We start from the raw sequence: 55,304 nt of genomic DNA on the forward strand, positions 1-55,304 counted from the left end.
CGTGGTGGCCCGGTAGTTGTTCGAACTGCACACCTCGACGTACGTATCGGGCAGGCCTGCGATGATCGCCTTGATGTCCGAGTCCGGCGGTGGGATCGGCCCACCCGAGATATGCCCCACCACATCGGGTCTCACTGCCATGACCACGTCGGCACCGGCCACGCGGCTCGAACCCGATCGCGACACTCCGCCGGAGTGCATCTTGACGGTCATGCGGCGTTCGTGCGCCCACCGAACGTAGCGCTGGGCCTCACCGTCGCCGAGTCGGTTCCAGTCGTAGAAGATGAACTTGAGCTGGTCGATCCCCTCGCGGTGCGCACGGTCGAAGTGCTCCTCGGTCATGCCCGGAACCAGCAGGACGGTGCCTGCATCGACCTTGACTCCCGACGGCCGCATGCGTCCGGTGGTGTGCTTGCTGGTGATCGCAATGCTCAACACGAGTTCGGGGGTGAGGGCGTCGAACGCCAGACCGGGGATGTGCAGTTCGCCGGCCGAGACCATCGAGGTGGTGCCGCCATGCAGGTAGTTGTGGATCCACCCGACGGCGTTCTGAGCCGGTGTCCACTCACCGAAGGTGGGGTGGACGTGGCCGTCGACCAAGCCCGGCATCACGGTGAGCCCGTTCGCCGACAGGACGCCGTCGGCGTCGTCGCCACCGGTGCCGATCGCTGCGATCAGACCGTCCTCGATGAGCAGCGTGGTGTCGCGGATCGGCGCCATCGACCGGTCGCCGTGCACCAGGAGGCCGATGTCCTCCACGAGCAGCGAACTCACCTGACTCCTCCTTGTTTGGATTTTGTATACACTATCCGAATTCGCGTTCTCGCGGAAGCCGGTCTCGAGAGGTGCACCGTCCCAGCAGCAATGGCCCGAACACCACCGCGACCACGATCGCGGCGCCCGCCAAATTCATGAGCAGGCGCACGCCGCCCTCGTACCAGGGGAACAGCGCCGGATACTCGCTGATGACCAGTAGGACGGGCGGTCCCGTCACCGCCCACCACGTGTAGTTCACCGGCCGCAGTGCCATCGCCAGCGTGAACAGCACCACCGTCGCGGCGGCGATCACGACGAAACCGGGACGCGCGCCCAGCAGGACCGCGGCGATCAGCGCACCCACGGCGTTGCCCGAAAGCCGCTGCGCCAGCCGCATTCCGGTGTCCGCCGCGGTGGGTTGCACGGTCAGCAGCACGCTGGTCACCAGCCAGTGACCCCCCACCAGATCGTCGGGTAGCAGACCCGCGAGCAGGGCGGCGACTGCGACCGCGACGCCAACCCGGACGGCGTGCCCGCCCGTGTCCCTCGGAACCGCCTGGCCCGGCGTTGCCGCGCCTGCCTGCTCCGAGCCAGCAGCGGACCGCACTACCCGGGAGCCCACGAACCACACCGTCCAGGCCACCACGACCAGCGCGGCCCCGGCTGCGTAGGACAGCAGCGCGGCGACCGGGACCCGTTGCGCCCCGGCGCCGTGCGACACGTCCACGGCGACCAGCACGACCGCCAGCCCTGCCGTCGGTCCGACCCTGCTCGCGAACGCGCCGACGACCGCGGCCGTCACGGTCGCCACGCCGAGGGCGACCGGGTGGTCGACGGCGAGCACGGCGGCTCCGGCGCCGAGGAGCACCGCCACGGACCTGATGGCCATGACGGCGACCGCCTGCCGCCACGCCTGCGGGAGCGACGGCACGGCGGTCAGCACGAAGCCCAGTGCCACCGCCGATCCGGTCTCCCCGCGCTCCAGTGCGGCGGCCACCGCGAGGATCGCCCCGAGGGCCAGCGCGAGGCATGCTGCCATCCCCCACCTGCTGCGACCGACGGGGCGCAGCAGTTCCCGAACCCGCCGGCGTGGTGACGACACGGCGGACCCACCGTCGTCAATCGGCACTGTCCCCGCTGTCCGGGGGCGCCGCGGCATCGAGGACCGCCGCCACGATGCCCTGATACCCGGTGCACCGGCAGATGTTGCCCGACAACGCCTCTCGCACCGAGTCGGCGGTGAGCGGCTTCTCGGCGTCGGGGTCGCGAAGCAACTCCACTGCGCTGACCAGGAAGCCAGGGGTGCAAAACCCGCACTGCAGGCCGCCGCGCTCGGAGAACGCCTTGCGCAGCCGGGCCGACTCCTCGAACTGGTCGAGTCCCTCGACGGTGTCGACGCGCATCCCGTCGACCTGGACGGCCAGCGTCAGGCAGGCCCGTGCGGACCGTCCGTCGACGAACACCGTGCACGCTCCGCACACACCGTGCTCACAACCGAGATGCGTTCCGGTGAGGCCGAGATCGTCGCGCAGGAAGTCGGCGAGGACGCGTCGCGGCGGCACCGACCGGGATACCGACCTGCCGTTGACCGTCACCGTGATCGTCACGTGCGCCTGGGTTCCGGTTTCAGCGGACAAGGTGGGACTCCCCTCCAACGGCGGTGGCACGCCGAGTCGCCTCGGCCATCGACTCGGCCAGTGCGGTCGCGCACAGCCGGCGGGCGTAGTCGGCGTCGTCGGCGGCCGGTTCGACGTCCCGGGTCCAGGCCCGGGCGAGGTCCTCGAAGAGCCGATCGTCGGGGATCATGCCCACCGCGTCGTCGCCGACGAACCGCAGCGGTCGGTCCGCGACGCTCAGAGCGGCCGCCCGCAGCGCCGCGATGCGTCCGTCGGGCCGCAGCGTGATCACGCACCCCGCGCCCGCCAACCCGTAGTCGCCGTGCTGATGGGCGTACTCGACGAAGCCCCAGCCCTGGTCCGGCCGGATCGCGGGCACGGAGATCCAGGTGACCATCTCGTCGGGTTCCAGCGCGTTGGTGTAGAACGACACGAACATCTCGTCGGCAGGCACCTCGCGCCTGCCCCTGGCCAGGGAATCGACGTAGAACGTCGCGCCGAGTACCAGTGTCGCCAAAGGCATCTCGGCGGCGGGGTCGGCATGGGCGATGGAGCCGCCGATGGTGCCGCGGTTGCGGATGCCGACGTGACCGATGTAGCGCGCCGCGTCGGACAGCAGCGGTGCGCGCGCGGCAATCAACGGGTCGACCTCCACCGTGCGGTGGGTCACCAGCGCGCCGAGGATCAGATCGTCGGTGTCGTCGAAGATGCGGCTCAACTCGGTGAGCCTGCCGACGTCGATGATCGCCGAGGGCCGCGCGAGCCGCAGATTCATCAGCGTCAACAGGGACTGCCCGCCCGCGAGCAGTTTCGCGTCGGGGTCCTCGGCCAGCAGGCGCAGTGCATCGGCGACGGATTTGGGCCTGTGATAGACGAATTCGGCGGGCTTCACGCAGGAGCCCCCGTCATCGCCCGGCACAGGTCGCCGCTGTGGATCGGCGTCGTCGCCACGTGGAGGCCACGTCCCACCGCGTCGTCCACGGCGCTTGCGATCGCCGAGTACACCGCGATGGTGCCGCTCTCCCCCGCGCCGCGGACGCCGATCGGATTGGCCGGGGTGTCGACGTGGAGGTGGTTGACGACGACGTTCGGCACGTCGGTGGTCAGCGGCAGGTGGTAGGCGGCGAAGGTCGTGGACGTCGGTTCACCGGTCGGCGAGTAGCGCCACGCCTCGAACAGCGCGCCGCCGATGCCCTGGGCGACGCCGCCGACGATCTGGCCCTCGACGATGCGCGGGTTGATCTCGCGGCCGCCCTCGTGAGACACCGCGTAGCGCAACACCTTCACGATGCCGGTGCGGCGGTGCACGCCGAGGATGACCGCGTGGACCCCCATCGTCCACGTCACAGTCGGGACGCGGAACACGGTGCTGACGTCGAGCGCGGGTCCGCCTTCATCGGCGCCGCCCACGCACAGCGCGGCGGCCAGGTCGGCCCAGTCCACCGTCCGGGCGCCCGCGTGGAAACGTCCGGCGGCGTAGTCGACGACGTCCGCCTCGGTGTCGAGGCCCAGGAGTGCGGCGGCGCGGCGCGAGGCCATGTCGATCAGTTCGCCTGCGGCCTGGTGCACCGCGGAGCCTGCCAGGATGGCCGACCTGCTGGCGAACGTGCCGACGCCGTCGGGCAGCCGTTCGGTGTCGGCGGGCCGGTAACGCACCTGCCCCAGCGGCACGCCGAGGGCATCGGCGGCCACCTGCGCGAAGACGGTCTCGTGCCCCTGGCCCGCGGACGCCGCGCCCGCCGTAACCTCGAACCGGCCGTCGGAGCGCAGCCGCATCCGGGCGGTCTCGTGCGGGCCCCGGCCCGTCGCCTCCAGGTACGACGAGAGCCCGTACCCGATGCGGTGGTCGGGATGTTCGGCAGCGCAGCGCTCGACCTCGGTGGCCGGTAGCGCCCGAACCGCCGACTCGAGGCACGCGAGGTAGTCGCCGCCGTCGAACGCGATCGGCACGCCGTCGCGATATGGGATCGGCCGCGCGTAGGGCATGTCGTCCGCGGTGAGGAGGTTGCGTCGCCGGATCTCCGCGACCGACAGCCCCAGCGCCGCGGCGGCCGCATCGAGGCTGCGCTCGAGTGCGAAGGTGGCCTCGGGCCGGCCGGCGCCCCGGTACTGCGCGACGAGGGTCTTGTTGGTCATGGCAGCGCGGCCGCTGACGTGCACGGCGGGGATCCGGTACGGACCCATGAGGTGGATGGCGGTGTTGGCGACGATGCCGGACACCCACAGGCTGCCTGCGCCGATGTCGACGACGAAGTCGTCCTCCCAGGCCAGGATCCGGCCGTCGGCGTCGACGGCGAGCCGGGCCCGGTGCAGCTGGTCGCGCGCCTGGGCGCTCGCGACGAGGTGTTCCTGGCGGTCCTCGGTCCAGATGAGCCTGCGGGCGGTGTGGCGTGCAAGCACGGCGAGCACCACTTCCTCGCCGTAGACGTTGGCCTTCGTGCCGAACCCGCCACCGACGTCGGGTACGGAGACCTTGACGTCCTCGCGCGTCCAGCCCGTGACCGCGCAGATCGCGTTGCGCACCATGTGCGGTACCTGGGTCGACGTCGTGACGTCGACCCGCTGCCGCGCCGGGTCGTAATCGGCAAGCACACCGCGGCATTCGAGTGGGACGGCGCCGTGCCGCTCCATCCGGTAGGTCCCCTCCACCACCTGGTGCGCGGCCGCGAAGGCGGCCTCGGGGTCGCCGAATGCGTACTCCAGACTGGCGGCCTCGTTGTCGTCGAGGTGATCGAAGAGCACGGGACTGGTCGGCTGCAGGGCCTCTTCGGCGTCCACGACCGGGGGCAGCGGCCGGTACGACACCTCGACGTGCTCGGCGGCGTCCTCGGCCAGGTACCGGTCGTCCGCGATGACGACGGCGATCGGCTGACCCACGTAATACACGGTGTCGCAGGCCAGGATTGGCAGGCGCTGCTCGGCGAGCGTCAGCGACGTGGCGGCGGTGAAGTCGGGGTCCGGGATGGTCAGCGCCGGGATCGGGGTGTCGGTGAGCCCGAGGTCGGCGGCGAGGAACACGCCGTGCACGCCCGGCGATGCCTGCGCTGCCGTCGTGTCGACGCGATCGATCGTGGCGTGGGCCTGGGTGGAGCGGACGAACACGACGTGTGCGGCGCCTGCCGAGTGGTCGGCGAGGAACCGTCCGTTCCCGCCGAGCATCCGGTCGTCCTCCCGGCGCCGCACCGAGGTGCCGACCCATCCGCGGGCGGCACCCGGCTCGGGCGATGGGGACATCAATGGAGCCGTTTCTCCCACTGCCACAGCGCAATCGAGATCCCGAAGGAGATGGTGATCAGCAGCATGATGGTGGCCACCATCGACGGGTAGTCGCCGTGACTGTAGGCCTGCAGGACGACGCGGCCCAGACCGCGTCGGGTGGCGAAGAACTCCGAGAGCACCACGCCGACGACCGCGAGGCTGACGGCCAGCCGCACACCGGTCAGCATCGGCCTGCGGATGGCGGGGAAGATGATGTGCACCAACGTCTGCCACGCGTTGGCCTGCACCGAGCGGGCGAGTTTCCAGTACACCTTGGGGATCTCCTGCACCCCGGTGGAGACGTTGACGAGCACGGGGAACAGTGCGAAGAGCACACCCATGACGACCTTGGAGCCGGACAGGCTGAAGATCGGCAGGAGTACCGGGTAGAGCACGATCTTCGGGATGCCGTTGAGCATGATGATCAGCGGCTCGAAGATGGTCCGCAACCGGCGGGACAGGCCGAGCGCCAAACCGGTTGCGCCACCGACGGCCGTGCCGATGACGAAGGCCATCAGCACCGATTGCGCCGTCACCCTCAGATCGAACAGGTACGCCGGATCGGACAGGTTCTCGACGAGCACGGTGAGGGTTTGCAGCGGCGACGGGATCACGAACGTCAGGCCGGACATCACCTCCCAGGCGACGAGGACCAGAACCGCCAATGCGGACGCGCCGAAGAGCTGGCTGCCGAGCACCCGGCGCAGGGTGAGGCGCCGAGGGGCCGGTGCCGCGGTGGTCTCCGGGGTATGTGGCGTCTGCGGAAGTGTCGCGGTCACGAGTTCCTCCCTCGCAGCAGGAGCCGTTCGACGGCTGCCAGGACGAGCGTCAGCAGGCACGACAGCAGCAGGACCACCACGATGTAGGCGAACATCTGGGTGTTGTCGAAGATCTCGTACAGGTACCGGATCCGGTAGCCCAGACCGGCCTGGGCCGTGGTGAACTCCATCGCGATCGTGCCGATCAGCGCGTAGACCACGGCCAGGCGCAACCCGGCGACGATGTACGGTCCCGCGGCCGGGATCGCGATGGCGAACAGGGTCTGCCGGGGTGACGCACGCAGCGAGCGCGCGAGTTTCAGGTACACCGGCGGCATCTGGTTCAGCCCGACCGCGGTGTTCAGTGCCATCGGGATCGCGGCCATGATCGTCGCCAGGATGATGACGGACATCGCGTTGATGCCGACCAGCACGATCATCACCGGGTAGAACAGCACGAGCGGCACGGCGTAGAACGACACCAGGTAGGGCTCGAACACCCGGCCCAGCAGTGGCACCTTCCAGAACAGCAGGCCCGCAACGAAACCGAGGAAGCACCCGAACAGGATCGACAGCGACACCTCGACGCCGGTGCGCTGTGCGTCGAGCCAGAACTGCGGCTCGGTGAGCAGGCGGCCGAGGGCTTCGAAGATCACCGACGGTGCGGGCAGCACGGCGTCAGTCCACCAGCCTGCGCGGGAGCCGATCTCGGCCAGGGCGGTGAACAGCAGCACCAGCCCGATGGTGGAGCCCATGCCGACCGCCAGGTCGCCGAACCTGCGCTTGCGCGGCGTCGGCTCGGGCGTCGCGGCCTGCGGGGGCGTGGTCTGCATGGGTGGATCGTCGGTGGCGGTGATGGACGCGGTCACGTCGCCGCCACCTCGTCCTCGCGCTCCGCGGGTGTCTCGCCCGTCTCCTGCTGCTTGAAGCCGCGCATCGACTCGGCCTGCAACGAACCCCAGATGCGGTTGTGCAGTTCGTTGAACCGCGGCGTCGAGACCACGCCCGCGTCGCGCTCGGCGGGCAGGTCGATGTCGACCACGTCGATGATCGTGCCCGGACGGTAGGACATCACCCACACCTGCTGCGAGAGCAGGATCGCCTCGGAGATGTCGTGGGTGACGAACATGATCGTCTGCTTGGTGCGGGCCCAGATCTGGCGGACCTCGGCGCCGAGGAACAGCCGGGTCTGCTGATCGAGCGCCGCGAACGGCTCGTCCATCAGGACCACCTCGGGTTGCACGGCGAGCGTGCGGGCGAGCGCGACGCGTTGCCGCATGCCACCCGAGAGCATCGAGGGGTAGGACTTCTCGAAGCCGCCGAGCCCCACCAGTTCGATGGTGTCCTGGGCGCGTTGCTTGCGCGTCGCCTTCGGGGTCCCGATCATCTCCATCGCGAACGCGACGTTCTCCTCGACGGTGCGCCACGGCAGCGTCGAGTCCTCCTGGAACACCACGCCGATCTTGGGGTCGGGCCCGGTGACCGGCTTGCCTGCCACGCTGACCGAGCCGGTGGTCGCCTTCTGCAGGCCCGACACGACGGCCAGCAGCGTGGACTTGCCGCACCCACTCGGTCCGACGATCGACACGAAACTCGAGTGGGGAACGGTCTGGTCGATGCCGGTTACCGCAGTGACCTTGCGCTCGGGCGTGTCGAATACCACTGACACTCCGGCCATCTCGATGCCTTGGGAGTTCACGGGTTCACCTCTCGGGATCGGTGTGTCTAGCGGTGTCGATCAGAACGACGTCTTGGCGTCTTCGGGCAGGTACTGCTGATCCAGGACGGTGGCCCAGTCGACGGGGGCTTCGATCTGGCCCGCGGCGACCATCAGGTCCGACAGGTTCTTCAGCCCGTCGGCATCCACCTTCAGCGAGTAGCCCTTGGCGAGGTCGGGGCTGTTCGCGAACGCCGCCTTCATGACCTCGGGTGAGACGCCCACCAGCGGTGCGATCTCTGTGGCCGCCTCGTCGGGGCTCGACACCACCCACTCGTTGAGCCGGTCCGCGACCTTGAAGAACGTCTTGACGTTCTCGCCGTTGGCCTCGGCGTACTCGGTGTTGATGGCGACCAGGTCGGCGGGCAGGTCGCCGAGCACGTCGCGTGAGTTGACCAGGATCTGCGCATCGTCGGACGCCTGCTTGTCGGCGATGAACGGCTGCATGGCCCAGCCGGCCGTGATCTGGTTCGCCTTGGCGGCCGTCCAGTTGTCGCCCATCTGACCGACGGCTTGGGCGCGCACGCCCTGGCCGAGCTTGCGCTCGAGACCCTTGACGAGGAGTTCGGTCGAGGAGCCTGCCGAGCTGAAGCCGAGCGTCGCTCCGGCGATGTTGCGTCCCGGCGGGGAGATCCAGGAGAAGTCGTTCACCTGGAACCACGGAGCGATGACCTTGAGGTTCGAATTCGGTTGCTGCGCAGCGAGAAGCACCGAGCTGTTGCCCGCGATGGCCATGTCGGCGTCACCGCTGGTGACCACGCGCAGGGTGTTGCCTCCGCCGCCACCGGAGAAGAGGTCGACCTTCAATCCCTCTTCCTCGAACCACTTCTTGTTGATGCCGGCCTGCAGAATCGCCATGAACGGCAGGCTGTCGACGCCGGTGGCGGAGATGCTGAGCGTGTCGGTGCCCGACCCACCGCCCCCCTCCCCCGGGCCCGCACCCTCGTCGGCGCACGCCGCGGTGCCGACGAGCAGGGCGGTGGCGGCAAAGACGGCGCCGATCAGCTTGGGGAAACGAGACATCAGAGAGACCTCCGAGGGTCGATGAATATTGGATACACTATACGAAGCACTGTGATGTGCGTCAACATTTAGCGGCGTCGTCGCCGCGTCAGGATCCCTGCGATCTCGAGGCCCGCCGCGATCCCCACCATCGCGGCCGCGGCAGTGAGCGACGAGCTACCGCCGCGACTCGAGTGCTCTGCAAGTGATTGCAGTGAAGGGCTTTTCGGCGTCGGCCGCAACTCGGGGCGCACGGGATCGGGCACCCCGTCGGCTGCGGTCAGCGGCCGCCGCAGCGGCGGCGGCGCCCCGGGCACGGCGCTGCCGGGCGCGGGATGCGCTCCCGGATCGGCCGCCCCGGAACGGGTCACGAGTCGCGTCCGTCGCGAACGGTCAGATCGCCGACGATCTCGGAGAAGGCGCGGATGGTGCCCTCGCGGCTCTGCCCTGGCCGGACGAACGGAACGATCGACACCTGGTCGACGCCGAGCGCCTCGATCTCGGAGAGCCGCTGTGCGCACTCGTCGCGAGTTCCGGCCAGCGCGAACAGGTCGACGAGTTCGTCGGGCACCAGATCGGCGTGCGCGGCTTCGGTGTTCATGTGCTCGTAGTAGTCGTACTTCTCGCGGATGCGGTCGATCGCCTTCTCCAGCGCGGGGTCGACCTTCGCGGGCAGCGGGCGGATCGCGACGCGGGAGACGTGGGCGCGGACCAGGTCGCGCGCCTCGGTGCTGTCGTCGCCGATCGCCGTCGGCGTCCAGAGCACGATGTGCAGGTCGTCGAGCGTGCGGCCGCTCGCAGCGGCGCCCTTCTCGATCGTCGCGAGCGCGGCTTCGATGAAGTGCGGTGCGGTGCCAACCAGGACGATGACGCCGTCGGCGATGCGACCAGACATCTCCAGGATCTTCGGCGCCGATGCGGCGATGTAGATCGGGATGTCGACCGGCTCGGCGAGGTAGTTCAGGTGGTACTCCGCCCCGCTGGTGGCCTCGGCGACCTTCTCGCCGCGAAACAGCGCGCGCAGGTCGTCGATCGAGCGCTCCAGCTCGGCGAGCTTCTGCGGCTTGAGGCCCATGGTGCGCAGCGAGGAGTCACCCGTGCCGATGCCCAATGCCACACGGCCACCGGTGAATTCGGCCAGCGTCGCCCACGTCGAGGCCAGCAGCGACGGGTGCCGGGTGACCGCGTTGGTCACGCCCGTGCCGAACACGATGCGATCGGTGCCGACGGCGGCGGCGCCCATCACCGTCGACGATTCCCGCCAGATGTTCTGCGAGTCGCCGAACCAGACGTTGTCGTATCCCAGGCCCTCGCACAGCTGGACGTAGTCGCACATCACCCCCGTCGGCTCGGTGGGGAACAGTCCGACACCCTTGCTCAACATCCTGTTCAAGACCTCCTGGACCCGCCGTACGTTAGCGTTGTATATCGTATCCAATCGTAAGTCGGTGCGAATCGATCCACAACCGCTGGAGGCAAATCGTGCAACTCGTCAACGAGTTCCGCGTCGACGCGCCGCTCGACGTCGCCTGGTCGGTACTGACCGACATACCGAAGGTGATCGACTGCGTGCCGGGTGCCGGACTCGACCGCCGCGACGGCGACGACTACCACGCCCACGTCGCGATCAAGGTCGGACCCGTGGGAATGACGATGTCCGGCAAGGCATCCGTGGTCACACGCGACGACGCGGGCAGGGAGATGGTCGTGCGCGGCAGCGCCCGCGACCGCCGGGGCAACGGGACGACCGAGGCCACCGTGCGCCTGCTCGCGCGCGACGACGGAGGCCGGGCGGTGGTCACGGTGACCACCGACCTCGAGTTGAGCGGTCGCATCGCCCAGTTCGGCACGGGCGTGATCACCCAGGTGAGCAACCGCATCATCGGGCAGTTCGCCGACCGGCTCGACGCCGCCATCGCCGGCGACCGCCCCACCGGCCAGGCGTCTGACGGAGCCGGTCCGGTGCTGCGCCCGCCGCAACCGCTCGACGCCGCGTCCGACCGGGCCGCCCTGGTACTCACCGCTCTCGCCGGAGCGGTGCTTGGCCTGGCGATCGGGCGGTTGGCGGATCGGGTCAGCCGCCCGCCTCGGCGAGGCTGACCACCAGCTCGAGTTCCACGCAGGCACCGCCCGGTAGCGACGCCACGCCGATCGCGGTGCGCGCGTGGGCGCCGATCCGTTGGCCGAACACGTCGATCAGGAGCGCCGACGCCCCGTCGACGACGGCGGGATGTGCGTCGAAATCCGTTGTCGCCCTCACGTATCCGCGCAGATGGACGATTGCCGTCACCGCGTCGAGACCAGCCGCTGCCTCGACCGCGCCCAGGAGGTTCAGTGCAGCCGTCGCGGCCTGGGCCCGGGCCTCGTCGACGGTGACGTCCGCTCCGACCACACCGCGCACCGCTGGAGTCCCGCCGCGGCGCGCCGTCGCGCCGGAGACCCACAGCTGGTCGCCGCACCGGCGGCTCGGCGAATACGTGCCCTTCGGCGGCGCGGGAGGCGGGAGGACGAGCCCCAGTTCGGCAAGGCGGTCGGCGGCGCTCACGCCTTCTGCGACTCCGTCGAGAAGATCTGGTGGATGGGTTGCAGTGCGTGCGAACGGTGTTCGTGGTTGAGGACCACCATTGCATCGACGTCACGCTCGGCCATCGCGTCGATCATCAACGTGTGTTCGTCGCAGACCTTCACCATGTCGAGCAACGGTGAGTACAGCGGCCGGTACGCGTCGGCGGTGTTCCACAGCTGGGTGACGATGCGCTTGGTCCTGGCCATTCCACTCTGCTGGAACGTCAGGAAGTGGAACCGCCGGTTGGCCACGCCGACGGCAATCAGATCGCCAGCCGCGAGTGCTGCGTCCATCTCCGCGTTCGCCGAACGCATCTCGTCGACGACCTCGGCCGTGACGGCGGGCATCGCATCCCTGATCAGCGCCTCCTCGAGGATGGCCCGCAATTCGAAGACCTCGAGGAGGTCGTCGAGGCTCAGCTTCGTGACGCGGTAACCGCTGTGCGGCACGTAGGTGATGTACTCCTCGGCTTCGAGGGTCTTGAGCGCCTCGCGAACCGGGATGCGTGACATGCCGAACTGTTCGGCGACGGCCTCCTGGACGATCCAGCTGCCGGGGGCGAGCTTTCCCGTCGTGATGTCGTGACGCAGCGCCTCGGCCACCGCCTGCTGGGCGGTCTTGGGCCGGACGAAGTCCGACCGTGGGCCACCCGAACGCGTGGCCGGTGTGCCCTTGTCTGCGCCCGCGGAGTCCGAGCGCTTGGTAGCGGTGCGCGGTGGCATCGACCCTCGCTTTCAACAGATATTGGATACTCTATTCGATCGACCCCGCAAGAAGGCAACCCCGTCGACGACGTTTTCGGCGAGTATGCCGGGCGCCCAGCCCATGCCGCTCACCTCGTGCGAGTTCAAGGGTTTCCCCCGATTCATCGCCGACCGCGCGCTCGTAGCGTGAGGCCAGGCCATTGGCACTGACGGGGGTCACCACAATCGCCAGCTGGAATCGCATCGGGGCACTTGCCGTCGCGCTCGGGGTCGGGCTGACGGTCGCCGACCCGACCGGCATCGCGTGGGCATCGCCCGAAGACACCGAGACCAGCGACGTCGTCGTCGGCACCGATGTCGGAGCCGAGGGCGAGCCGACACCGGACGACCCGGCCATTCCCGCGCAGCCGCCCGACGGTTCCTCCACCGGGGCGACGGCCGAGGTGGGCCCGGAGTCCTCGCCACCGGTGGTGGTCAGCAGCACCGGCGGCGCCAACACCACCATCAACGGCGAGAGCGCTCCCGACGAGACGACCATGGCGCTCGATGACGACGCGGCGGCGGATCCGGGTCCACCTGCACAGTCCGAAGTTCCCCCTGCCGAAGCTCCCGCCGACTCAGTCGTCGTCGTGGTGCCGACGGTCACCTCCCCGATCGACGCGGACCAGCCGGTGGTCGACGGTTCGGAGTTCGCTGCCTCGGATTCCTCACGGCGATCGGCCGGGCGGACGGACGTCGGGTGGCTACCGGCACCGGCCGCGGCGGACACCGTCATGGTCGAGGTGGACGCGACGCCGGCCCGCCGGGCGCCGGCGAATTCGTCCCCCACCGGGCGCTCGGCCGGGGAGCCACCGACCGTGGTCGCCGCCCGGCCGTCGGCCGAAGAACCCGTGACACCCGCGAGCGCCGTCCTCGCCTTCGCCGCGAGGGCGGGCATCGCGCTACTGGCACCGTTGGCGGGCTTCGGCAATGGCACGCCGACAGCGCCACCGATGGCCTGGACCGTGTTGGCGTGGGTGCGACGCGAGTTCGACGATGCCATCGACGCGCTGCTGGCCGAGCGCGATCGCGCCACGGCGTCGGGCGATGCGCTGATCGTTCTGACGGCCGAGACGCAGGAACCCCATGCGGCCGGACGCACCACCGTCATCACGTCGGTGGCCGACGCCACGGAGTCCAACGCTCACGTCGCCGTCCTCGACGGCGGGACCGGCGCAGTGGTCGGTGAGCCACTCGTCCTGGTCGGGCAGCGGGTAGTCGCGGTGGCCTTCGCCTCCGACGACACGCGAATCGTCGTCGCGGCGTACGGCGACGAGTCCAGGATCACGCGGCTGGTCGTCGCGGATGCGGCCACGGGCGACCCCGTCGGCGAGGGTGCGACCGTCGATGGTTGGCCCGGCGGTTTCGGCGTCGTCTCGGGCGGCGCCCTGGCCGCGGTCGTCGCGATCGCCGACGACGCCACCACCGGCAGCCAGGCGGCGACCGTACTCACCGTCGACACCGACACCGGGGAAGGAGTCGGCGACGTCGTGACGGTCGCCGATCAGTCGGTGGTCGACGTCCTGGTGGTCGCAGACGTGGATAGGGCCGTGGTGACCACCGAGGCGACCGACTCCGAAACGGGAACGTTCGTCACCACGGTCACCGTCGTCGACCTCCTCGGACCCGACCGGCTGGCTTCGGTCACCGTCGACGGATCCGCCGAGTCGACGTCGATGAGCGTGGACGGATCGACGATCGCCGTAAGCACGTCGACCCGGGACGTCGGTACGGGAGCGCTTCGGACCGGCGTGACGTCGATCGACGTCCGAACCGGCGAGCTGGCCTGACTCAGTCGATCTCGAGGACCGTCGGCACGATCATCGGCTGCCTGCGGTACACCTCGCCGACCCACTTGCCGACCGACCGGCGGACGGCCTGGGCGATGCGGGCCGGATCGGTGATCTTCTCGGCGGCGAGGGCGTCGAGCGCCTCCTCCACCTTGCGCGCGGCGGGTTCCAGCGCCTTCGGGTCCTCGGAGAAGCCGCGGGAGTGCAGCTGCGGCGGTGCCGCACGCTTCCCGGTGGCGCGCTTGATAACCACGTTTATCGCAATGAAGCCCGACGTCAGCGTGAGGCGCTCGCCCAGCGTGGTGTCGCCGACGTCGCCGGTGACCAGGCCGTCGACGAACATCTTGCCCACGGGCACCGCCCCCGCGATGGAGGCCTTGCCCGCCACCAGGTCCACGCTGACGCCGTTCTCGGCGAGCATGACGTTCTCCGGCGGCACACCCGACTTCACCGCAAGGCCGGCGTTGGCCCGTAGGTGCCGCCACGTGCCGTGCACCGGCATGACGTTGCGGGGGCGAATGCCGTTGTACAGGAACAGGAGTTCACCGGCGTAGGCGTGGCCCGTGACGTGGATGCGCACCTGGGCATTGGTGACGACGCGGACGCCGATCTTGGCCAAGGAGTCGATGACGCCGTAGATCGCCTCTTCGTTGCCGGGAATCAGCGACGACGAGAGCACCACGAGGTCACCGTCGGTCAGCGTGATGCTGCGGTGTTCACCGCGCGACATCCGCGACAGCGCAGCCATGGGTTCGCCTTGCGTGCCCGTGGTGACCAGCACCACGCGGTCGGGCGGCAGCATCTCTGCGGCCGCGATGTCGACGACGTTGTCGGGGTGGACGTTCAGGAAGCCCAGTTCCCGGGCGATGCCCATGTTGCGCACCATGGAGCGTCCGACGAACGACACCTTCCGTCCCAACGCCACGGACGCATCGATGATCTGTTGCACGCGAGCGACGTTGGAGGCGAAGCACGCCACGATCACCCGACCGTCGGCCGACCTGATCAGGCGGTGCATATTGGGCCCGATCTCGCTCTCCGACGGTCCGACGCCGGGGATGTCGGCATTCGTCGAGTCGCACAGGAACAGGTCGACGCCTGCGTCGCCGAGGCGGGACATGCCGGGCAGGTCCGTCGGCCGACCGTCCAGGGGCAGCTGGTCGAGCTTGATGTCGCCGGTGAGCAGAACCGTTCCCGCTCCGGTGTACACGGCGATCGCCAGTGCGTCCGGAATCGAGTGGTTGACGGCGAAGTACTCGCACTCGAACACGCCGTGCCTGCTGCTCTGCTTCTCGGCGACCTCCACGAACACCGGCTTGATCCGGTGCTCGCGGCACTTCGCCTCGATCAGGGCAAGAGTGAACTTCGAGCCCACGACCGGGATGTCGGGCCGCAGCTTCAGCAGGTGTGGGATGGCGCCGATGTGGTCTTCGTGGGCGTGGGTGATGACCATCGCCTCGATGTCGTCGAGCCGGTTCTCCACGTGCCGCAGGTCGGGCAGGATCAGGTCGACGCCGGGTTCGTCGTGATTGGGGAACAGGACTCCGCAGTCGACGATCAGCAGTCGACCGAGGTGCTCGAACACCGTCATGTTGCGGCCGATCTCGCCGATGCCGCCGAGCGCGGTGACCCTCAGCCCGCCCGGAGCCAGCGGCTTCGGGGGTGTGAGTGCTGCGGAGGGGACGGTCATCTGAGCACCGCGGCAACGCGCATGTCGGCGGCCAGCTCCTCGAGTTGTTGGGGTGTCGCGGGGATTTGCGGGAGTCTGGGCTCCCCCACGTCGATGCCGAGCAGGCGCAGCCCGGCCTTGGCCATGGTCACGCCACCGAGCCGGGTCTGTGCGTCGTTGAGGCGACCGAGCGTGACGTGGTACTTACGCGCCGTGGCGAGGTCACCGGAGGTGAACGCGGACAGCATGTCTCGCAGCTGGCTGGCCGCGACGTGGCCCCAGACGCTGATGAAGCCGGTGGCGCCCATGGCGAGCCACGGGAGGTTGAGCGCGTCGTCGCCCGAGTAGTAGGCGATGCCGGTTTCGGCCATGATCATCGCACCGCCGTGCAGGTCGCCCTTGGCGTCCTTGATCGCGGCGATGTTGGGGTGCGCTGCCAGGGTCCGGATGGTGTCCCACTCGATGGGCACCACCGAACGGGGCGGGATGTCGTAGAGCACGTTGGGCAGCGCCGTCGCGTCCGCGACCGCGGTGAAGTGGGCCAGCAGACCGGCCTGCGGCGGGCGGGAGTAGTACGGCGTCACGACCAGCAGTCCGTGTGCGCCCTCGCGCTCGGCGGTCTTGGCGGCGCCGATCGAGTGGGCGGTGTCGTAGGTGCCGACCCCGGCGACGATGCGCGCACGGTCGCCGACGGCCTCGAGCACCGCACCCAGCAGAGCGGTCTTCTCCGCATCGGTCGTCGTCGGCGACTCGCCGGTGGTGCCGGACACCACCAAGCCGTCGCAGCCGGCGTCGACCAGGTGCGTGGCTACCTTCTTCGCGGTCACCAGATCGAGCGAGCCGTCCGGGCCGAACGGCGTCACCATGGCAGTCAGCACGGTGCCCAGGCGTGCGCCGACGTCGATTCCACTGGTGGTCACGGGGGCTAGGTTACCCGCCGGTCGTCATCGATCAGGGCCGACGGGTACCCAAATCTCGTCAGTCCTCGACATCACTCTGCTACGACGCCTGCGCGGCGCATCGCGGTGGAGATGTGTTCGAAGTCGATCGCGACGTGCGCGCGCGCCAGTGCGTCGGCGTCGTCCCCCCGCCGTTCGGCGATCGCGGCGATGAGTTCCACGTGGTCACGCAGGGACCGCAGTTCCATCTCCCGCATCGTCGACGGCTCGCCCCACAGGTGTGCGGGAGCGCCGATGCTGACCGACGCCTCGAGATCCAGCAGCACCTGCTTGAGCACCGAATTGTGCGCGGCGTCCATGATCGCGAGGTGCAGCTGGCTGTCGGCCTGCTGAGCCCGCAGTCCGCTGGATGCGTTGCGGAAGGACTCCAGCGCTGCCTCGATGCGCTCGATGTCGTCGGCGCCGTGGGATTCGGCGGCCGCCCGGCACACCGCCCCGTGCAGCCGGCAGATCGCGTCGCACCTGTCGCGCAGCTCGGAGAGCCGCATCGACAGCGTCCGGCCCACTGCCGCGGTCGACGACTCGGGCCATTGATCGACGACGTAGGAACCGCCGCCGCGACCGCGCCGCGTCTCGAGCAGACCGCGGTCCACCAGGCGCGCGAGTGCCGCACGGACGGTCATCCGTCCCACGCCCAGCGCTGCGGCGAGTTCGCGTTCGACCGGGAGCCGGGCCCCGGGGAGGTACTCGCCGATCGCGATGGCGGTGACGAGGCGGTCGGTGATCTCGTCGACCCGCGACGGCATGGCCAGCTGACTGTCGAGCAGGCCGGGGCGCCTCGGTGTCGGCGTACCGCTGGCGTCGGCCATGGTTGATCTTCACCCCTCGTCGTCACCGGAATGTTAATTCCATGTTTTGGTCTTGCAGCTAGACCTTTACCAGTTCATGCTGATCGCCATGCCGGTCACAACGCGCACTGTGCCGTTCCGCGAATACGAGACCTGGGTTCGGATCACCACCCCCACCGCGCTCAGTCCGGGTGCCCTCCCCCTGTTCGTCCTGCACGGCGGACCGGGCATGGCGCACGACTACGTCCGCAACATCGCCGCGCTGGCCGACGAGACGGGCCGGACGGTGGTGCACTACGACCAGATCGGCTGCGGCCGGTCCACCCACCTGCCCGACGCCCCGATCGACTTCTGGACCCCGGACCTGTTCGTCGAGGAGTTCCACACCGTGCGGGCCGATCTCGGCTTCGACGACTACCACGTCCTCGGCCAGTCGTGGGGCGGCATGCTCGGCGCGGAGATCGCGGTGCGCCGCCCCCAGGGGCTGGCGTCCCTGTCGATCTGCAACTCCCCCGCGTCCATGGCGCTGTGGATGAACGCGGCCGCCACGCTGCGGGCCGAGTTGCCCGAGGAGACCCAGGCCGCGCTGGACCGGCACGAAGCCGCGGGCACCGTGGCCGACCCCGAGTACGTCGCCGCCACGATGGAGTTCTACGCGCGCCACGTCTGCCGCACGACGCCCATGCCGCAGGACTTCCTCGACAGCGAGGCGCAGATGGAACGCGAACCGACCGTGTACCACACGATGAACGGCCCCAACGAGTTCCACGTGCTCGGCACGCTGCGCACGTGGAGCATCATCGACCGGCTCGATCGGATCACCGCGCCGACGCTGGTGGTCGCGGGCGAGTACGACGAAGCCACGCCCGAGACCTGGGCACCGTTCGCCGAGCGCATCCCCGGCGCCCGCAGTCACGTGTTCGCCGACGCGAGCCACTGCACCCACCTCGAACAGCCGGAAGCGTTCCGGGCAGTCATCGCCGACTTCCTGCACGACCACGACCAGGCCTGAGCCCGGTCCGACCCAGAACAGACGGGACCAACATGTCCGACAACGACATCGCAGCCAAGCAGCGCGAACTCGAATCCTTCGGCTACGCCCAGGAATTGAAGCGCGAAGTCTCGACCGTCGACCTGCTCGTCTACGGGCTGGTCTTCATGGTGCCCATCGCACCGTGGGCGATCTTCGGGACGGTCTACAACAGCTCCTCGGGCATGGTGCCGCTGGTCTACCTCATCGGCCTGATCGCCATGGTGTTCACCGCGCTGGCCTACGCCCAGATGGCCAAGTCCTTCCCGCTGGCCGGCTCGGTGTTCTCCTACGTCGGGCGCGGCGTCCATCCCGGCGCAGGGTTCTTCGCCGGGTGGGCGATCCTGCTCGACTACCTGCTGGTGCCCACGCTGCTCTACGTGTTCGCCGCGGAGTCGATGATCGGGCTGTTCCCGGATACACCACGGTGGTTGTGGGCCATCGTCTTCGTCATCGTCAACACCCTGATCAACCTGGCCGGCATCGGCTCGCTGAAGATCGCCAACCGCGTGTTCCTCGCCATCGAGCTGGTGTTCGTGGCGATCTTCATCGTCATCGCGGTCCGCGCCATCAACGGCCAGTCGCTGCCCGACGTCAGCTGGGGTACGTCGCCGATCTGGGACCCGAGCACCGTCAGCGCACCGCTGCTGGCCGCCGCGCTGTCCATCGCCGTCCTGAGTTTCCTTGGGTTCGATGGCATCTCGACACTCGCCGAGGAGTCGACCGGACGCAAGAACCCGGCAGGCCGGGCCATGATCATCGCCCTCTTCGTGGTCGCGGCGCTGTTCATCACCCAGACCTGGCTGGCGAGCCTGCTCGCCGGTGGTCGCGAGTCGTTCAGCGACGACGAGATGGGCAACGCGTTCTTCACGCTGGTGGAGGCCGCGTCGAACACCGGGTGGATGAACGCCTTCTTCGCGGTCAACGTCATGGCGGTGGGTTTCGCCAACGCGATGGCCGCACAGGCCGCGACGAGCCGACTGCTCTACTCGATGAGCCGCGACGGCCAACTGCCGAGTTTCCTGTCGAAGATCAGCAGCCGCAAGGTCCCGATGGCGGCCCTGCTGTTCGTCAGCGCGATCAGCCTGGTGTTGGTGCTGTTCTTCGTCGGCCAGATCGCGCTGATCTCGTCACTGGTGAACTTCGGTGCGCTGTTCGGCTTCTGCCTGCTGCACGTCTCGGTGGTCTGGTACTACGTCGTGCGGCAGAAGTCGAAGAACTACCTGCTGCACCTGGTCGTGCCGGTGCTCGGCTTCGTGATCATCGCCTACGTCCTCTTCAACGCCGACGCACTGGCGAAGATCGGCGGTCTGGTGTGGCTCGCGATCGGGGCGGTGGTGTTCGGGATCAACGTCGCCCGCGGCCGCGGCGTGCCGGAGCTGTCGACCGATACGACGAAGGACTGACCCACACCTCGCGAGATCTACACCAGCGTCGTGGTCGGGCCCCGGTCGACGACAGTGGTGTAGATCTCGCGAGCGTCAAGCCCCGGCCAAGGGGCCACCCGGGGCGAAGGCCACCCGGGCGAACCGCTCGCCGATCAGCAGATGCGTTGCCGCATCCGGGTGCAACGCATCGGGCAGCGGGTGGACGGCGAAGTCGGAGGGGCCGTACAGCTCGTGGCCGTCCAGGTAGTGCAGATTGGGGTCTTCCGCCATGCGCGCGGCCACGAGGTCGGCGAGCTGTTCGCGGATCACGCTCAGCGTCAGGCTGCCTCGGCTAGCGGCAGCGGGATCGCCGGTCGCGACGAAGCGCACCGAGCCGCGAGCGAGCGCGGCCGGGTCGAAGGCACCGGGCCCCGGCGTGGTCTCGTGGATCGGGCAGTACAGCGGCCCGACGACCAGCAGCGGCGCGTCCGGATGTCCGTCGCGGATGGTGTCGAGGAAGCCGTGCACGGCGGGCCCGAAGGCGCGTGCCCGCATGACGTCGGCGTTGACGAGGTTGATGCCGATCTTGACGCTGATGGCGTCGGCGGGCGTGTCGCGCATCGTGCGCGCGGTGAACGGGTCGAGCATCGCACTGCCCGCCAGACCCAGGTTGATCGCTTCGACACCGCCGAGCGCGGCGGCCACCGCGGGCCACGTCGTGCTGGGGCTCGCCGCGTTCGAGCCCTGGCTGATGGAGCTGCCGTGGTGCAGCCATGCTCGACGGCGCCCGACCGGCAGCGGCGTGATCGGTGCGTCGGTCCGCAGCGCGACGATCTCGGTGCGCTCGTGGAAGGGCAGCCAGATCTCGAGGTCCTCGTCGCGCCCCGACAGGCCGTCGAAGCGCACCGTTGCAGGCGTGCCGCGCTCGAACTCCGCGTGCCCCGTGCTCATGTCGACACGGACCACGTCACCGCCACTGGTGGTGGCCTGATCGACGAGGCGACCGCCGATCGTCAGGTCCACGGTGCCGTCCGGCCGCTCAGGGACCCCGGCGAGAACCGTTCGGGTGCGCAACAGTTCGAGTTCCACGACGGTGGCACGGGTGCGGAACGCCAGCCGCACCCCGGACGGTTGCGCCTCGGCTGCCGCCAGCTGCGGGTCGGTGCATTGGGCACGGGCTCGGGCGGGCAGCCGGTGAGGCAGCCAACCTCGCTCCGTGCGCTCCAGTTCGGCCAGTCCACGGAACAGCTCGGCGCCCAGCGTTCGGTCTTCGATCCCGGTGGTCACGGTCGGTCGTCTCCCAGTCCTGATGTGCGGGCGGGTTCGGCGTGGTGCAGCGGCCGGGCCCGGTCCACCGCGTCGGTGATCGTCACCTCTGCGTCCGAGGTGGCCGGCACGAGGAGCGTGCCCTCGAGCCCGACGGCAGCGGCACCCCACCGGAGGGCGGCGCCCAGTGCGCCGACCCGGTCGCCCCGGCTGCCGAGATAGCCGGCGAGCATGGCGTCCCCGGCGCCCACCGTACTCACCACGGTGGCGACGGGCGCCTCGCCCCACAGCGTGCCCTCGGCGTCGACCAGGAATGCGCCGTCGGCGCCGAGACTGGCCAGCACCGCCCGGGCGCCGCGGCGGCGAACCTCCTGCGCCGCCTCGACGACCTCTCCCAGCGTGGTCGGCGTCGCTCCGGTGATTTCGGCCAGTTCGGACAGGTTCGGCTTCACCAGGGCCGGCCTCGCAGAAAGGGATTCGGCGAGTGCCGACCCGGAGGTGTCGACGGCGACGGGTACGCCCCGTTGCTCGCCGAGGGCGACGAGTTCGCCGTAGAAGTCGGCGGAGACTCCCCCTGGCAGGCTGCCCGCACAGACCAGCCAGCGCGCCCCGGTCAGCTCGCCGGCGACGGCGGCGAGCAGTGCGCCGCGTTCGTCGGCGTCGAGGTGCGGCCCTGGCTCGTTGACCTTGGTGACGGTCCCGTCCGGCTGGGTCAGGCTGATGTTGCTCCGGATGTCCCCCGCGATCGGCACGATCACCGCGTCCAACCCGGTTCCGTCGAGCATCTGGCGCAGCTGTGCGCCCACCGGGCCACCCGCCGTCACCACGGCCCGCACCGGCATGCCGTGAGCGTGCAGGGCGAGCGCGACGTTGACGCCCTTGCCGCTCGGCTCGCTCCAACTGCGCCGCCCGCGGTTGACCGCTCCGAGGACCAGATCGTCGAGGAGCACGGTGCGGTCGACGCTGGGATTGGCCGTCACGGTGACGATCACGTGCGCCGAACCTCGACGCCCGCGGTCCGCAACCGTTCGCACCAATCGTCGGACAACCCGATGTCGGTGATCAGCACGTCGACGTCGCGGACGTCGGCGTGCTTGCTGCCCGTGACGCCACCGAACTTGCCGTGGTCGGCGAGCACCACCCGCTTCGCGGCGCAGTCGAGCATGTGTCTCTTCACTGCCGCCTCGTCCGGGTCCGGAGTGGTCAGCCCCCGCGTCATCGAAATGCCATTCGTACCAAGGAATGCGACGTCGACGTTGAGGTCGGCCAGTGCCCGCACCGCTCCGTCGCCGACTTCTGCGAACGTCGTCCTCCGCAGCCGCCCACCGAGCGTGTACACGGTCAGACGGGGGCGGGTCAGCAGCGCCATGGCCAGGGGCAGGGCATTGACGTGGACGGTGAGGTCGCGGTCGCCGGGGAACACGTCGACCAGCTTCGCCGTGGTCGACCCGGCGTCGATGAGCACCGAACCCTCGGCGGGCAGGTACTCCAGTGCCGCGGTGGCGATCCTGGCCTTCTCGGACGCGAACTGAGTGCGGGTCTCCACCGCCGGCTCGAAGGTCGGTGACGGCACCGGCACCGCGCCACCGTGCACCCGGCGCAGCAACCCGAGACGTTCGAGTGCGATGAGGTCCTTGCGCACGGTCTCGCCGGTAACCCCTAGTTCGTCGGCGACCCGCACCGCGTCGACGCGGCCGCTGCGCCGCATGTGCTCGAGGATGTGGGTCTGCCGTTCGTCGGCAAAGGGTTTCACGTTTCGCCGGTCGGTCGGCGGGGTCGGGTCGGTCATGACGCAGCGGCCCGCGCCGCCAGCAGGGCGGCCCCGCGTGCCCCCGCTTCGCCGACGTCGGATCGCACCAGATCGCCGAAACGGCGGCGCTTGACGGCGAGCAGCCCCTCGCTGCGCGACCACCCGCCGGTCACCACCAGCGTGCGGTGCGGCCCGCTGACCGCCGTCATCGCATCGTGTATCTCGCCGGCCTGCTCGGTCACCTCCTCGAGCGCCGCCCGCCACAGGTGCTCGGGGCCGTCGCCGTCGGTGATGCCGGCGACGTCCAACCTTCCGAAAGGCGGTGCGAAGACAGCGATTCCGGTCCGGTCGAGTGCGATCGCCCTTGCGTCGAGTTCGGGCAGGGCGGCCACGTCGGTGCCCAGCAGCGCGAGGATCCGCTGCAGAGCCAACCCGCCCTGTGTGGCGCCCAGCAGGCACCAGTGGTCGGCCACCGCATGCCAGCCCGTGGTGATGCCGAGTTCGGCGAGTTGCGCCACCACGGCGGGAGCCAGGCCGGGGGCGACGGTGCGCACCAGCGCTTCGGCGGTACCGCAGGAGTCCAGTTCGTCTCCGGGCCCGTCGGCGCCCGCTCCCACCACGGCCGCCTGGTGGTCGTGGCCGGCCACGGTCAGCACCGCCCCGGTCAAGCGGGACAGGCCGGCGTCGGCACTCACCCGCCCCAGCGCGGTGCCGGCCGTGACCAAGTGCGGCATCAGCGATTCGGTGGCGCCCGACCAGTCCAGGGTGTCCGTCCACCACGAGCGCTCGGCGAGTCGCAGCCAACCCGTTCGCGAGGCCAGCGACTGCTCGGTAGCTTCCTCACCGCCCAACCCCGCGACGATCCACTCGGCGACGTTGAGTCGGCGCACCGCGCGACGTGCCGATGGCACGTTGTCCACCAGCCAGCGGTGTTTGGTCAGCGACCACTGCTGCCGGAAGGGCAGACCCGTCGTCGCGGCGAACCCGTGGGCGTCGACCGTCTGCCGAAGACTCTCCAGCTGGCGGTGGTCGCGGGTGTCGTGCCAGGCGATGACCGGCGCCGTCGGTGCGCCGGTCCCGTCGAGGAGCACACCCGCTTCGGCCATGCTCGTCACCCCCACCCCGGCGATGCGTCCGTCGGGTGCAGCGGACAATGCCTGCGCCACAGCAGATTTGACGGCGTCGAGCAGTTCCAGGGCGTCGAGTTCGGCACCGGTGGGCACAAACGTCCACGGGGTGTCGGCCCGTCCGGCCGCGACCTGGTCGCCCGCGTCGGTGAAGACCACCGCCTTGCTGGTCTGCGTCCCCACGTCGATGCCGACGTAGAGGGTGGGGATCATGTCGTCCTTCGCTTCGCACCTTGCTCAGTTGGATGGTGATGGATACGGTTGTACTTCGTTGGAGTCTTGTCAAGACATGTAAGCGTTGGTCGAGCACCACCGGGGAGGGATCGTCGAGATGCCCATCGCCCGTACCGCCGACCTCGTCGCCGCAGCGCAGCGGGCAGGCACCGGTGTCGCTGCGTTCAACGTGATCACCCTCGAGCACGCCGAGGCGATCGTGGACGGTGCCGCACTTGCCGGCCGGCCGGTGATCCTGCAGATCAGTGAGAACGCCGTGAAGTTCCACCGCGGCCAGTTGCGCCCGATAGTCGCCGCCGCCGCCGCGGTGGCAGCGGAGGCCCCGATTCCGGCGTCGATACACCTCGACCACGTCGAGGACGTGCGGCTGCTGCACGCCAGTGCCGACACGGCCGTCAGCTCGGTGATGTTCGATGCCGCCGCAATGGAGTACGACGCCAACGTCGAGGCCACCCGGTCCGCGGCCGACTGGGCCCACGCACGTGGGTTGTTCCTCGAGGCCGAACTCGGCGAGGTCGGCGGCAAGGACGGCGCGCATGCCCCCGGCGTGCGCACCGACCCGGCCGAAGCGGCTGCCTTCGTTCAGGCCACCGGCGTCGACGCCCTCGCCGTGGCCGTCGGCAGCTCGCATGCGATGTCGACTCGGGTGGCGCGACTCGACTTCGACCTGATCGCACGGCTGCGCTCGGCAGTGCCGGTACCCCTGGTGCTACACGGCTCGTCCGGCGTCGCCGACGACGATCTCTGCACGGCGGTGAGCGCGGGACTCGTGAAGATCAACGTCGGCACGTTGCTCAACGTCCGGTTCACCCAACGGGTTCGGGACTACCTGAGCGCCGACGACGCCGTCACCGACCCCCGGAAGTACCTGGCCCCGGCGCGTACCGCGATCGCCGATGCCGTCGCCGAACTACTCACCGTCGTCACTGGGGAGTAAGCAGGACCCATGAACCTTCACGAAATGCCCGGACGCATCGAACGCGACCGCACCGCCACGACGTCCATCGTGTTCGGCGAGCACTACGAGATGGCCGACGGGTCGATCGCGATCCCGGTGACCAAGCCGGTCGGCGTATTCGTCGTCAAGGACGGCAAGCCGGTGTGGGAACCGGCCGTCGATGCCACCCGCGTCGCGATGCTGGGAATACTCGTCGGCCTCGTGTCGGCGACGTTGGCCGGGATCGCGATGGTGCGCCGCCCGCCGTGGCCGCAACTGCATGGCGACGTGTCGAAACGGGGCTAGCGGGGCGTCGACCGCACGAATTCGACGACGGCGGAAGCGAGTTCACGCCCCTTGTCCTCCTGCAGGAAGTGGCCGCCGCCCGCGATCGTCAGCTCCGGCTGATCCTTCGCCCCTGGGATGAGCTTGCGCAGGACGGCGTCGGCGCCTGCGGTGATCGGATCAGAATCCGAGAAGGCGCACAGGAACGGTCGGTCGAAGCGGCTCAGCACCTCCCACGCCGCCCGGTTCGCCGGAGCGGCCGGGTCGTCGGGGCTCGTCGGCACCAGCAGCGGGAACTGTCGGGCGCCTGCCTTGTACGTGTCGTCCGGGAACGGCGCGTCGTACGCGGCGATGACGTCGGCGGGCAGCGATGACACGCATCCGCCATCGACGATGTGGCCCACGGGGAACTCCGGGGTCTCCTGGCTGAACCGCTGCCAGGCCAGGAATGCCTCCCCAGGATGGTGGTCGCCGGTCGGGAGCATCGTGTTCGCGGCGACGACCCGCGCGAAGCGCTCGGGGTGCTCGCCGACGAGTCGGAGCCCGATCAGGCCCCCCCAGTCCTGGCACACCAGGGTCACGTCGGTGAGGCCGATCGTCTCGATGGCCGACCACGTCCAGTCGACGTGCGCGGCGTACGTGTAGTCCTCCCGCCGGGTTGGCTTGTCGCTGCGGCCGAAACCCACCAGGTCTATTGCGACGGCCCGCAGGCCGGCCTCGACGAGCACGGGGATCATCCAGCGGTACAGATAGCTCCACGACGGCTCACCGTGCAGCAGCAACACCACCTCACCGTCGCGGGGCCCTTCGTCGAGGTAATGCATGCGCAGCACGTCGCCGTCCCCCGACCCGACCTCGAGGTAGTGCGGCGAGAAGGGAAAATCGGACAGCCCGGCGAATCGTTCGTCGGGTGTGCGCACTACGTCCACGTTGGGCTCCCTCGCGTCGATGAGATGCCTCGAGTCTGCCGGAGCACGGCCCACTTCGGTGGCATCACCGGGGAAGTAGCGGCATCAGAGCACGGCGCGCAACGCCGTCACCAGGTCGCCCCGTTCGCCCACGACGACGTCCGACAGTCCCAGCCACGACGCCATCGACCGCAACTCGACGGCCAAGGCGGTCGCAACCCGAACCGGGTCGCGACCCGGCTCGGTGAACGCGCCGACGACGTGCAGCGCCGTCGATCCGTCGGGGCGGTTGCGCTCGGCCTTGAGGTCGACGCGACCCACCAGATGCCCGTCCAGCAGGAATGGCCATACGTAGTAGCCGAACTGGCGCTTCGCCGCCGGGGTGTAGATCTCGATGCGGTAGTGAAAGCCGAACAGCCGCTCGACGCGCGGCCGGAAGAAGATCAGCGGGTCGAACGGGCACAGCAGCGCGGTGCCGCGGTCGCGCCTCGCGACGGTCTGCCCGGCGCGCAAATACGCCGGAACGTCCCAGCCCTGCACGTCAACCGGCTCGAGTTCGCCCTCGGCGACCAGTGCCGCGACCGCGGGCTTGCTCTGCTTCGGGTTCAACCGGAAGTAGTCGCGCAGATCGGTCTCGGTCGCCACGCCCAGTGACGTCGCCGCGCGCAGCACGAGTTCGCGGACGGCCTCCTCGTCGTCGACCTCGCGGGCGAGCACCTCGGGTGGAAGCACTCGTTCGGTCAGGTCGTAGTGACGAGCGAAGCCGACGCGCGTGGCGGTGGTCAGCACACCCGCCGACCAGAGCGCCTCGGCCAACCACTTCGTCTCGCTGCGGTCCCACCACGGACCCTTGCGGCCGCGCGGCTCCGACTCCAGGTGCGCCTCGATCTGGCCCGCCGTCGACGGCCCGAGTTCGGTCACCGCAGCGACGACGTCCTCGGCGAGCTTGGCGTTGTTGCGGACGATCTCCCTCCCCCACCGGCCGTGCTCGTACTCGCGCATCCGGAATCGCATCAGCGGCCAGTCGTCGACCGCCATCAGCGCCGCCTCGTGCGCCCAGTACTCGACCAGCAACCGAGGTGACCGGGCGCCGTGGCTCCACGCCGACCGGTCCAGCACGTCGCGGTCGTAGGGCCCCAGCCTGCTGAACACCGGCGCGTAGTGCGCGCGCACCGCGACCGACACCGAGTCGAGTTGCAGCACCTGGATGCGCGAGACGAGCCGGCGCAGGTGGGCGCGGGTGACCGGGCCGCTGGGCTTGGGCTCGGCGAAGCCCTGGGCGGCGATCGCGGTGCGGCGGGCAGCGTCAGCCGTCAGTCGCGTCATGCCCGCAGGTAGGTCGAGAACCGGTACCGCAGGCCAGATGCGCTGGTCAGCCACTCGCCGTCGGTTCGGGTCCACTGCGCGTCGAGTACCGGCGCGACCGCGTCGTCGTCCTCGCGGGGCAGATCGACGTCCACTTCGGTCACCTCGCACCGCGTGGCCAGCGGCAGGGTCAGCGCGTAGATCTGCGCGCCGCCGATGACCCAGGTCTCCTCGTCCTCCACGTGCCCCACGTGCCCCACGTCGAGTGCATCCTCGAGATCGCCCACTACCGTCGCGCCGTCAGCCACGTAGTCAGACTGCCTCGTGACTACGACATTCCTGCGACCCGGCAGCGGCCGCACCTTCGCGGGCAGCGATTCCCAGGTCAGCCGGCCCATGACTACGGCGTGCCCCATGGTCACGTCCTTGAAGCGGGCCTGGTCCTCGGGGAGCCGCCACGGGATCCCGTTGTCGCGACCGATCACTCCCGACGTCGACTGGGCCCAGATCAGACCGACCGTCATACGGCTACTGGCGCCTTGATCCCTGGATGCGGGTCGTAGTTCACGATGGCGATGTCCTCGTAGGCGTAGTCGAAGATCGAATCCCTCGGCGCGAGAACGAGTTCCGGGTACGTCCGGGGGTCGCGGCTCAGCTGGAGCGTGACCTGATCGACGTGGTTGTCGTAGACGTGGCAGTCGCCGCCGGTCCAGACGAACTCGCCCACCTCGAGGCCCGCCTGCGCGGCCATCATGTGGGTCAGCAGTGCATAGCTCGCGATGTTGAAGGGCACGCCGAGGAACAGGTCGGCGCTGCGCTGATACAGCTGGCAGGACAGCTTGCCGTCGGCGACGTAGAACTGGAAGAACGCGTGACACGGCGGCAGAGCCATCTGCGGGATCTCGCCGACGTTCCATGCCGAGACGATGTTGCGGCGGCTGTCGGGGTCACGCTTCAACAGCGCCAGCGACGCGCTGATCTGATCGATGTGCTCCCCGGACGGCGTGGGCCAGGACCGCCATTGCACGCCGTATACCGGCCCGAGATCGCCTGTCTCGTCGGCCCATTCGTCCCAGATCGTCACACCGTGCTCGTGCAGCCAGGAGATGTTCGAGTCGCCGCGCAAGAACCACAGCAGTTCGTAGACCACCGACTTGAGGTGCACCTTCTTGGTGGTGATCAGCGGGAAGCCGGCCGCCAGGTCGTAGCGGAGCTGATGACCGAAGAGGCTCCGTGTTCCCGTCCCGGTGCGGTCGGCCTTGGCGACCCCGGTCTCGAGGACCAATCGCAGGAGATCCTCGTACGGGGTGGGAATCGGCGCTGCGGTCGGCACTCGGTCAGCTTACTTCCACTGGCAGGAGTAGAACGTAAGGGCGAGCGAAGCGACGGGAGAACACTGAAGCATGCCGACGATCAACGACGTCATCACCACCTCCGACGGAACCTGCCAGGTCACGCTGAGCACGCCCGACGGCAGCGCATCCAGCGGTCCGTGGCCCGGCGTGGTCATGTATCCCGACGCCGGTGGCGTCCGGCAGACCTTCGTCGACATGGCCGAACGCCTCGCCGCGCTCGGGTACGCCGTCCTGGTGCCCGACGTGTACTACCGCGACGAGGGCTGGGAGCCGTTCGACATGGCGACGGTGTTCAGCGACCAGGGTGAGCGCCAACGCCTCTTCGGGATGATCGCCAAGGTCACTCCCGAGATCATGGCGCGCGACGCGGCGGCGTTCTTCGACTACCTGCAGTCCCGGCCGGAAGCGCGTGGCTCGACGTTCGGCACCACCGGGTACTGCATGGGCGGACGCACCTCCCTGATCGTCGCGGGCCGGCTGCCCGAGCGGGTGGCGGCGGCGATGTCGTTCCACGGCGGCGGCCTCGCCTCCGACGACGCCGACAGCCCGCACCTGCTGGCCGACGCCATCCGCGCGACGGTCTACGTGGGCGGCGCGACGGACGACGGGTCCTTCACCCCCGAGCAGGCCAAGACCCTCGACGAGGCCTTGACCGCGGCGGGCGTCGAGCACGAGATCGAGACCTATGACGCCGCACACGGTTTCGCGGTGCCGGACAACGGCCCCTACGACGAGGCGGCGGCCGAGCGGCACTGGCAGGCGATGGAGCGGGTCTTCGGCGCAAACCTGCGCTAGCGGTCAGTCCAGGACGGCCGTCGCCTCGATCTCCACCAGCAGATCCGGTTCGGCGAGCGCGGCGACCCCGATCCCGGTCAACGGCGGCGCGTGGTCGACGCCGAGAGCCGTCATGGCCCGCTCCCTACCCTCCACGAACGGACCCATCTTCTCGGGCGTCCAGTCGACGAGGTACACCGTCAGCTTCGCCACGTTCTCGAACGACGCACCTACGCCGGCGAGCGCGCTCGCCACGTTGAGGTAGCACTGCTCGACCTGGGCGGTCAGGTCGTCGCCGCCGACCAACGCCCCGTCGTTGCCCGAGGCCACCTGTCCCGCGATGAAGATCAGCTTCGACCCGCTCGCGACCGCCACGTGGTGGTACAGCTCGTTCGCCGGCATTCCGTCGGGATTCACCAGGTTGATCGGCATGTGTCATCAATAGCGCGGCGGAGCGCCGGTGGCAACGTTTTGCCCAGGCGTGGCCCGGTAGGCGACGATTGGCGGCGTGTACGACCAAGCCTTCTCCGAATCCGACCCCAGCGCCCCAGGGTTTCGCATCGACCCGGTGCTGGCCCGCAGTTGGCTCCTGGTCAACGGTGCGCAGTTCGACCGCTTCGCTCCGGCCGCGCATTCGCGCGCGGACATCGTCGTCCTCGACATCGAGGACGCGGTGGCGCCGAAGGACAAGGCGGCCGCCCGGGACAACGTGACCCGGTGGCTGGCCGACGGCAACTCGGACTGGGTGCGGATCAACGGCTTCGGCACGCCCTGGTGGGCCGACGACCTCGCGATGCTCGACGGCACGTCGATCGGTGGCGTCATGCTGGCGATGGTGGAGTCGGTCGACCACGTCAGCGAGACCGCGAAGCGGCTACCCGACGTACCCATCGTGGCACTGGTCGAGACGGCGCGCGGACTCGAGCGCATCACCGAGATCGCCTCGGCGAAAGGCACTTTCCGCCTGGCGTTCGGCATCGGCGACTTCCGCCGCGACACCGGCTTCGGCGACAATCCCGCGACGCTGGCCTACGCCCGATCGCGGTTCACGATCGCCGCAAAGGCCGCTCACCTGCCGAGCGCCATCGACGGGCCGACCGTGGGCTCCAGTGCGCTGAAGTTGAGCGAGGCGACCGCGGTGTCGGCGGAGTTCGGCATGACGGGAAAGATCTGCCTCACGCCGGACCAGTGCCCCACCGTGAACGAGGGCCTGTCGCCGTCGCAGGAGGAGATCAGCTGGGCGAAGGAGTTCTTCGCGGAATTCCAGCGCGACGGCGGCGAGATCCGCAACGGGTCCGACCTACCCCGGATCGCCCGCGCCAACAAGATCCTCGATCTGGCCAAGGCCTACGGAATCCACGAGTCGGAGTTCAGCGACGACCCGGATCACGCGCCTGCACCGTCGGACACCTACCACTACTGACGGCTGCTACTGAGCGTCGCGGCGGTGCGTCAACGACGTGAACGCGCGGGCGATCCCGCGCAGTGCGTAGAGGCCGGCTGCCACCGACACGATGATCATGACGATGAACATCAGCAGCCAGTTCGCGCGGCTGTGCGGCACGTTCCACCAGACGATGGTGAAGAGGATGCCGCAGAGGAACACGACGATGTCACGCCAGTTGCCCTGGTAGGACGCAGCGACCTCGCGCAGGGTCCGGTTCCGGTCGACGCCGGTGATGATGTCGTCCACGCGCAGGTCGATCACGCGCTGCAGTTCGGCGCGGCGCTCGACCTGCTCGGCGGGCAACCGTTCCAGCAGGTCCATGTCCTGCTTGATCGTTCCCCGGATGTCGGGCGCACGCAGGTTGCCCGCCACGATGCCGAGCAGGGCGCCGCCTGCGATGGGAGCGCCGGCCATGGCGAGTTCGGCGAATCCGGGCATGGGTCTCCTTCGTCAGACAGCGAGGAAGACGCTATCCGACCAGGGTCGCGCGTCACGCGTCATCGGGGCTCGTCACCCGCTCGAGTTCGGGCAATGTCCACGTCCCATCGAAGAATTCCGCGCGTGGGCGGTAGAGCCGCACCAGGTAGTTCCAACCCGGTGGCGTGATGATCGAGTTTGGCTGCCCGCCTACTTCGGTGAAGCGCACCGTGATGGAGCCGTCCTCGTCGGGGATGCCGGTGACACTGTTGACCGAGTAGAGCTGCCGAGGGTTCGGCTCGAAGAATCCTTCGGCGTTGTATACCGACACCGACCAAAAGGCATCCACCGGAACGTCTTCGAACACGAGCCGGTACTCGCCCGGCGGTAGGCCAGGGTCACATCCGACGTAGGCGGCTTCCGACGTCGGCAACCCTCCCCACCCGGCCGCGGTACCGATCAGATGGCGGACGGGATCGACCTCGTCCCGCGTGCCGAAGGTCTTGTCGAAGTTCGTCAAGCCACGGGCCAGGGTGAGCAACGCGGTGCGCGTCTCGTCGAGGCTCGTCGAGTCGTAGTCGGGTGGGGTGAACGTCTCCGACGACGTCGATTCGAGCGTGGTCGTGTCCTGAAGTGCGACGACCGCGGCGATGTCGTCGGAATCCGATGGGTCGACCAGCGTTCGAACGGCGACCAGAACGTACCGGGACCCACAGCGTTCACGGCTCAGCTCGTGGCGACCCGGCGCGTGCAGGACGACGTTGATGAAGTGATCTTCGTTGACCACCATCACCGACATGTAGCGGCCATTGGCCTCGGGCATCGTGAGCCATGCCGGCTCGGCCAGGTCGACGATCGCAAAGCTGTAGAGCGTGTCCCGGTTCAGGCGAATGACGGTCTGCTGGTCGATCTGGGCCGGTGCACGGTTGTGCCGGAAGAGACCGATTCCACCGGCATCGCGTTGGATGTCGTGAAACATCCGATGGGTCTCCGCGCGAACGAAGTTCTCGACATTGACCTGGATCGTCATGAACGTCTCCCTGGATCGCGCGGCTACGGCCGGATCGAACAGACACTAGCCAGCCCGTGATGCCAAGTCCATCAGCGCAGCGACGCTACTGCGCCAGGAAGCCGCCGTCGACGGGCAGCACGGCCCCGGTGATGAACGAGGCTTCATCCGATGCGAGGAAGGCGATCGCACGTGCCACCTCGGCCGGTTCGCCGAGTCGGCCCATCGGGTGCATGCGCTCGATATCGGCCAGGTATTCCGCGCCGCCCGGTTCGTCCCGGAGGCGGCTGACCCGCTCGGTTCGGATCGTTCCTGGCGCAACGGCATTCACCCTGATCCCGCGGTCGGCCCACTCGACCGCCAGGTGCATGGTGAGCCCGGTGGCGACGAACTTCGCAGGGCCGTAGGCCGCCTGCCGCTTCTGCCCGGCCAGCCCCGAGATCGACGACAGGCACACGATGGCACCGCCACCGGTCGGCAGCATCGACTCGATCGCGAACTTGCACGTGAGGAACATGCCGCGCCCGTCGATGGCCATGACCTGATCCCAGTCGGCGGTCGTCATCTCCATCGCGTCGCCGAGCGGGATGATCCCGGCATTGGCGACCAGTACGTCGAGTCGCCCGAAGCGTTCGGCTGCCGCTGCGATCATCCGGCGCGCGTCATCCTCGACGGAGACGTCGCCGACGACCGTCTCGACCTCTGCTCCACCGCGGCGCAGTTCGTCGGCCAGCGCGAGCAGCGGGTCGCCTTGGATGTCGGTGAGGACCAGCCGTGCGCCTTCGCGCGCGAAGAGTTCGGCGGTCGCCCGACCGATGCCCATCGCCGCGCCGGTGACCACCGCCGACTTCCCGCGGAGGCGGTCGTTTCCCTGGGCCATGCGTCCTCCGATGGGACTCGTCGGTACTGCGTCGACCGTTGGTGGCCGACGACCTCGACGTGAACAGTCCCCTAGATCACGGGGTCCGGTAGCGGGAATCGCTCAACCCATCAGCGCGGCGGCGACCGTCGCACCGAGGTTCCAGCACGCGTCGACGTCCGGCTTGGCCGGCTTGCCCGAGACCACGACGGTCTCCGCCGCCTTCACCCAGCCCAGCCCGGCGGTGATGCCGTCGATCGCGCGCTGCGCTCCCTCGGTTCCCTCGTTGCCGTGCATGAAGACGCCGAACGGTCGCCCTCGGGTCGAGTCGAGCAGCTGGTAGTACGACTGGTCGAAGGCGTGCTTGAGCGCACCGCTGAGATACCCGAGGTTGACCGGGGTGCCCAGCACGTAGCCGTCGGCCTGCAGCATCTCGACCGGGGAGACCGTCAGCGCCGGCCGCCGGAGCACCTCGACGCCCTCGATCTCGGGGTCGGTCGCCCCGGCCACCACGGCCTCGAACATCTCCGCGCAGTGCGGCGACGGCGTGTGATGGACGATCAGCAGCGTCTTCACCCGCGCTGCTCCAGCTCGACGGCCTTCTTCATCGTCTCGCGTGCCCGCCCCCGGTCACCGGCGTAGTCGTACGCCCTCGCCAGCCGGTACCAGCGGCGCCAGTCGTCCGGCTCGGCCTCGACCTCTGCTCTGACCTCCTGGAAGAGGGCGTCGGCGGCCTCGCGCTCGATGCGTCCCGAGGGCCTACGTGGCAGGTCGGTCACGTCCAGTTCGAGACCCTGCTCGCGGGCCCGACGGGCGAGGCGCTGATGCGCCAACCCGGCACGCAACGTGGCCACCATCGCCCACAGCCCGACGATGGGCATGAGTAGCACCGCCGCGCCGAGACCGACGGCCGCCAGTTCGCCCGAGGCGATCAGCTCGACGGCGGTGCGCCCCAGCAGCACGAAGTACGTCAGCAGCGCCAGACACATGAGTCCGATCAGGATCTGGATGCGCAGCGCGCGGGCTCCGTCGGAACTCACGGGCTAGAGATCCAGCAGGGGCTCGATGCCCACGGTCAGCCCCGGACGTTCCGCAACGTGCCGGACGGCGAGCAGGACGCCGGGAACGAACGACGTGCGGTCGATGCTGTCGTGCCGGATCGTCAAGGTCTCCCCCTGCGTGCCGAACAGCACCTCCTGGTGCGCGACCAGACCCGCCAGCCGCACCGAGTGCACGCGCACCCCGTCGACGTCGGCGCCGCGTGCGCCGTCGATTCCCGTACTCGTCGCATCGGGGCTGAGCGGCAACCCCTTTCGTGCTTCGGCGATCAATCGCGCCGTCCGTGCGGCGGTACCCGACGGGGCGTCGGCCTTGTGCGGGTGGTGGAGTTCGACGACCTCCACGGATTCGAAGAACCGCGCGGCCTGCTTGGCGAACTGCATCGACAACACGGCCCCGATCGCGAAGTTCGGCGCGATGAGCACGGCGGCGTCGGGCTTGGCCGACAACCACTCCCGAACCTGCGCGATCCGCTCGTCGGTGAATCCCGTGGTGCCGACGACGGCGTGAATGCCGTTCTCGATGAGGAACTTCAGGTTGTCCATCACGACGCTCGGATGGGTGAAGTCGACGACGACCTGGGTGTCGGTGTCGGTGAACAGGCTCAGGGCGTCGCCGGCGTCGACCCCGGCCGTGAACGTCAGGTCGTCGGCCGCCTCGACGCCCTCGACGATCGTCGCCCCGACCTTGCCCTTTGCGCCAAGCACACCCACTCGCATGGGTGGCAGCCTAGTCGGCGGGCTCTACCGCACACCGCGACGGCCGAACGGCCGCGGGAGCGCGGTGGCCCGCCCTACCATCAGCCCATGCACGGGTTCAAGATCCTCATCACCGGCCCGACCGGTCAGGTCGCCGCCCCGATCGCACGTGCGCTGGCCGCCGACAACGAGGTGTGGGGCATCGCCCGGTTCACCGATTCGGCAGCCCGCGCAGCACTCGAACGGGACGGAATACGTTGCGAGAGGGTCAATCTCGCCGCCGGCAACTTCGCCGGAATACCGTCCGACTTCGACTACGTGCTGAACCTCGCGGTGGCCAAGAGTGGACGCTGGAACAAGGACCTCGCCGCCAACGCGGAGTCCGTCGGGCTGCTCATGGCGCACTGCCCCGACGCGAAGGCGTTCCTGCACTGCTCGTCGGCCGCGGTGTACGACCCACCGAACGACGATCCGCGCACCGAGGACACCGCGCTCGGCGACAACCACAAGTCGCTGTTCCCGACGTACTCGATATCGAAGATCGCCGGTGAGGTGGTCGCGCGGACGATGGCCCGCGCCCTTGGCGTACCCACGACCATCGCCCGGCTCAACGTCCCCTACGGCGACAACGGTGGCTGGCCGTACTTCCAGATGGAGATGATGCTTTCCGACCTGCCGATCCCGGTCCCACCGGGCGGGCCGGCGCGCTACAACCCGATCCACGACGACGACGTCATCGCGATGCTGCCGAAACTGCTCGACGCGGCGTCGGTGCCGGCGACCACCGTCAACTGGTGCGGCGAGCAGACGGTCAGCATCCAGGAGTGGTGCTCCTACATCGGCTCGCTGATCGGCCGCGAGCCCACCTTCGAGGTCAGCGACGACGCACTGCGCGGCGGACCCACCGACAGCACCCGATTGCGCGAGATCGCAGGCAGCAGCACCGTCGACTGGCGCGACGGCATTCGCCGCATGGTGACGCAGTTCCACCCCGAGTTGGTCGCAGCAGCCGCACCAAGCTGAGTGTCTTACTTCCGCGAGCGTGCGTGTCTGCGGGCGACACGCCGGGCGGAAACCCGAGTTTGCGCACCCTCGCGCGGGGATCGAAATCTCATGCGTCACAACGGTTCCAGGCTCAACAGGCTGGCGTCACTTGTCGGACCCTCGCACTAGTGTTCGATGCATGGCACCCAGTCTGGTCGACGCGGCAGCAGCGTTGCGTGCTGCGGTGGCTGACCTGATCGCCGCCGACACCGACGCCGCGAGCGCCGCGGAGTTACTGGCCGCGATGGACGACGTCGAATCGGTGCGGCGGGTGCTGCCGGTGACCGAACACCGCATCGTCAACCGACTCTCCGCCGAAACCAACCCGCTGGACTACGGCGCCACCACGATGAGCAAGCTGGTGGCGTTCCGGCTGCGGATCAGCAGCACCGAAGCCAGCCGGCGCCTCGCCGAAGCCAAGGACCTCGGCCCCCGCCGCACCCTGATCGGTGAACCCCTAACTCCGGTGCTGGCGCTGACCGCAGCAGCTCAAGCCGACGGGGCGATCAACGCCGAACACCTGAAGATCATCCGCGGGTTCTTCGCCGGATTGCCCGATCACGTCGACGTCCAAGCCCGCCTGGGCGCCGAAAGAGATTTGGTCCGGGTGGCCCGCGAACACGGCCCCGACGGTCTGCGCGAGGCCGTCAAACTGCTGCTGGCCCTGCTCCATCCCGACGGGAACCTCAGCGACGAGGAACGCAAACGCCGCCGCGGTGTCACCATCGGCAAGCAACAAGCCGACGGCATGAGCCCGGTCAGCGGCTACCTCACCCCAGAAGCCCGCGCCACGTTCGAAGCGCTACTCGCGAAGTTGGCGGCACCGGGGATGTGCAACCCCGACGACGACACCCCCACGGTCGAAGGGGACCCGGAGGAAGAGACCGTCGAACGCGACACCCGCACCCCGGCCCAACGCAACCACGATGCCCTCGTCGCGATGGGCCGCATGGTCCTGTGCTCGGGAAAGCTGGGTCAGCTCAACGGTCTCCCGGTGACGGTCATCGTGTCCACCACGCTGCAGGACCTCGAATCCGCCGCAGGTCGCCCCGCGGTCACCGCCGGCGGCAGCCTGTTGCCGATGCCCGACCTGATCCGCATGGCATCCCATGCCCATCACTATCTGGCGGTGTTCGACGGTCACACCGGCCAGGCACTGCACCTGGGCCGCACGCGCCGGTGCGCCAACCCCGCGCAACGGATCGTGCTGCATGCTCGCGACCGCGGCTGCACCCGGCCGGGCTGCATGGTCGACGGGTATCACTCCCAGGTGCATCACGCGGTGGCGGACTGGAAGCACGACGGCCAGACCAACGTCGATGAACTCGCCTTTGCCTGCGGACCCGACAATCGGATGATCGAGACCACCGGCTGGAGGACCCGCAAACGCAACGACGGCAAGACCGAATGGGTACCGCCACCACGACTCGACACCGGCCAAGCCCGCGTCAACGACCTCCACCACCCCGAACGACTACTACGCCCACCCGACGAAGACGACGACCCCGTCTAGCGGTCGATCGCGCTAGCCGCCTTCGAGCTTCGCCAGCGCCTTCTCGGCCGCGGCGAGGGCAGTGTCGGCGGCCTCTACGCGCTCCGCCGCGTCACCCGCCGAGCGCTGAGCCGCCTTGAGATCCTCGTCGGCGGCGTCCACCTCGCGCTCGGCGGCGTGCAGGGACTCGAGCAGTTTCTCGTAGCGGCGTCGGGCGCTCGCCAGCGTGGCCTTGACGTCGTCGACGGCATCGGCAGCCTTGCCCTGAGCAGCTCTGGCCGCCTTGGCCTCCGACTCGGCGCGGTCACGATTCCGGCGGGCCGCACGCAGTTCAGCCGGATTCGGCTTCGGCGCAGCGGGTTTCGCGGCCGGCTTTCGGCTCGACGGAGCAGTCTTCGACGCCGCAGACTTCGACGGAGCAGCCGTGGAGCCACCCTTCGCCCGCGACGCAGCCGCAGCCTCCGGCACACCCGCCGCGAAGCCGCCGAAGTCACCGAACCCCGAGAACTGTTCGGCCTTGGCCAGCCGACCCAGCCGCTCGGCCACCTCCGGATCGGCGATCGCCGCCTGCAGCGTGTTGGTGACGTCGTCACGCATGGCAGCCGACGGGTCAGCCTGATCTGCGGCGTCGAAGGCACTACGGACGAGTTCGTGCACCAGCTTGCGCTGCGCGGTCGTGAGTTCCCGGATGCGCGGCCCGTCCATCTCGGCATGCGCGGCGCGCAGCCCCTCACTCAGGTCGGACAACCGCGTCCGCGCACTCGGGTCGGCCCTGACGAGCTGGTTCACCACCCAGGCCGCGGCCGTCGGCTTGCGAGCCGCCGCGATCGCCTTGGCGTCGTCTGCGTCGCCGCGCTTCTTGGCTGCCGCCGCCAGCTCCTTGCGTCGGGCCGTGAACTCCTCGGGCGCAACGCCATAGAGATCGTCGAGGTCGTCGTCGAGGCTCATAGCCGCCCCACCGGAGACCTCACAGCGGTGACGCCCCACGCAGATGCTCGAAGATCAGCGACGTCTGGGTCCCCGCGACGTCCGCATCGGCGTTCAGGTACTGCACCACGAACGACCGGAGGTCGTCGGTGTCGCGCGCCGCGACGTGAAGGATGAAGTCGTCGTTTCCGGCCAGGAAGTAGACGTCCATCACCTGGGGCCGTCGACGGATGTTCTGAATGAACTGGTCGATCTTCCCGCGCGCGCTCGACTGCAGGCTCACCGAGATCATCGCCTGCAGCGACAGCCCGATCGCCGCTGGATCGATGTCGGCGTAGAACCCGCGGATCACGCCCATCTCCTGCAGACGGCGGACCCGCCCGTGGCACGTCGACGCCGCGATGCCCACCAGGTCGGCCAACGCGCTGTTCGACATCCTGGCGTCGGCATGCAGGGCGGTGAGGATCCGGCGGTCGACGTCGTCGAGGCCGACGGGCCGAACATTCTTCGAAGCGGATGGCGCGTCAGGAAGCAGATCCGACGATCGTGGCGTCATGAGATCAATCTAGCGAAGATCAGTCATCCTATTGTGTTGTTTCCGACGTTTCTTCACAATTTAGGAGAACGCATCGCCAATCGAGGAGCAGAAATGCGCGTCGGGATCCCCGCCGAGATCAAGAACAACGAGTACCGCGTCGCCATCACGCCGTCCGGTGTCGCGGAGCTGACCCACCGCGGTCACGACGTACTGGTGCAGGCGGGCGCGGGTGAAGGCTCCGCGATCTCCGATCAAGACTTCAAGGCAGCCGGCGCCCAGCTGATCGCCACCGCCGACCAGGTGTGGGCCGAGGCCGATCTGCTGCTCAAGGTCAAGGAACCGATCGAGGCCGAGTACGGCCGGATGCGCAAGGGCCAGACCCTCTTCACCTACCTGCACCTCGCGGCCTCGCGGCCGTGCACCGACGCGCTGCTGGCATCGGGCACCACGTCCATCGCCTACGAGACCGTGCAGACCGCCGACCGCGCGCTGCCGCTGCTCGCACCCATGAGCGAGGTCGCCGGCCGGCTGTCCGCCCAGGTCGGCGCGTATCACCTGATGCGCACCCAGGGCGGCCGCGGCGTGCTGATGGGCGGCGTCCCCGGTGTTGCCCCGGCCAAGGTCGTCGTGATCGGCGGCGGAATGGCCGGCGACAACGCCGCCGCCGTCGCCTGGGGCATGGGCGCGCACGTCACCGTGTTCGACCTGAACGTCAACATCCTGCGCAAGATCGACGCCGAGTACGGCGGCGCCATCGAGACCCGCTACTCGTCGACGCTCGACCTCGAGGACGCCGTCAAGCAGGCCGACCTGGTGATCGGCGCGGTGCTGGTGCCCGGCGCCAAGGCGCCCAAGCTGGTCACCAATTCCACTGTCGCGCAGATGAAGTCGGGCGCGGTACTGGTGGACATCGCGATCGACCAGGGTGGCTGCTTCGAGGACTCTCGGCCCACCACGCACGACGATCCCACGTTCACCGTGCACGACACCGTGTTCTACTGCGTGGCCAACATGCCAGGGGCCGTTCCGCGGACGTCGACCTTCGCGCTCACTAACGCCACGATGCCCTACGTCCTCAAGCTCGCCGACAAGGGCTGGCAGGCCGCGTGCAAGGCCGATCCCGCACTGGCCAAGGGGCTCTCGACGCACGAAGGCGCGCTGCTGTCCGAGCAGGTGGCCGCGGACCTCGAGCTGCCCTTCACCGACCCAGCCGACGTGCTGGCCTAGTACCTTCCTCCCACTCGCCCGGTCGGCGCCTTCGGGCACCGGCCGGGCGATGACCATTCTTGACACCCGTCAAGTATCGTGGAGGGCATGATCCTCGCCGACGTGCTGCCCGACGCGCCGACCACCACCGTCGACGCCCTCGCGATCTTCGACGCCGCCCCCGCCGTCGAGCCTGACTTCATGATCGGCACCTGGCACGGCGCCGAGATGCCAACCCGACACCCGCTCGACGGACTCCTCGCCGCCAGCGGATGGTGGGGCAAGCAGTTCGTCGACGGCGAGACCGTGCACCCGCTGCTGTTCCCCACCGCCGACGGTGCCGCACTGTGGGCGCTCAACCCGATGCTGGCGTTCGGAGGCATGGGCGTCGCGACCAAGATCCCGGCCCTGAAGAACCGCAACTTCACCGGAGTCATCTCCGCACTCAAGCCGGTGCTCGGCACGTCGTCGCCCAAGGCCCGGCTGCGCACGACGCGCTACCGCGGCGTCGACACCGCGACCATGGTGTACGACCAGTTGCCGATCAACGACGTGTTCCGGCGCCTCGACGACGAGACCGTGATCGGCGCGATGGACCTGCGAGGCCTGCGCAACCCGTATTTCTTCGTCCTCCGGCGGGACGACTCACTGCGGCTGCGTTAACCCGCGGCGGTCAGGTGCGGCACCACCAGTGCCGCCAGTTCGCCGATCATCGGTCGCAACGTGGGCGCGTCCGGATCGTTGGACTGCGTGCGCGTCATGAACGCCAGCAGCAGCCGTTGCCCGTCGGGCCCGTAGGCGATGCCGACGTCGTTGGTGGTGGCGTAGTCGCCGCTACCCGTCTTGTCGGCGGTGGTCCAACCCTGCGGTAGACCCGCACGCATGCTCGACGTCTGGTTGGCGCGCATCCACTCGTCGAGCCGACGACGTTCCGCCTCCTCGAGGGCATCGCCGACGAGCAGGCTGCGGAAGCCGCCACCGAGTGCGCGCGGGGTGCTGGTGTCACGCGGGTCGCCCGGCACCGCGGAGTTCAGCTCGATCTCCCAGCGGTCCAGGCGCGACCGGTCGTCGCCGATGCTGCGGGCGAAGTCGGTGATGCGCGACGGGCCACCGATCACCCGGAGCAGCCAGTTGGCAGCGGCGTTGTCGCTGCGCTGCAACGCGGCGACGCACAGCTCTTCGATCGTGATGTTGCGCCCGACCCGCGTCTCGGTGATCGGCGAGTTCGGCAGGATGTCGGATGCCTCGACGGTGACCGCGTCGGTCAGGTTCAGCTCACCTCGAGCCGCCTTCTGCAGGACGCGGGCGGCGGCGTACGCCTTGAACGTCGAGCACATCGCGAACGCGTCGTCGGCGCGGTGCGCCATCGACCGGCCGGTGTCGAGGTTCTCGGCGTAGACGCCCGCGAACGCGCCGTACTGGCGTTCCAGCGCCCCGATGCGATCCTCGATCGGCGGCGGCATCGGTTCGGCGGGAGCGGCGGTGCTCGCCCTCTCCTGGGAGCACGCCGCCAACACGGCGAGCGCACCCCCACCGATCAGGAGGCTACGTCGGCGCATCAGGTCGCCAGTGCCCGCAACGACTTGGGCAGCGACCGCTTGTTCCGGTGCGGGCCGAGAACCGCTGCGCCGAACGGCCGCTCGAGCAGTTGGCGCGCAATGTGATTCACCTGATCGACGCTGACGGCCTCGATCAGGTCGAGGGTCTCGGCGATGGTCCGGTGGCCGGCGTAGTTCAGCTCGCTGCGACCCAGACGGTGCATCCGCGACGCGGAGTCCTCCAGGCCCAGCACCAGGCCACCGCGCAGTGACCCCTTGGCGATCTTGCACTCGGCTTCGGTCAGCCCGTCGCGGGCCACGCCCTCCAGCACGTCCATCGTCACGCGAACCACTTCGTCGAACCGGTCGGGCAGACACGCGGCGTACACCGACAGCGCGCCGGCGTCGGAGAACGTGTCGACCGTCGAGTACACCGAGTACGCCAGCCCGCGCGTTTCCCGAATCTGTTGGAAGAGTCGCGAACTCAGGCCACCGCCGAGTGCACAGTTGAGCACCGACAGCGCCCACCGGTGCTCCCAGTGCCTGCCCGGCGTCCGCACGCCGAGGAACATGTGCGTCTGTTCGGTGTCGCGGTTCACCAGCGCCAGCGTGGGATCGCCTCCGACCCGGCCGGTCCCCTTGCGGGGCGCGACCGGCTCCTTGCCATCGACCAGATGGCCGTCGAAGTACTTGCGCGCCAACCTGATCACCTGATCGTGATCGATGTTGCCCGCCACCGCCAGCACCATCCGCTCCGGGGTGTACCGGCGGAGGTGGAACGAGTGCAGCTGCGCGCGCGTCATGCCCTCGATGGAGCCGACGCTGCCGATGACGGGACGACCCAACGGGTGCGTCCCGAACATCGCCGACAGGAAGACGTCGCCGAGGGTGTCCTCGGGGTCGTCGTCGCGCATCGCGATCTCTTCGAGCACCACGTCGCGTTCGACCTCGACGTCGTCGACGGCGCACCGGCCCCGCAACACGACGTCGGCGACGAGGTCGACGGCGAGTTCGAGGTCGGAGTCGATGACGTGCGCGTAGTAGCAGGTCTGCTCACGCGCGGTGAACGCGTTCAGCTCACCGCCGACGGCATCGACGGCCTGGGCGATCTCGACGGCCGACCGGGTCGGCGTCGACTTGAACAGCAGGTGCTCGAGGAAGTGGGCGGCGCCCGCCACGCTCGGCCCCTCGTCTCGGGACCCGACGCCGACCCAAAGGCCGACCGACGCCGAGTGCACCGACGGGATGTACTCCGTGACGACGCGCAACCCTCCGGGGAGGGTTGTGCGCCGTACCGAGTCAGCTGTCCGCGGTCGCGGCATCTGCAGGCGCTGCCGCCGCGTCCGGAGCCGAACCGTTGCCTGCGGCCTCGGGTGCTGCTGCCTCGGCAGCGGCTTCCTCGGCCACCAGCACCAGCGAGATCTTGCCGCGGTTGTCGATGTCGGCGATCTCCACGCGGAGCTTGTCACCGACCTTCGCCACGTCCTCGACCTTCGCGATGCGCTTGCCACGGCCCAGCTTCGAGATGTGCACCAGTCCGTCGCGGCCCGGGAGCAGCGAGACGAATGCACCGAAGTCGGTGGTCTTGACGACGGTTCCGAGGAACCGCTCGCCGACCTTGGGCAGCTGCGGGTTGGCGATGGCGTTGATCTTGTCGATCGCCGCCTGTGCCGCCTCGCCGTTGGAGGCGCCGACGAACACCGTGCCGTCGTCCTCGATGGAGATCGACGCGCCGGTCTCCTCGGTGATCGAGTTGATCATCTTGCCCTTGGGGCCGATGACCTCGCCGATCTTGTCGATCGGCACCTTGATCGTCGTGATCCGCGGTGCGTACGGGCTCATCTCGTCGGGCTCGTCGATGGCCTCGGCCATGACCTCGAGGATGGTGATCCTGGCGTCCTTGGCCTGGGCCAGCGCACCCGCCAGCACCTGCGACGGAATGCCGTCGAGCTTGGTGTCCAGCTGCAGCGCGGTGACGAAGTCCTTCGTGCCTGCGCACTTGAAGTCCATGTCGCCGAAGGCATCCTCGGCGCCGAGGATGTCGGTCAGCGTCACGAAGCGACGCTCGGTGCCACCGCCCTCTACCTCGACGTCGTCGGACACCAGGCCCATCGCGATGCCTGCGACCGGCGCCTTCAGCGGCACACCGGCGTTCAGCAGCGACAGGGTGGAGGCACAGACCGAGCCCATCGACGTGGAGCCGTTGGAACTCAGCGCCTCCGACACCTGGCGGATCGCGTACGGGAACTCCTCGACGCTCGGCAGCACCGGCATCAGGGCGCGCTCCGCGAGCGCTCCGTGGCCGATCTCGCGACGCTTGGGCGAGCCCACGCGGCCGGTCTCACCGGTCGAGTACGGCGGGAAGTTGTAGTGGTGCATGTAGCGCTTGCTCGTCTCGGGTCCGAGCGAGTCGATCTGCTGCGCCATCTTGACCATGTCCAGCGTGGTGACGCCCATGATCTGGGTCTCGCCGCGCTCGAACAGTGCGCTGCCGTGCGCACGCGGGATGACGGCCACCTCGGCCGAGAGGGCGCGGATGTCGGTGATGCCGCGACCGTCGATGCGGAAGTGGTCGGTCAGGATGCGCTGGCGGACGAGCTTCTTGGTCAGCGAGCGGTACGCCGCGCCGATCTCCTTCTCGCGACCCGCGTAGGTCTCGGCGAGGCGTTCGAGCACCTCGACCTTGATCTCGTCGGTGCGCGAGTTGCGCTCGTCCTTGCCCGCGATGGTGAGCGCCTCGGACAGCGCGTCCGTGGCCACCGAGGACACCGCGTAGAACACGTCGTCCTGGTAATCGGGAAACAGCGGGTAGTCGGCCGTCTCCTTGCCTGCGGCTTCGTACAGCTCCTGCTGCGCGGTGCACAGCGCGGCGATGAACGGCTTGGCCGCCTCGAGGCCCTCGGCCACGACGGCCTCGGTCGGGGCGCCCGCGCCACCGGCGACGAGTTCGATGACCCGGTCGGTGGCCTCGGCCTCGACCATCATGATCGCGACGTCATCCTCGGTCTTGCGACCCGCGACGACCATGTCGAACACGGCACCCTCGAGCTGCTCGACGGTGGGGAACGCGACCCACTGGCCTGCGCTGTTGTCGGATGAGGGGATGAGCGCCACGCGCACGCCGCCGACGGGGCCGGAGAACGGCAGACCCGAGATCTGCGTCGACGCCGATGCGGCGTTGATCGCCAGCACGTCGTAGAGGTCCTTGGGGTCCAGGCTGAGCACGGTGACGACGACCTGGATCTCGTTGCGCAGACCCGAGACGAACGTCGGCCGCAGCGGCCGGTCGATCAGGCGGCAGGTGAGGATCGCGTCGGTGGAGGGACGGCCCTCGCGCCGGAAGAACGAGCCGGGGATGCGTCCCGCGGCGTACATGCGCTCTTCCACGTCGATCGTCAGCGGGAAGAAGTCGAAGTGATCCTTGGGGGTCTTGCTGGCGGTGGTGGCCGACAAGAGCATGGTCTCGTCGTCCAGGTAGGCGACGACCGCGCCTGCGGCCTGCTTGGCCAACCGGCCGGTCTCGAAGCGGATGGTGCGGGAGCCGAAGCTCCCGTTGTCGATGACGGCGGTGGCTTCGAAGACGCCGTCTTCAATCTCTACTGCAGACATACGTGTCTGACCTCTTTAATTCTCGTGTTCGTCTGTTTCGCGACGTCACTCGCGGGCACCCGGCAAATCCTGACGGCCGTCGATCGAAGCGGCCGGATCGAGATCCGGCAGCCACTACCGAAGACCGCCCATTCGAGTTCGGGCGCGGGCGGTGACGCACTGGGACTCATCGCGCGGTTCTGCGCGAATCGCACCGATCGTTCGAGCCGATGCGGCTCAAAACATCTTTCATGCTACATGGCGGCTTCGAGCCGACCCCGCAGCGGCGAGAGGTCAGGTCACGTCCTCGACGCACACCGTGAACTGGCGTTCGTCGTACGGGTAACCCACCCCGGTGCTGCACTGATCGACGTTGGCCACGCCGTCCAGGATCTGCGTCGCGCGCTGACGGTGCGGTGCGGACTCGTCATTGCAGTCGACGCGGAACGGATCGGTGGCGTTCTCGGGGTCGATGCTCATGCAACCGCCGACCACCCAGTCGATGTCCATGCAGATCGTGTTGCCGGTTCCGCTGAACGACGACTTCGTCGAGTAGTAGGAATCGACGTCGGTGGGACATCCGTCGGTGTTCTCGACGGTCTCGACCACCTTGAAGTTCGACGCGGTGCTCCCGCAGTCGACCTTGCTGGCCTCCGGGCGGTCGGGCGGTCCCCCGACCTTGAGGCAGTCGCCCACCTGCATGTCCGCTGCGGCCGCCGATGAACAGCCGGTGGTACCGGCGATCAGCAGGCCCGCAGCGACTGCGAGGAGGTGAGCGCGGATGCGCACGTGCGTCAGCGACGCAGTCCCAGGCGCTCGATCAGCGAGCGGTAGCGGGCGACGTCGACGGCGGCGACGTACTTGAGCAGACGACGGCGACGGCCGACGAGCAGCAGCAGACCGCGACGCGAGTGGTGGTCGTGCTTGTGCATCTTGAGGTGCTCGGTGAGGTCGGAGATCCGCTTGGTGAGCAGGGCGACCTGAGCTTCCGGCGAACCGGTGTCGGTCTCGTGCAGGCCGTACTGGCCGAGGATTTCCTTCTTCTGCTCAGCAGTCAAGGACATGATGAACTCCATCTGTTTCAGTCCGCGAGGAACTACGTGAGCGCGGCCGCCGCGAACTGCAGCGCGCGCTGGGTCGCCGGGAAGTCTAGCTCAGCGCAGGCGCAGGCGACGAATCGCTGCTCAGCGGTCAGAAGGTCTCGCGCAGGATCGAGCGGGCGCGTTCGGTGTCACCCTCCATCGCGGTGATGAGTTCGGCGACCGAGTCGAACTTCTCCTGGCCGCGCACCCGTGCAACGAAGTCGACGGCCACGTGCTGGCCGTAGAGGTCGGCTTCGGTGTCGAGGACGAAGGCCTCCACCGTGCGCGTGCGGCCCGAGAACGTCGGGTTGGTGCCCACCGACACCGCGGCCTGATAACGCTCGCCGGGGATCACCGTCCCCACCCCTGGGCCGTGCCCGAGCAACGTGAACCAGGCGGCGTACACGCCGTCGGCGGGGATCGCGGAGTACATCGGTGGGGCCACGTTCGCGGTCGGGAAACCCAGGACCCGGCCGCGCCCGTCGCCGCGCACCACCACGCCCTCGACCCGGTGCGGCCTGCCCAGCGCCTCGGTCGCGGCGCCCATGTCGCCCGCGTCGACACACGACCGGATGTAGGTCGAGGAGAACGTGACCGTCTCGTCGCGCTCCCTGGCCTCGGAGACCAGGTCCATGCTCTCCACCGCGAAGCCGAACCGTTCGCCCGCCTTGCGCAGCATGGCGACGTTGCCTGCCGCCTTCTTGCCGAACGTGAAGTTCTCCCCCACGACGACCTCGACGACGTGCAACCGTTCGACGAGCAGTTCGTGGATGTAGCGCTCGGGCGTGAGCTTCATGAAGTCGGTGGTGAAGGGCATGACGAGGAAGACGTCGATGCCGAGTTCCTCGACGAGTTCGGCACGCCGCGTGAGCGTCGTCAGCTGCGCGGGATGGCTACCCGGGAACACGACCTCCATGGGGTGCGGGTCGAACGTCATCAGGACCGTGGGGATGCCACGGGAGCGTCCGGCCTTGACCGCGTGATTGATCAACTCGGCGTGTCCGCGATGCACACCATCGAACACGCCGATGGTGACGACGCATCTTCCCCAGTCCGTGGGGATCTCGTCCTGCCCCCGCCAGCGCTGCACACCGTCAGCCTACGGCGCGGACGCTCCGGCGGGGTCGCTGGATCCCCGGTTGAGGCGATGATTGCCTAAACTTCTCCGGTGTGAGCCCCGAAGGTAACCCCCGCGACCTGTCGTCGGTGGCTCAGGACTACCTGAAAGTCATCTGGACGGCGCAGGAGTGGTCGCACGAGAAGGTCAGCACCAAGATGCTGGCCGAACGCATCGGGGTGTCGGCAAGCACCGCGTCGGAGTCCATCCGCAAGCTGGCCGATCAGGGCCTCGTCGACCACGAGAAGTACGGCGCCGTGACGCTCACCGACGCCGGTCGCCACGCCGCGCTGGCCATGGTGCGCAGGCACCGGCTCATGGAGACGTTCCTGGTCAACGAACTCGGCTACGGCTGGGACGAGGTGCACGACGAGGCCGAGGTGCTCGAGCACGCCGTGTCCGACCGCATGCTCGATCGCATCGACGCCAAGCTCGGTTACCCCACCCGCGATCCGCACGGTGACCCCATCCCGGCCGCCGACGGCAGAGTGCCGACGCCGCCGGCTCGGCAGCTCTCGGTGTGCATCGACGGCGACGCGGGCACCGTCGCACGCATCTCGGACGCGGATCCGGAGATGCTGCGTTACTTCGACAGCGTCGGCATCAGTCTGGATTCCCGGCTCAAGGTCGTGGCCAGGCGAGACTTCGCGGGCATGATCTCGGTTGCGATCGAGTCGCCGACCGGCTCCGACGTGCCGTCGACCACCGTCGACCTCGGCAACCCCGCCGCCGAGGCGATCTGGGTGGTCGGCTGACGGACGCGGCAGCGTGATCGGCCTCGACCCACCCCGGCCGAGGTGCACGCTTGCCGACCCCTCGCCGCTAAACGCTTTCGGCAAGCGTGCACTCGGCGCTGTACCGCTGCGTCAAAACATACATTCAGAATGGTATCCAAGCAACGGATAGGCAAAGAACTTGCGGATCCGTCAGGAAGACGGCATGCCTTCCTGCGCCAAGGCCTCCCGCAGATCCTTGTTCAGCTTCGAACAGGCCCGGTTCCAGCGCCGACGCGCGCGACCGGGGTCGTCGTCGACGAACCCCGCGACGAGGATGCCGCGCAGTGCATCCATCGCCGTATAGAGGACGTAGCGAAGTTCCTTGTCGTCCGAACGATCCGGTAGCAGGGAGTCGATCGCGGCGAACATCGCACCGTTGACGACCGGTTCGACGCGCGCGACGTGCCCCGCGAGCACCGGATCGGTGCGGCCGGCTATCCAAAGTTCAAGCGTCGCAACGAAGAAGGGGCCCTGATGGGCCTCCCACAGGAAGTCGAGGACCGTGGCCGCGGGATCGGGACTCTCGTGCAGACGACTCAATTCGCGAACCACCGCCTTGGCGCGTTGCTCGGCCAGATGCTCGATCGCGGCGATCACGAGATCTTCCTTGGCCCGGAAGTGGTGAATCTGCGCACCGCGGGTGACGCCAGCAAGCTCGGCGACGCGATGGGTGGTGGTGCCTGCGTAGCCGTAGGTCACCAGACATTCGACGGTAGCGTCGAGCAGGCGCTGCCGCATGGCTGCGCTGCGCTGCGCCTGGGTCCGGCGTGCGACGGGAGTGTCGGCCCGGTCGCGTGTGCTGACCATGACTCACCTCCCCCGATGCGGGTCCTCTCCCGTCAGGTTACCGCCCAAGCGGCAGGTAAGTGGGTGCCCGCCGATTACCATCCTGCGAATGGCGAAACTCGAGCTGTCCCGCAAGTTGGCGCTGTCCCCCGAGAGAGCCTGGACCCACGCATCCGATCTGTCGGGGATGGGTGACTGGCTGAGCATGCACCAGGGGTGGCGCTCCGATCTCCCCCAGGAACTCGAGGTCGGGACCATCGTGGTCGGCGTCGCCGGCGCCAAGGGCTTCCGCAATCGCGTCACATGGACGATCCAGAAGGTCGACCCGCCGCGACTGCTCGAGATCACCGGCGACGGGGTCGGCGGCACCAGGTACAAGCTGGCGCTGCAGGTGTCGCCGGCCAAGGAGGGATGTTCGTTCAGCGTGAAGATCGACCTCGGCGGTGCGCCGCTGTTTGGCCCCGTCGGCATGGCCGCGTCGCGCGCGGTCAAAGGCGACATCGAACGGTCGATCAAGAAGTTCGAAGAGCTCTACGCTTCCTGACCGATCGGCCCACAGCCCTACAGCGTCGCGGGCCGGACGACGACCACCGACTTCGTGCGGGCGCCCTCGTCGATCAGCAGGGCGACGACGTCGCCGTCGGGTGCGGTCGCGGCGTAGATGCCCTCGATCCCCGCGGCCGTCAGCGCCCGTCCGTGCCGCGCGGACTCCGCTTCCTCGGCGAGGAGTTCGCGGCGTGGGAACGACTGCAGGCAGGCGTCGTCGAGCGTCAGGCTCAGCCGCGGCGCGTCGGCCAGCTCGTCGAGTGTCCGCGCGCGGTCGAGCCCGAACCCGCCGACCCGGGTTCTGCGCAATGCCGTGAGGTGACCACCGACGCGCAGCGCTGCGCCGACGTCGCGCGCGAGCGCCCGGACGTAGGTGCCCGACGAGCAGTCGACCTCGACGTCGACGTCGACCACCTCACCGTTGCGCCGCACGGCCAGCACGTCGAACCGATCGATCCGGACCCGGCGCGCCGCCAACTCCACCGACCGCCCTTCGCGCGCCAGCTTGTAGGCGCGTTCACCGCCAACCTTTATCGCGCTGACCGCCGACGGCACCTGGTCGATCTCGCCGCGCAGCGGGGCCACCGCCGCGTCGATCGCGTCGTCGGTCAGGTGACCGGCCGGAATCGTCTGCAGGAGTTCGCCTTCGGCATCCTCGGTCGACGTCGACTGCCCGAGCCGGATGGTCGCCGCGTACGACTTGTCCGTCGCCGTCAGCAATCCGAGGATCTTCGTCGCCCGCTCGATGCCCACCACGAGCACGCCGGTGGCCATCGGGTCCAGCGTTCCGGCGTGACCCACCTTGCGCGTGCCGAACAGCCGCCTGCACCGCCCGACGACGTCGTGACTGGTCATGCCCGCCGACTTGTCCACGACCACGATGCCCGGCGCCGGTGCTTTCTCCCCGGTCGCTGCGCTCCTGCCCGCCGACCCGCTCACAGGACGATTGCCGTCAGCGCCAGCCCGTCGCGTACCGACCACCGGCCGCGCAGCACCTCCAGCGGTGGCCCGTGTTCCGCAACGGGATCGATCAGGACCCGCGACACGAACGTTCCCGCGGTACCGGAGCCGTCGACCTCGAACGAGATGCGCGCATCCTCGAACCCCAGCCACCGGTGCGTCAGCGGGAACCACGTCTTGTACGTGGCCTCCTTCGCGCAGAACAGGATTCGATCCCAGTGCAGGTCGCCGCGCAGCGCCCCCAGCTGAGCACGCTCCTCCGGCAGGCTGATCGCATCGAGCACCCCCTTGGGCAACACGTCGTGCGGCTCGGCGTCGATGCCGACCGACCGGACGTCCGACGACCACCCGACCACGGCCCCGCGAAACCCCTCGCAGTGCGTCAGGCTACCCACCACGCCCTCGGGCCAGCAGGGTTCGCCCTTGTCTCCCTTGAGGATCGGGACGGGGCCGACGCCCAGTTCACCGAGCGCCTGCCGGGCGCAATACCGCACGGTCACGAACTCGTTGCGGCGCTTGGCGACCGACCGCGCGACGAGCGGCTCCTCCTCCGGCAGCGGAGCGATGTCGTCGGGATCGGAGTACAGCTCGGCGGCGACGACGCGCGGGGTCAGTACCCCGGACAGCAGGGTGTTTTTCATCGGTGCTGTCTCCTCTTCGCGCAAGCGCTCATCGGTGTTGTCTCCTCTTCGCGCAAGCGCTCATCGGTACCGCCGCTCGCGAATCCTCTGCTCCATCTTCTGCGCATTCGCCCGCATCTCCGGGGTGATCTCGAAGTGACCGCCGAAGTCGTTGAGGTACCCGGCCGGATAGTTCGGGTCGGGCAGGATCTGCCGCAGCCAGCGATAGGGCTTGCGGCGCCGCCACTCTCGCGGGTAGCCCACCGAGACCTCTTCGAAGCGCACGCCGTCGTACCACGTGGTGCGCGGGATGTGCAGGTGGCCGTACACCGAGCAGATGGCGTTGTATCGGGTGTGCCAGTCCGCGGTCGCGGTCGTCCCGCACCACATCGCGAACTCCGGGTAGAACATGGCGTCGCAGGGTTCGCGGACCATCGGGAAGTGGTTCACCAGGATGGTGGGCGTCATCCAGTCGAGGTCCTCGAGCTTCTTGCGCGACGTCGCCACCCGGTCGCGGCACCACGCGTCGCGGGTGGCGTAGGGCTCGGCCGACAGCAGGAACTCGTCGGTGCCGACGACGTTGCGTTCCCGGGCGACGGCCAGACCCTCGGCCTTGGTCGCCGTGCCCTCGGGCAGGAACGAGTAGTCGTAGAGCAGGAACAGCGGCACGATCGTCGCCGGGCCGCCCCCCTCGGTCCACACGGGGAACGGGTGCTCGGGGGTGACGATGCCCATCTGGTCGCACATGTCGACGAGGTAGTCGTAGCGCGCCTTCCCGAAGATCTGCATCGGGTCCTTCTGGGTGGTCCACAACTCGTGGTTGCCGGGCACCCAGATCACCTTGGCGAACCGCTTCCGCAGCAGATCCAGCGACCAGCGGATGTCGTCGGTGCGCTCTGCGACGTCCCCGGCCACGATCAGCCAGTCATCCGGCGACGCCGGGTACAGCGACTCGGTCACCGGCTTGTTGCCCGTGTGGCCGATGTGCAGGTCGCTCACCGCCCACAGCGTCGGACGTCGGTGCGGGTCCGACGACGGACCTCGGTGTTCTCCAGTTGGCGCAGACACAACCGACCAGCGTACTTGCGTGGCCGCACCGCGCTCACCTGGCAACTAGAACATGTTCTGGTTTCCGGGCCTCGGCGACCGCGCGGACTTGTAGACTCCCCGCAATGGCCGACGACCGCGAGGGACGCACACCAATGCGAATGAGCGCCAAACTGCGCCTGCTGTCGGCGGCGTGCGCGCTGTTCGCGGCCGTCATCGTCGTCTGCCAGGCGAACCCGCTGGCCGGGTCGGACCTCGGCCGCGTCGACCTGCGCTCCACGTCGGCGCCGATGACCGGGGTGTCGTCGACGATCAAGTGGCCGGTGATCGAGACCGTGGACCCCAAGCCGTTCGATCCGTGCGCCGAGATCCCCATCGACGTCATCGAGCGCCTGGGCCTCGGGTTCACCCCGCCCATCCCCGAGGACGGGCTGCGCTGCCACTACGACGCGGGCAACTATCAGATGGCCGTCGAGGCGTTCGTCTGGCGAACGTACGAGGCGACGCTGCCTCCCGACGCCGTCGAACTCGACATCCAGGGCCACCGCGCGGCGCAGTTCTGGATCATGAAGCCGACCGACTGGAACAACCGGAACTGGATCACCTGCATGATCGCCTTCAAGACCAGCTACGGCGTCCTGCAGCAGTCCATCTTCTACGCACCGGTCTACTCCGCCAATGACGTCGACTGCCTGCAGACGAACATCCAGCGGGCCAACGAACTGGCGCCGTACTACAAGTTCTAGGGGCACGGCCGGGCGGATGCGTAGCCTGCAGACGTGCCTTCCGGAACCACTGCCGCCCGATTCGCCTCGAAGAGCCTCGCCCGTCTGCTGACCGTTCCACCGCCGACGTCCGACGTCACCGTGGAGCGTGGACTGCGCGTCCCGATGCGCGACGGCGTCGAACTGGTCGCCGACCACTTCGTGCCGAACACCTCGTCGCCTGCGGGCACGATCCTGGTGCGCGCGCCGTACGGCCGCCGGTTCCCGTTCTCAGCGCTGTACGGCTCCGTCTACGCCGCGCGCGGCTACCACGTCGTGTTCCAGAGCGTGCGCGGCACGTTCGGCTCCGGCGGCGACTTCATGCCGATGGTGCACGAGGTGGAAGACGGCGCCGACACCGTCGCGTGGCTCCGCGACCAGCCGTGGTTCACCGGCTCGTTCGCGACGATGGGCCTGTCGTATCTCGGGTTCACGCAGTGGGCGCTGATGATGGATCCGCCGCCGGAGTTGAAGGCGGCAATAGTGTGCGTCGGACCACACGACTTCAGCACCGCAACCTGGGGCACGGGCGCGTTCACCGTCAACGACTTCCTCGGCTGGAGTGACATGGTGTCGCACCAGGAGGAACCCGGTCGCGCGAAGATGCTGTTGCGCCAGGCGCGGTCGAACGCCGTGATCCGCCGCGCGGCCGACGAGGCGCCGCTGGGAGCGTCGGGCCGCACCCTGCTGGCGACCGGCGCCCCGTGGTGGGAGTCGTGGATCGCCGAGCCCGAGCGCGATCCGGTGTTCTGGGACCGCGTCCGCGTTGGCGCCGCACTCGACCGCGTCGAGGTGCCGGTGCTGCTGATCAGCGGATGGCAGGACCTGTTCCTCGAGCAGACGCTCCAGCAGTACGCGCACCTGCGCGACCGCGGCGTGCCGACGGCGTTGACGGTCGGTTCGTGGACGCACTCCCAGGTGATGACCAAGGGCGCACCCACGGTGCTGCGGGAGTCGTTGCAGTGGCTCGACGAACACCTCGCCGAACGGACGGTGCCGCCGCGCGCCCGGGTCCGGATCGACGTGCACCGCAGCGGCTGGCAGGAGCTGCCGGACTGGCCCCCTGCGACGACCGAGCACACGCTGTACCTGCAGCCCGCTCACCGCCTGTCCGACGTGCCGGCCAGCGCCGACGCTCCCGCAACCCGATTCACCTTCGACCCCGCCGATCCCACACCGACCGTGGGCGGTCGCCTGCTCTCACCGCAGGGTGGATATCGGGACGACAGCAGCCTGGCGCTGCGCGGCGACGTCGCGGACTTCACCGGCGAGCCGCTATCCGAGGATCTCTACGTGCTGGGCACGCCGGTCGTCGAACTCGAGCACGGATCGGACAACCCGCACTGCGACGTGTTCGTCCGCCTCAGCGAAGTCGATCCAAAGGGTGTGTCGCACAACGTGAGCGACGGCTTCCGCAGGCTCGCGCCGGGCACGACCGACTCACCGAAGACGGTGCGGCTCGAACTCGATGCCGTCGCGCACCGGTTCTCCGCGGGGTCACGGGTGCGGGTGCTCGTCGCAGGAGGGTCGCACCCCCGCTTCGTCCGCAACCTCGGCACCGGCGAGCCGGTCGACACCGGGACCCGGATGCAACCGGCTACCCACGAGATCCACCACGGCGGATCGAAGATCGTTCTGCCCGTTGGCGATTCCTCAACCGACTGAGGCACGCACCCGATCGGCGACGGCCGCCAGCGTGGCCTCGTCGTGCACCGGGGCGCCCAAGGACGGGTCGACGTCGAGGTCCACCCAGCTCTTGCACCCGGCGTAGTCGGGCGTCCTGCGCACCGTGACGGGGGTGACGAGCGGGCGCACCGAGACCAC

60 protein-coding genes (2 of these 60 cut by a window edge) are annotated in these 55,304 nt (G+C 68.9%); 16 read left to right on the forward strand and 44 right to left on the reverse strand.

Going from position 1 to position 55,304, the window contains the following annotated elements:
• The 11 genes from LOK44_RS23605 to LOK44_RS23655 form a co-directional block, all read right to left on the reverse strand.
• Positions 1-774, reverse strand: the 5' portion of a protein-coding gene (locus tag LOK44_RS23605) for an amidohydrolase family protein (protein WP_237572514.1). 462 nt of this gene lie to the left of the window's left edge; the window shows 774 of its 1,236 coding nt (coding positions 1-774); its start codon is at positions 772-774; its stop codon lies off the left edge, out of view.
• A 31-nt stretch (positions 775-805) separates the two neighbouring features.
• The gene (locus LOK44_RS23610; RefSeq protein ID WP_237572515.1) at positions 806-1,795 is read right to left on the reverse strand and encodes an FUSC family protein; all 990 of its coding nucleotides are present in this window, start codon (positions 1,793-1,795) and stop codon (positions 806-808) included.
• Positions 1,796-1,874: 79 nt separating this feature from the next.
• Positions 1,875-2,393, reverse strand: coding sequence for a (2Fe-2S)-binding protein (locus LOK44_RS23615; RefSeq protein WP_237572516.1), 519 nt, complete (start codon positions 2,391-2,393; stop codon positions 1,875-1,877).
• Positions 2,383-3,264 (reverse strand): FAD binding domain-containing protein, encoded by an 882-nt coding sequence (locus LOK44_RS23620; RefSeq protein WP_237572517.1) that lies wholly within the window; start codon positions 3,262-3,264, stop codon positions 2,383-2,385. Before LOK44_RS23620 ends, LOK44_RS23615 begins: the two co-directional genes overlap by 11 nt.
• A complete protein-coding gene (locus LOK44_RS23625; RefSeq protein ID WP_237572518.1) occupies positions 3,261-5,606 on the reverse strand; it encodes a xanthine dehydrogenase family protein molybdopterin-binding subunit in 2,346 nt (781 codons plus the stop codon). Before LOK44_RS23625 ends, LOK44_RS23620 begins: the two co-directional genes overlap by 4 nt.
• Complete coding sequence (locus LOK44_RS23630) at positions 5,606-6,409, reverse strand: ABC transporter permease (protein ID WP_237572519.1); 804 nt, start codon at positions 6,407-6,409, stop codon at positions 5,606-5,608. The genes LOK44_RS23625 and LOK44_RS23630 overlap by 1 nt, the downstream gene beginning before the upstream one ends.
• On the reverse strand, positions 6,406-7,257 hold the full coding sequence (locus LOK44_RS23635; RefSeq protein WP_237572520.1) for an ABC transporter permease: 852 nt from the start codon (positions 7,255-7,257) through the stop codon (positions 6,406-6,408). Before LOK44_RS23635 ends, LOK44_RS23630 begins: the two co-directional genes overlap by 4 nt.
• Positions 7,254-8,087, reverse strand: coding sequence for an ABC transporter ATP-binding protein (locus LOK44_RS23640; RefSeq protein WP_237572521.1), 834 nt, complete (start codon positions 8,085-8,087; stop codon positions 7,254-7,256). Before LOK44_RS23640 ends, LOK44_RS23635 begins: the two co-directional genes overlap by 4 nt.
• A gap of 39 nt (positions 8,088-8,126) precedes the next feature.
• The gene (locus LOK44_RS23645; protein WP_237572522.1) at positions 8,127-9,128 is read right to left on the reverse strand and encodes an ABC transporter substrate-binding protein; all 1,002 of its coding nucleotides are present in this window, start codon (positions 9,126-9,128) and stop codon (positions 8,127-8,129) included.
• A gap of 68 nt (positions 9,129-9,196) precedes the next feature.
• Positions 9,197-9,478, reverse strand: coding sequence for a hypothetical protein (locus tag LOK44_RS23650; protein ID WP_237572523.1), 282 nt, complete (start codon positions 9,476-9,478; stop codon positions 9,197-9,199).
• Positions 9,475-10,491 carry an LLM class flavin-dependent oxidoreductase gene (locus LOK44_RS23655; RefSeq protein WP_237572524.1) on the reverse strand — a complete coding sequence of 339 codons (1,017 nt, stop codon included), beginning with the start codon at positions 10,489-10,491 and terminating at the stop codon, positions 9,475-9,477. Before LOK44_RS23655 ends, LOK44_RS23650 begins: the two co-directional genes overlap by 4 nt.
• Before the next feature lie 98 nt (positions 10,492-10,589).
• Here LOK44_RS23655 and LOK44_RS23660 point away from each other — a divergent pair, with 98 nt between their 5' ends.
• Positions 10,590-11,207 carry an SRPBCC family protein gene (locus LOK44_RS23660; protein WP_237572525.1) on the forward strand — a complete coding sequence of 206 codons (618 nt, stop codon included), beginning with the start codon at positions 10,590-10,592 and terminating at the stop codon, positions 11,205-11,207.
• Here LOK44_RS23660 and LOK44_RS23665 read toward each other — a convergent pair.
• Both LOK44_RS23665 and LOK44_RS23670 read right to left on the reverse strand, forming a co-directional pair.
• Complete coding sequence (locus LOK44_RS23665) at positions 11,182-11,652, reverse strand: RidA family protein (RefSeq protein ID WP_237572526.1); 471 nt, start codon at positions 11,650-11,652, stop codon at positions 11,182-11,184. The genes LOK44_RS23660 and LOK44_RS23665 overlap by 26 nt on opposite strands.
• Complete coding sequence (locus tag LOK44_RS23670; RefSeq protein WP_237572527.1) at positions 11,649-12,395, reverse strand: GntR family transcriptional regulator; 747 nt, start codon at positions 12,393-12,395, stop codon at positions 11,649-11,651. Before LOK44_RS23670 ends, LOK44_RS23665 begins: the two co-directional genes overlap by 4 nt.
• A 182-nt stretch (positions 12,396-12,577) precedes the next feature.
• Here LOK44_RS23670 and LOK44_RS23675 point away from each other — a divergent pair, with 182 nt between their 5' ends.
• The gene (locus tag LOK44_RS23675; RefSeq protein ID WP_237572528.1) at positions 12,578-14,206 is read left to right on the forward strand and encodes a hypothetical protein; all 1,629 of its coding nucleotides are present in this window, start codon (positions 12,578-12,580) and stop codon (positions 14,204-14,206) included.
• Between the two features lies 1 nt (position 14,207).
• On the opposite strand, the gene LOK44_RS23680 is transcribed toward LOK44_RS23675, so the two are convergent.
• From LOK44_RS23680 to LOK44_RS23690, 3 genes are all read right to left on the reverse strand, one after another.
• Positions 14,208-15,896 carry a ribonuclease J gene (locus LOK44_RS23680; protein ID WP_237572529.1) on the reverse strand — a complete coding sequence of 563 codons (1,689 nt, stop codon included), beginning with the start codon at positions 15,894-15,896 and terminating at the stop codon, positions 14,208-14,210.
• Positions 15,893-16,741: a 4-hydroxy-tetrahydrodipicolinate synthase gene (gene dapA / locus LOK44_RS23685; protein WP_237572591.1), complete on the reverse strand. Its 849-nt coding sequence runs from the start codon at positions 16,739-16,741 to the stop codon at positions 15,893-15,895. Before dapA ends, LOK44_RS23680 begins: the two co-directional genes overlap by 4 nt.
• A 125-nt stretch (positions 16,742-16,866) precedes the next feature.
• Positions 16,867-17,643 carry a FadR/GntR family transcriptional regulator gene (locus tag LOK44_RS23690; protein WP_237572530.1) on the reverse strand — a complete coding sequence of 259 codons (777 nt, stop codon included), beginning with the start codon at positions 17,641-17,643 and terminating at the stop codon, positions 16,867-16,869.
• A gap of 88 nt (positions 17,644-17,731) precedes the next feature.
• Between LOK44_RS23690 and LOK44_RS23695 the strand changes: the two genes are divergently transcribed.
• Together LOK44_RS23695 and LOK44_RS23700 are read left to right on the forward strand one after the other, a co-directional pair.
• A complete protein-coding gene (locus LOK44_RS23695) occupies positions 17,732-18,634 on the forward strand; it encodes a proline iminopeptidase-family hydrolase (protein ID WP_237572531.1) in 903 nt (300 codons plus the stop codon).
• A 32-nt stretch (positions 18,635-18,666) separates the two neighbouring features.
• Positions 18,667-20,058 carry an APC family permease gene (locus LOK44_RS23700; protein ID WP_237572532.1) on the forward strand — a complete coding sequence of 464 codons (1,392 nt, stop codon included), beginning with the start codon at positions 18,667-18,669 and terminating at the stop codon, positions 20,056-20,058.
• A 75-nt stretch (positions 20,059-20,133) separates the two neighbouring features.
• On the opposite strand, the gene LOK44_RS23705 is transcribed toward LOK44_RS23700, so the two are convergent.
• From LOK44_RS23705 to LOK44_RS23720, 4 genes are read right to left on the reverse strand one after another with little or no spacing between them, the layout of a single operon-like run.
• On the reverse strand, positions 20,134-21,306 hold the full coding sequence (locus tag LOK44_RS23705) for a GDSL-type esterase/lipase family protein (protein WP_237572533.1): 1,173 nt from the start codon (positions 21,304-21,306) through the stop codon (positions 20,134-20,136).
• Positions 21,303-22,277: a 1-phosphofructokinase family hexose kinase gene (locus tag LOK44_RS23710; protein ID WP_237572534.1), complete on the reverse strand. Its 975-nt coding sequence runs from the start codon at positions 22,275-22,277 to the stop codon at positions 21,303-21,305. The genes LOK44_RS23705 and LOK44_RS23710 overlap by 4 nt, the downstream gene beginning before the upstream one ends.
• Positions 22,274-23,074, reverse strand: a complete 801-nt coding sequence (locus tag LOK44_RS23715; protein WP_237572535.1) for a DeoR/GlpR family DNA-binding transcription regulator — start codon at positions 23,072-23,074, stop codon at positions 22,274-22,276. The genes LOK44_RS23710 and LOK44_RS23715 overlap by 4 nt, the downstream gene beginning before the upstream one ends.
• Complete coding sequence (locus tag LOK44_RS23720; RefSeq protein ID WP_237572536.1) at positions 23,071-24,375, reverse strand: FGGY-family carbohydrate kinase; 1,305 nt, start codon at positions 24,373-24,375, stop codon at positions 23,071-23,073. The genes LOK44_RS23715 and LOK44_RS23720 overlap by 4 nt, the downstream gene beginning before the upstream one ends.
• A gap of 118 nt (positions 24,376-24,493) precedes the next feature.
• Here LOK44_RS23720 and LOK44_RS23725 point away from each other — a divergent pair, with 118 nt between their 5' ends.
• Together LOK44_RS23725 and LOK44_RS23730 are read left to right on the forward strand one after the other, a co-directional pair.
• Positions 24,494-25,333, forward strand: coding sequence for a class II fructose-bisphosphate aldolase (locus tag LOK44_RS23725; RefSeq protein WP_237572537.1), 840 nt, complete (start codon positions 24,494-24,496; stop codon positions 25,331-25,333).
• A 9-nt stretch (positions 25,334-25,342) separates the two neighbouring features.
• Positions 25,343-25,639, forward strand: a complete 297-nt coding sequence (locus LOK44_RS23730) for a hypothetical protein (RefSeq protein WP_237572538.1) — start codon at positions 25,343-25,345, stop codon at positions 25,637-25,639.
• On the opposite strand, the gene LOK44_RS23735 is transcribed toward LOK44_RS23730, so the two are convergent.
• The 4 genes from LOK44_RS23735 to LOK44_RS23750 all read right to left on the reverse strand — a co-directional run bounded on the left by LOK44_RS23735 (position 25,636) and on the right by LOK44_RS23750 (position 29,164).
• A complete protein-coding gene (locus tag LOK44_RS23735) occupies positions 25,636-26,547 on the reverse strand; it encodes a haloalkane dehalogenase (protein WP_237572539.1) in 912 nt (303 codons plus the stop codon). The two genes, LOK44_RS23730 and LOK44_RS23735, sit on opposite strands and share 4 nt — an antisense overlap.
• 84 nt (positions 26,548-26,631) lie before the next feature.
• Entirely contained in the window at positions 26,632-27,852 is a 1,221-nt protein-coding gene (locus LOK44_RS23740) for a winged helix-turn-helix domain-containing protein (RefSeq protein WP_237572540.1), read from the reverse strand.
• Positions 27,849-28,355: a dihydrofolate reductase gene (locus LOK44_RS23745; protein WP_237572541.1), complete on the reverse strand. Its 507-nt coding sequence runs from the start codon at positions 28,353-28,355 to the stop codon at positions 27,849-27,851. The genes LOK44_RS23740 and LOK44_RS23745 overlap by 4 nt, the downstream gene beginning before the upstream one ends.
• Positions 28,352-29,164 carry a thymidylate synthase gene (locus LOK44_RS23750; protein ID WP_237572542.1) on the reverse strand — a complete coding sequence of 271 codons (813 nt, stop codon included), beginning with the start codon at positions 29,162-29,164 and terminating at the stop codon, positions 28,352-28,354. Before LOK44_RS23750 ends, LOK44_RS23745 begins: the two co-directional genes overlap by 4 nt.
• A gap of 70 nt (positions 29,165-29,234) precedes the next feature.
• On the opposite strand from LOK44_RS23750, the gene LOK44_RS23755 reads away from it, so the two are divergent.
• Entirely contained in the window at positions 29,235-29,981 is a 747-nt protein-coding gene (locus LOK44_RS23755) for a dienelactone hydrolase family protein (protein ID WP_237572543.1), read from the forward strand.
• A gap of 3 nt (positions 29,982-29,984) precedes the next feature.
• Here LOK44_RS23755 and LOK44_RS23760 read toward each other — a convergent pair whose 3' ends face one another.
• Complete coding sequence (locus LOK44_RS23760; protein WP_237572544.1) at positions 29,985-30,392, reverse strand: RidA family protein; 408 nt, start codon at positions 30,390-30,392, stop codon at positions 29,985-29,987.
• Between the two features lie 76 nt (positions 30,393-30,468).
• On the opposite strand from LOK44_RS23760, the gene LOK44_RS23765 reads away from it, so the two are divergent.
• The gene (locus LOK44_RS23765; protein ID WP_163918056.1) at positions 30,469-31,383 is read left to right on the forward strand and encodes an HpcH/HpaI aldolase/citrate lyase family protein; all 915 of its coding nucleotides are present in this window, start codon (positions 30,469-30,471) and stop codon (positions 31,381-31,383) included.
• A 6-nt stretch (positions 31,384-31,389) separates the two neighbouring features.
• On the opposite strand, the gene LOK44_RS23770 is transcribed toward LOK44_RS23765, so the two are convergent.
• From LOK44_RS23770 to dapB, 6 genes are all read right to left on the reverse strand, one after another.
• Positions 31,390-31,845, reverse strand: a complete 456-nt coding sequence (locus tag LOK44_RS23770; RefSeq protein ID WP_237572545.1) for a hypothetical protein — start codon at positions 31,843-31,845, stop codon at positions 31,390-31,392.
• A 52-nt stretch (positions 31,846-31,897) separates the two neighbouring features.
• On the reverse strand, positions 31,898-32,854 hold the full coding sequence (locus LOK44_RS23775) for a DUF1214 domain-containing protein (RefSeq protein ID WP_237572546.1): 957 nt from the start codon (positions 32,852-32,854) through the stop codon (positions 31,898-31,900).
• A gap of 85 nt (positions 32,855-32,939) precedes the next feature.
• Positions 32,940-33,713, reverse strand: coding sequence for an SDR family NAD(P)-dependent oxidoreductase (locus LOK44_RS23780; RefSeq protein ID WP_237572547.1), 774 nt, complete (start codon positions 33,711-33,713; stop codon positions 32,940-32,942).
• 102 nt (positions 33,714-33,815) lie between these two features.
• Positions 33,816-34,217, reverse strand: a complete 402-nt coding sequence (locus LOK44_RS23785; protein ID WP_237572592.1) for a flavodoxin family protein — start codon at positions 34,215-34,217, stop codon at positions 33,816-33,818.
• 47 nt (positions 34,218-34,264) lie between these two features.
• Positions 34,265-34,681 (reverse strand): hypothetical protein, encoded by a 417-nt coding sequence (locus LOK44_RS23790; protein WP_237572593.1) that lies wholly within the window; start codon positions 34,679-34,681, stop codon positions 34,265-34,267.
• A 54-nt stretch (positions 34,682-34,735) separates the two neighbouring features.
• Complete coding sequence (gene dapB, locus LOK44_RS23795; protein WP_237572548.1) at positions 34,736-35,470, reverse strand: 4-hydroxy-tetrahydrodipicolinate reductase; 735 nt, start codon at positions 35,468-35,470, stop codon at positions 34,736-34,738.
• 87 nt (positions 35,471-35,557) lie between these two features.
• Between dapB and LOK44_RS23800 the strand changes: the two genes are divergently transcribed.
• Complete coding sequence (locus tag LOK44_RS23800) at positions 35,558-36,472, forward strand: NAD-dependent epimerase/dehydratase family protein (RefSeq protein ID WP_237572549.1); 915 nt, start codon at positions 35,558-35,560, stop codon at positions 36,470-36,472.
• Between the two features lie 160 nt (positions 36,473-36,632).
• Positions 36,633-38,006 (forward strand): HNH endonuclease signature motif containing protein, encoded by a 1,374-nt coding sequence (locus tag LOK44_RS23805; RefSeq protein WP_237572550.1) that lies wholly within the window; start codon positions 36,633-36,635, stop codon positions 38,004-38,006.
• Between the two features lie 12 nt (positions 38,007-38,018).
• Here the strand turns inward: LOK44_RS23805 and LOK44_RS23810 are convergent, their stop codons facing one another.
• Both LOK44_RS23810 and aldR read right to left on the reverse strand, forming a co-directional pair.
• The gene (locus tag LOK44_RS23810) at positions 38,019-38,933 is read right to left on the reverse strand and encodes a hypothetical protein (protein ID WP_237572551.1); all 915 of its coding nucleotides are present in this window, start codon (positions 38,931-38,933) and stop codon (positions 38,019-38,021) included.
• A gap of 19 nt (positions 38,934-38,952) precedes the next feature.
• Complete coding sequence (aldR, locus tag LOK44_RS23815) at positions 38,953-39,468, reverse strand: HTH-type transcriptional regulator AldR (protein WP_237572552.1); 516 nt, start codon at positions 39,466-39,468, stop codon at positions 38,953-38,955.
• Between the two features lie 93 nt (positions 39,469-39,561).
• On the opposite strand from aldR, the gene ald reads away from it, so the two are divergent.
• Positions 39,562-40,677 (forward strand): alanine dehydrogenase, encoded by a 1,116-nt coding sequence (ald, locus tag LOK44_RS23820; protein WP_237572553.1) that lies wholly within the window; start codon positions 39,562-39,564, stop codon positions 40,675-40,677.
• An 87-nt stretch (positions 40,678-40,764) separates the two neighbouring features.
• Entirely contained in the window at positions 40,765-41,319 is a 555-nt protein-coding gene (locus LOK44_RS23825) for a DUF4334 domain-containing protein (RefSeq protein WP_237572554.1), read from the forward strand.
• On the opposite strand, the gene bla is transcribed toward LOK44_RS23825, so the two are convergent.
• From bla to LOK44_RS23855, 6 genes are all read right to left on the reverse strand, one after another.
• A complete protein-coding gene (gene bla / locus LOK44_RS23830; RefSeq protein WP_237572555.1) occupies positions 41,316-42,215 on the reverse strand; it encodes a class A beta-lactamase in 900 nt (299 codons plus the stop codon). The genes LOK44_RS23825 and bla overlap by 4 nt on opposite strands.
• Positions 42,215-43,516, reverse strand: coding sequence for a M16 family metallopeptidase (locus LOK44_RS23835; protein WP_237572556.1), 1,302 nt, complete (start codon positions 43,514-43,516; stop codon positions 42,215-42,217). The genes bla and LOK44_RS23835 overlap by 1 nt, the downstream gene beginning before the upstream one ends.
• Positions 43,494-45,803: a polyribonucleotide nucleotidyltransferase gene (locus LOK44_RS23840; protein ID WP_237572557.1), complete on the reverse strand. Its 2,310-nt coding sequence runs from the start codon at positions 45,801-45,803 to the stop codon at positions 43,494-43,496. Before LOK44_RS23840 ends, LOK44_RS23835 begins: the two co-directional genes overlap by 23 nt.
• A gap of 273 nt (positions 45,804-46,076) precedes the next feature.
• Positions 46,077-46,565 (reverse strand): LppU family putative lipoprotein, encoded by a 489-nt coding sequence (gene lppU / locus LOK44_RS23845; protein ID WP_372481305.1) that lies wholly within the window; start codon positions 46,563-46,565, stop codon positions 46,077-46,079.
• Positions 46,566-46,576: 11 nt separating this feature from the next.
• Positions 46,577-46,846: a 30S ribosomal protein S15 gene (gene rpsO, locus LOK44_RS23850; protein ID WP_237572559.1), complete on the reverse strand. Its 270-nt coding sequence runs from the start codon at positions 46,844-46,846 to the stop codon at positions 46,577-46,579.
• A gap of 127 nt (positions 46,847-46,973) precedes the next feature.
• The gene (locus tag LOK44_RS23855) at positions 46,974-47,954 is read right to left on the reverse strand and encodes a bifunctional riboflavin kinase/FAD synthetase (RefSeq protein WP_237572561.1); all 981 of its coding nucleotides are present in this window, start codon (positions 47,952-47,954) and stop codon (positions 46,974-46,976) included.
• A gap of 80 nt (positions 47,955-48,034) precedes the next feature.
• On the opposite strand from LOK44_RS23855, the gene mntR reads away from it, so the two are divergent.
• Entirely contained in the window at positions 48,035-48,736 is a 702-nt protein-coding gene (gene mntR / locus LOK44_RS23860; RefSeq protein ID WP_237572562.1) for a manganese-binding transcriptional regulator MntR, read from the forward strand.
• A 171-nt stretch (positions 48,737-48,907) separates the two neighbouring features.
• Here mntR and LOK44_RS23865 read toward each other — a convergent pair whose 3' ends face one another.
• Positions 48,908-49,495, reverse strand: coding sequence for a TetR/AcrR family transcriptional regulator (locus LOK44_RS23865; RefSeq protein ID WP_372481299.1), 588 nt, complete (start codon positions 49,493-49,495; stop codon positions 48,908-48,910).
• 157 nt (positions 49,496-49,652) lie between these two features.
• Between LOK44_RS23865 and LOK44_RS23870 the strand changes: the two genes are divergently transcribed.
• A complete protein-coding gene (locus LOK44_RS23870; RefSeq protein WP_237572564.1) occupies positions 49,653-50,087 on the forward strand; it encodes a type II toxin-antitoxin system Rv0910 family toxin in 435 nt (144 codons plus the stop codon).
• A gap of 17 nt (positions 50,088-50,104) precedes the next feature.
• Here LOK44_RS23870 and truB read toward each other — a convergent pair whose 3' ends face one another.
• From truB to pptH, 3 genes are all read right to left on the reverse strand, one after another.
• Positions 50,105-50,944 (reverse strand): tRNA pseudouridine(55) synthase TruB, encoded by an 840-nt coding sequence (gene truB / locus LOK44_RS23875; RefSeq protein WP_237572595.1) that lies wholly within the window; start codon positions 50,942-50,944, stop codon positions 50,105-50,107.
• 80 nt (positions 50,945-51,024) lie between these two features.
• Positions 51,025-51,690, reverse strand: coding sequence for a 4'-phosphopantetheinyl transferase PptT (gene pptT / locus LOK44_RS23880; RefSeq protein ID WP_237572565.1), 666 nt, complete (start codon positions 51,688-51,690; stop codon positions 51,025-51,027).
• A 60-nt stretch (positions 51,691-51,750) separates the two neighbouring features.
• A complete protein-coding gene (gene pptH / locus LOK44_RS23885; protein ID WP_237572566.1) occupies positions 51,751-52,737 on the reverse strand; it encodes an ACP phosphodiesterase PptH in 987 nt (328 codons plus the stop codon).
• A 140-nt stretch (positions 52,738-52,877) separates the two neighbouring features.
• Here pptH and LOK44_RS23890 point away from each other — a divergent pair, with 140 nt between their 5' ends.
• Together LOK44_RS23890 and LOK44_RS23895 are read left to right on the forward strand one after the other, a co-directional pair.
• A complete protein-coding gene (locus LOK44_RS23890) occupies positions 52,878-53,462 on the forward strand; it encodes a DUF3558 domain-containing protein (RefSeq protein ID WP_237572596.1) in 585 nt (194 codons plus the stop codon).
• Between the two features lie 33 nt (positions 53,463-53,495).
• Positions 53,496-55,145 carry a CocE/NonD family hydrolase gene (locus LOK44_RS23895; RefSeq protein ID WP_237572567.1) on the forward strand — a complete coding sequence of 550 codons (1,650 nt, stop codon included), beginning with the start codon at positions 53,496-53,498 and terminating at the stop codon, positions 55,143-55,145.
• On the opposite strand, the gene LOK44_RS23900 is transcribed toward LOK44_RS23895, so the two are convergent.
• Positions 55,134-55,304 carry the final stretch of a DUF1802 family protein gene (locus tag LOK44_RS23900; protein WP_308192782.1) on the reverse strand. It continues 378 nt past the right edge of the window, so 171 of the gene's 549 nt are visible here — the last part of the coding sequence; its start codon lies beyond the right edge, outside the window — the gene reads right to left on this strand; it ends in the stop codon at positions 55,134-55,136. The genes LOK44_RS23895 and LOK44_RS23900 overlap by 12 nt on opposite strands.

It is taken from the genome of Mycolicibacterium lacusdiani (assembly GCF_021916785.1).
GTDB classification, from domain to species: Bacteria; Actinomycetota; Actinomycetes; order Mycobacteriales; family Mycobacteriaceae; genus Mycobacterium; species Mycobacterium lacusdiani.

Bases quoted from the DNA above. Each gene is read 5' to 3' on its own strand.
- LOK44_RS23610 (WP_237572515.1), bottom strand. From the start codon at position 1,795: ATGGCAGCATGCCTCGCGCTGGCCCTCGGGGCGATCCTCGCGGTGGCC.
- LOK44_RS23625 (WP_237572518.1), bottom strand. From the start codon at position 5,606: ATGTCCCCATCGCCCGAGCCGGGTGCCGCCCGCGGATGGGTCGGCACC.
- LOK44_RS23645 (WP_237572522.1), bottom strand. From the start codon at position 9,128: ATGTCTCGTTTCCCCAAGCTGATCGGCGCCGTCTTTGCCGCCACCGCC.
- LOK44_RS23655 (WP_237572524.1), bottom strand. From the start codon at position 10,491: ATGTTGAGCAAGGGTGTCGGACTGTTCCCCACCGAGCCGACGGGGGTG.
- LOK44_RS23670 (WP_237572527.1), bottom strand. From the start codon at position 12,395: ATGCCACCGCGCACCGCTACCAAGCGCTCGGACTCCGCGGGCGCAGAC.
- LOK44_RS23680 (WP_237572529.1), bottom strand. From the start codon at position 15,896: ATGACCGTCCCCTCCGCAGCACTCACACCCCCGAAGCCGCTGGCTCCG.
- dapA (WP_237572591.1), bottom strand. From the start codon at position 16,741: ATGGTGACGCCGTTCGGCCCGGACGGCTCGCTCGATCTGGTGACCGCG.
- LOK44_RS23690 (WP_237572530.1), bottom strand. From the start codon at position 17,643: ATGGCCGACGCCAGCGGTACGCCGACACCGAGGCGCCCCGGCCTGCTC.
- LOK44_RS23695 (WP_237572531.1), top strand. From the start codon at position 17,732: ATGCCGGTCACAACGCGCACTGTGCCGTTCCGCGAATACGAGACCTGG.
- LOK44_RS23700 (WP_237572532.1), top strand. From the start codon at position 18,667: ATGTCCGACAACGACATCGCAGCCAAGCAGCGCGAACTCGAATCCTTC.
- LOK44_RS23715 (WP_237572535.1), bottom strand. From the start codon at position 23,074: ATGACCGACCCGACCCCGCCGACCGACCGGCGAAACGTGAAACCCTTT.
- LOK44_RS23720 (WP_237572536.1), bottom strand. From the start codon at position 24,375: ATGATCCCCACCCTCTACGTCGGCATCGACGTGGGGACGCAGACCAGC.
- LOK44_RS23725 (WP_237572537.1), top strand. From the start codon at position 24,494: ATGCCCATCGCCCGTACCGCCGACCTCGTCGCCGCAGCGCAGCGGGCA.
- LOK44_RS23730 (WP_237572538.1), top strand. From the start codon at position 25,343: ATGAACCTTCACGAAATGCCCGGACGCATCGAACGCGACCGCACCGCC.
- LOK44_RS23740 (WP_237572540.1), bottom strand. From the start codon at position 27,852: ATGACGCGACTGACGGCTGACGCTGCCCGCCGCACCGCGATCGCCGCC.
- LOK44_RS23745 (WP_237572541.1), bottom strand. From the start codon at position 28,355: ATGACGGTCGGTCTGATCTGGGCCCAGTCGACGTCGGGAGTGATCGGT.
- LOK44_RS23755 (WP_237572543.1), top strand. From the start codon at position 29,235: ATGCCGACGATCAACGACGTCATCACCACCTCCGACGGAACCTGCCAG.
- LOK44_RS23760 (WP_237572544.1), bottom strand. From the start codon at position 30,392: ATGCCGATCAACCTGGTGAATCCCGACGGAATGCCGGCGAACGAGCTG.
- LOK44_RS23770 (WP_237572545.1), bottom strand. From the start codon at position 31,845: ATGCCCGGATTCGCCGAACTCGCCATGGCCGGCGCTCCCATCGCAGGC.
- LOK44_RS23775 (WP_237572546.1), bottom strand. From the start codon at position 32,854: ATGACGATCCAGGTCAATGTCGAGAACTTCGTTCGCGCGGAGACCCAT.
- LOK44_RS23780 (WP_237572547.1), bottom strand. From the start codon at position 33,713: ATGGCCCAGGGAAACGACCGCCTCCGCGGGAAGTCGGCGGTGGTCACC.
- LOK44_RS23785 (WP_237572592.1), bottom strand. From the start codon at position 34,217: ATGTTCGAGGCCGTGGTGGCCGGGGCGACCGACCCCGAGATCGAGGGC.
- LOK44_RS23790 (WP_237572593.1), bottom strand. From the start codon at position 34,681: ATGTGTCTGGCGCTGCTGACGTACTTCGTGCTGCTGGGGCGCACCGCC.
- dapB (WP_237572548.1), bottom strand. From the start codon at position 35,470: ATGCGAGTGGGTGTGCTTGGCGCAAAGGGCAAGGTCGGGGCGACGATC.
- LOK44_RS23800 (WP_237572549.1), top strand. From the start codon at position 35,558: ATGCACGGGTTCAAGATCCTCATCACCGGCCCGACCGGTCAGGTCGCC.
- LOK44_RS23805 (WP_237572550.1), top strand. From the start codon at position 36,633: ATGGCACCCAGTCTGGTCGACGCGGCAGCAGCGTTGCGTGCTGCGGTG.
- LOK44_RS23810 (WP_237572551.1), bottom strand. From the start codon at position 38,933: ATGAGCCTCGACGACGACCTCGACGATCTCTATGGCGTTGCGCCCGAG.
- aldR (WP_237572552.1), bottom strand. From the start codon at position 39,468: ATGACGCCACGATCGTCGGATCTGCTTCCTGACGCGCCATCCGCTTCG.
- ald (WP_237572553.1), top strand. From the start codon at position 39,562: ATGCGCGTCGGGATCCCCGCCGAGATCAAGAACAACGAGTACCGCGTC.
- LOK44_RS23825 (WP_237572554.1), top strand. From the start codon at position 40,765: ATGATCCTCGCCGACGTGCTGCCCGACGCGCCGACCACCACCGTCGAC.
- bla (WP_237572555.1), bottom strand. From the start codon at position 42,215: ATGCGCCGACGTAGCCTCCTGATCGGTGGGGGTGCGCTCGCCGTGTTG.
- LOK44_RS23835 (WP_237572556.1), bottom strand. From the start codon at position 43,516: ATGCCGCGACCGCGGACAGCTGACTCGGTACGGCGCACAACCCTCCCC.
- LOK44_RS23840 (WP_237572557.1), bottom strand. From the start codon at position 45,803: ATGTCTGCAGTAGAGATTGAAGACGGCGTCTTCGAAGCCACCGCCGTC.
- rpsO (WP_237572559.1), bottom strand. From the start codon at position 46,846: ATGTCCTTGACTGCTGAGCAGAAGAAGGAAATCCTCGGCCAGTACGGC.
- LOK44_RS23865 (WP_372481299.1), bottom strand. From the start codon at position 49,495: ATGCGGCAGCGCCTGCTCGACGCTACCGTCGAATGTCTGGTGACCTAC.
- LOK44_RS23870 (WP_237572564.1), top strand. From the start codon at position 49,653: ATGGCGAAACTCGAGCTGTCCCGCAAGTTGGCGCTGTCCCCCGAGAGA.
- truB (WP_237572595.1), bottom strand. From the start codon at position 50,944: ATGACCAGTCACGACGTCGTCGGGCGGTGCAGGCGGCTGTTCGGCACG.
- pptT (WP_237572565.1), bottom strand. From the start codon at position 51,690: ATGAAAAACACCCTGCTGTCCGGGGTACTGACCCCGCGCGTCGTCGCC.
- LOK44_RS23890 (WP_237572596.1), top strand. From the start codon at position 52,878: ATGAGCGCCAAACTGCGCCTGCTGTCGGCGGCGTGCGCGCTGTTCGCG.